58 protein-coding genes, 1 tRNA gene and 1 pseudogene (2 of these 60 running past the window's edge) are annotated in these 57,671 nt (G+C 37.2%); 43 read left to right on the plus strand and 17 right to left on the minus strand.

Going from position 1 to position 57,671, the window contains the following annotated elements; all coding sequences use genetic code 11:
• The 10 genes from P0092_RS00780 to rsmI form a co-directional block, all read left to right on the plus strand.
• Positions 1–555: the 3' portion of a glycoside hydrolase family 2 TIM barrel-domain containing protein gene (locus tag P0092_RS00780; RefSeq protein ID WP_004619176.1), read on the plus strand. The gene continues 2,502 nt to the left of window position 1, outside the view; the window shows 555 of its 3,057 coding nt (coding positions 2,503–3,057); its start codon lies beyond the left edge, outside the window; the stop codon is at positions 553–555.
• A 206-nt stretch (positions 556–761) separates the two neighbouring features.
• On the plus strand, positions 762–2,135 hold the full coding sequence (locus tag P0092_RS00785; protein ID WP_479692162.1) for an aminotransferase class I/II-fold pyridoxal phosphate-dependent enzyme: 1,374 nt from the start codon (positions 762–764) through the stop codon (positions 2,133–2,135).
• Positions 2,136–2,187: 52 nt separating this feature from the next.
• Positions 2,188–2,808: a dTMP kinase gene (gene tmk, locus P0092_RS00790; RefSeq protein ID WP_004619180.1), complete on the plus strand. Its 621-nt coding sequence runs from the start codon at positions 2,188–2,190 to the stop codon at positions 2,806–2,808.
• 32 nt (positions 2,809–2,840) lie between these two features.
• On the plus strand, positions 2,841–3,170 hold the full coding sequence (locus P0092_RS00795; RefSeq protein WP_004619182.1) for a cyclic-di-AMP receptor: 330 nt from the start codon (positions 2,841–2,843) through the stop codon (positions 3,168–3,170).
• 16 nt (positions 3,171–3,186) lie between these two features.
• On the plus strand, positions 3,187–3,654 hold the full coding sequence (locus tag P0092_RS00800; protein WP_004619184.1) for a YaaR family protein: 468 nt from the start codon (positions 3,187–3,189) through the stop codon (positions 3,652–3,654).
• Positions 3,655–3,669: 15 nt separating this feature from the next.
• Entirely contained in the window at positions 3,670–4,638 is a 969-nt protein-coding gene (gene holB / locus P0092_RS00805) for a DNA polymerase III subunit delta' (RefSeq protein WP_004619186.1), read from the plus strand.
• Positions 4,639–4,671: 33 nt separating this feature from the next.
• Positions 4,672–5,547 (plus strand): PSP1 domain-containing protein, encoded by an 876-nt coding sequence (locus tag P0092_RS00810; RefSeq protein WP_004619188.1) that lies wholly within the window; start codon positions 4,672–4,674, stop codon positions 5,545–5,547.
• Between the two features lie 107 nt (positions 5,548–5,654).
• Positions 5,655–5,825 (plus strand): DUF362 domain-containing protein, encoded by a 171-nt coding sequence (locus tag P0092_RS00815; protein WP_004619190.1) that lies wholly within the window; start codon positions 5,655–5,657, stop codon positions 5,823–5,825.
• A gap of 83 nt (positions 5,826–5,908) precedes the next feature.
• On the plus strand, positions 5,909–6,643 hold the full coding sequence (locus P0092_RS00820) for a tRNA1(Val) (adenine(37)-N6)-methyltransferase (RefSeq protein ID WP_004619193.1): 735 nt from the start codon (positions 5,909–5,911) through the stop codon (positions 6,641–6,643).
• 13 nt (positions 6,644–6,656) lie between these two features.
• A complete protein-coding gene (gene rsmI / locus P0092_RS00825; protein ID WP_004619195.1) occupies positions 6,657–7,505 on the plus strand; it encodes a 16S rRNA (cytidine(1402)-2'-O)-methyltransferase in 849 nt (282 codons plus the stop codon).
• A gap of 61 nt (positions 7,506–7,566) precedes the next feature.
• Here rsmI and P0092_RS00830 read toward each other — a convergent pair whose 3' ends face one another.
• Positions 7,567–7,806 carry an AbrB/MazE/SpoVT family DNA-binding domain-containing protein gene (locus P0092_RS00830; protein ID WP_004619198.1) on the minus strand — a complete coding sequence of 80 codons (240 nt, stop codon included), beginning with the start codon at positions 7,804–7,806 and terminating at the stop codon, positions 7,567–7,569.
• Positions 7,807–8,174: 368 nt separating this feature from the next.
• Here P0092_RS00830 and P0092_RS00835 point away from each other — a divergent pair, with 368 nt between their 5' ends.
• Entirely contained in the window at positions 8,175–8,762 is a 588-nt protein-coding gene (locus tag P0092_RS00835) for a nucleoside recognition domain-containing protein (RefSeq protein WP_004619200.1), read from the plus strand.
• 16 nt (positions 8,763–8,778) lie between these two features.
• The gene (locus P0092_RS00840) at positions 8,779–9,309 is read left to right on the plus strand and encodes a spore maturation protein (RefSeq protein WP_004619202.1); all 531 of its coding nucleotides are present in this window, start codon (positions 8,779–8,781) and stop codon (positions 9,307–9,309) included.
• Here P0092_RS00840 and P0092_RS00845 read toward each other — a convergent pair.
• A complete protein-coding gene (locus P0092_RS00845; protein WP_004619204.1) occupies positions 9,306–10,364 on the minus strand; it encodes a DUF2600 family protein in 1,059 nt (352 codons plus the stop codon). The genes P0092_RS00840 and P0092_RS00845 overlap by 4 nt on opposite strands.
• A gap of 235 nt (positions 10,365–10,599) precedes the next feature.
• On the opposite strand from P0092_RS00845, the gene P0092_RS00850 reads away from it, so the two are divergent.
• The 14 genes from P0092_RS00850 (at position 10,600) to P0092_RS00915 (ending at position 24,996) form a co-directional block, all read left to right on the plus strand.
• The gene (locus P0092_RS00850) at positions 10,600–11,367 is read left to right on the plus strand and encodes a TatD family hydrolase (protein ID WP_004619206.1); all 768 of its coding nucleotides are present in this window, start codon (positions 10,600–10,602) and stop codon (positions 11,365–11,367) included.
• Positions 11,368–11,419: 52 nt separating this feature from the next.
• Positions 11,420–12,115, plus strand: coding sequence for a hypothetical protein (locus P0092_RS00855; protein ID WP_004619208.1), 696 nt, complete (start codon positions 11,420–11,422; stop codon positions 12,113–12,115).
• A gap of 239 nt (positions 12,116–12,354) precedes the next feature.
• On the plus strand, positions 12,355–13,425 hold the full coding sequence (locus tag P0092_RS00860) for a 3D domain-containing protein (RefSeq protein WP_004619210.1): 1,071 nt from the start codon (positions 12,355–12,357) through the stop codon (positions 13,423–13,425).
• Positions 13,426–13,621: 196 nt separating this feature from the next.
• Entirely contained in the window at positions 13,622–14,479 is an 858-nt protein-coding gene (gene rsmA, locus P0092_RS00865) for a 16S rRNA (adenine(1518)-N(6)/adenine(1519)-N(6))-dimethyltransferase RsmA (protein ID WP_004619212.1), read from the plus strand.
• A gap of 107 nt (positions 14,480–14,586) precedes the next feature.
• On the plus strand, positions 14,587–15,891 hold the full coding sequence (locus tag P0092_RS00870; protein ID WP_004619214.1) for a hypothetical protein: 1,305 nt from the start codon (positions 14,587–14,589) through the stop codon (positions 15,889–15,891).
• A 75-nt stretch (positions 15,892–15,966) separates the two neighbouring features.
• Positions 15,967–16,365 (plus strand): bacteriohemerythrin, encoded by a 399-nt coding sequence (locus tag P0092_RS00875; protein WP_004619216.1) that lies wholly within the window; start codon positions 15,967–15,969, stop codon positions 16,363–16,365.
• Between the two features lie 134 nt (positions 16,366–16,499).
• Positions 16,500–16,937, plus strand: a complete 438-nt coding sequence (gene zapA / locus P0092_RS00880) for a cell division protein ZapA (RefSeq protein ID WP_004619218.1) — start codon at positions 16,500–16,502, stop codon at positions 16,935–16,937.
• 141 nt (positions 16,938–17,078) lie between these two features.
• Positions 17,079–17,954, plus strand: coding sequence for an alkaline phosphatase family protein (locus P0092_RS00885; protein WP_004619220.1), 876 nt, complete (start codon positions 17,079–17,081; stop codon positions 17,952–17,954).
• A 41-nt stretch (positions 17,955–17,995) separates the two neighbouring features.
• Positions 17,996–20,494 carry a U32 family peptidase gene (locus tag P0092_RS00890; protein WP_004619222.1) on the plus strand — a complete coding sequence of 833 codons (2,499 nt, stop codon included), beginning with the start codon at positions 17,996–17,998 and terminating at the stop codon, positions 20,492–20,494.
• A gap of 56 nt (positions 20,495–20,550) precedes the next feature.
• Positions 20,551–21,054 carry a dUTP diphosphatase gene (dut, locus tag P0092_RS00895; RefSeq protein ID WP_004619224.1) on the plus strand — a complete coding sequence of 168 codons (504 nt, stop codon included), beginning with the start codon at positions 20,551–20,553 and terminating at the stop codon, positions 21,052–21,054.
• Positions 21,055–21,137: 83 nt separating this feature from the next.
• Positions 21,138–22,877: a GTPase HflX gene (hflX, locus tag P0092_RS00900; protein WP_051132007.1), complete on the plus strand. Its 1,740-nt coding sequence runs from the start codon at positions 21,138–21,140 to the stop codon at positions 22,875–22,877.
• 76 nt (positions 22,878–22,953) lie between these two features.
• Positions 22,954–23,367, plus strand: coding sequence for an NUDIX hydrolase (locus tag P0092_RS00905; protein ID WP_004619228.1), 414 nt, complete (start codon positions 22,954–22,956; stop codon positions 23,365–23,367).
• Positions 23,368–23,506: 139 nt separating this feature from the next.
• Complete coding sequence (locus P0092_RS00910; protein WP_004619231.1) at positions 23,507–24,157, plus strand: YigZ family protein; 651 nt, start codon at positions 23,507–23,509, stop codon at positions 24,155–24,157.
• 92 nt (positions 24,158–24,249) lie between these two features.
• Complete coding sequence (locus P0092_RS00915; RefSeq protein WP_004619232.1) at positions 24,250–24,996, plus strand: YebC/PmpR family DNA-binding transcriptional regulator; 747 nt, start codon at positions 24,250–24,252, stop codon at positions 24,994–24,996.
• Positions 24,997–25,055: 59 nt separating this feature from the next.
• Here the strand turns inward: P0092_RS00915 and P0092_RS00920 are convergent, their stop codons facing one another.
• Positions 25,056–25,952 (minus strand): DUF4846 domain-containing protein, encoded by an 897-nt coding sequence (locus P0092_RS00920; RefSeq protein ID WP_004619235.1) that lies wholly within the window; start codon positions 25,950–25,952, stop codon positions 25,056–25,058.
• A 142-nt stretch (positions 25,953–26,094) separates the two neighbouring features.
• On the opposite strand from P0092_RS00920, the gene P0092_RS00925 reads away from it, so the two are divergent.
• From P0092_RS00925 to P0092_RS00935, 3 genes are all read left to right on the plus strand, one after another.
• Positions 26,095–27,453, plus strand: a complete 1,359-nt coding sequence (locus P0092_RS00925; protein ID WP_004619237.1) for an AraC family transcriptional regulator — start codon at positions 26,095–26,097, stop codon at positions 27,451–27,453.
• Between the two features lie 34 nt (positions 27,454–27,487).
• Positions 27,488–28,324: a nitroreductase family protein gene (locus P0092_RS00930; RefSeq protein ID WP_276187036.1), complete on the plus strand. Its 837-nt coding sequence runs from the start codon at positions 27,488–27,490 to the stop codon at positions 28,322–28,324.
• 66 nt (positions 28,325–28,390) lie between these two features.
• Positions 28,391–29,263, plus strand: coding sequence for an AraC family transcriptional regulator (locus P0092_RS00935; RefSeq protein ID WP_004619241.1), 873 nt, complete (start codon positions 28,391–28,393; stop codon positions 29,261–29,263).
• A gap of 169 nt (positions 29,264–29,432) precedes the next feature.
• On the opposite strand, the gene P0092_RS00940 is transcribed toward P0092_RS00935, so the two are convergent.
• On the minus strand, positions 29,433–30,296 hold the full coding sequence (locus P0092_RS00940; RefSeq protein ID WP_004619243.1) for an AraC family transcriptional regulator: 864 nt from the start codon (positions 30,294–30,296) through the stop codon (positions 29,433–29,435).
• Between the two features lie 123 nt (positions 30,297–30,419).
• Between P0092_RS00940 and P0092_RS00945 the strand changes: the two genes are divergently transcribed.
• The 3 genes from P0092_RS00945 to P0092_RS00955 are packed head-to-tail and all read left to right on the plus strand — an operon-like array spanning position 30,420 to position 32,356.
• Positions 30,420–31,730, plus strand: coding sequence for a glycoside hydrolase family 27 protein (locus tag P0092_RS00945; RefSeq protein ID WP_004619245.1), 1,311 nt, complete (start codon positions 30,420–30,422; stop codon positions 31,728–31,730).
• A 20-nt stretch (positions 31,731–31,750) separates the two neighbouring features.
• Positions 31,751–32,119: a hypothetical protein gene (locus P0092_RS00950; protein ID WP_004619248.1), complete on the plus strand. Its 369-nt coding sequence runs from the start codon at positions 31,751–31,753 to the stop codon at positions 32,117–32,119.
• Between the two features lie 57 nt (positions 32,120–32,176).
• Positions 32,177–32,356, plus strand: coding sequence for a hypothetical protein (locus P0092_RS00955; protein WP_004619250.1), 180 nt, complete (start codon positions 32,177–32,179; stop codon positions 32,354–32,356).
• 220 nt (positions 32,357–32,576) lie between these two features.
• On the opposite strand, the gene P0092_RS00960 is transcribed toward P0092_RS00955, so the two are convergent.
• The 7 genes from P0092_RS00960 to P0092_RS00990 form a co-directional block, all read right to left on the minus strand.
• Positions 32,577–32,777 (minus strand): AC3_0185 family rSAM-modified Cys-rich RiPP, encoded by a 201-nt coding sequence (locus P0092_RS00960; protein ID WP_040758776.1) that lies wholly within the window; start codon positions 32,775–32,777, stop codon positions 32,577–32,579.
• Positions 32,778–32,906: 129 nt separating this feature from the next.
• On the minus strand, positions 32,907–33,110 hold the full coding sequence (locus P0092_RS00965; protein ID WP_004619252.1) for an AC3_0185 family rSAM-modified Cys-rich RiPP: 204 nt from the start codon (positions 33,108–33,110) through the stop codon (positions 32,907–32,909).
• A 74-nt stretch (positions 33,111–33,184) separates the two neighbouring features.
• The gene (locus P0092_RS00970) at positions 33,185–33,475 is read right to left on the minus strand and encodes a CXXX repeat peptide modification system protein (RefSeq protein WP_004619254.1); all 291 of its coding nucleotides are present in this window, start codon (positions 33,473–33,475) and stop codon (positions 33,185–33,187) included.
• Between the two features lie 18 nt (positions 33,476–33,493).
• A complete protein-coding gene (locus tag P0092_RS00975) occupies positions 33,494–35,620 on the minus strand; it encodes a radical SAM peptide maturase, CXXX-repeat target family (RefSeq protein ID WP_004619256.1) in 2,127 nt (708 codons plus the stop codon).
• Positions 35,621–35,635: 15 nt separating this feature from the next.
• Entirely contained in the window at positions 35,636–36,259 is a 624-nt protein-coding gene (locus P0092_RS00980) for a S8 family serine peptidase (protein ID WP_004619258.1), read from the minus strand.
• Positions 36,260–36,329: 70 nt separating this feature from the next.
• Positions 36,330–38,105 carry an ABC transporter ATP-binding protein gene (locus P0092_RS00985; protein WP_004619260.1) on the minus strand — a complete coding sequence of 592 codons (1,776 nt, stop codon included), beginning with the start codon at positions 38,103–38,105 and terminating at the stop codon, positions 36,330–36,332.
• Positions 38,106–38,388: 283 nt separating this feature from the next.
• Positions 38,389–38,973: a hypothetical protein gene (locus P0092_RS00990; RefSeq protein ID WP_004619262.1), complete on the minus strand. Its 585-nt coding sequence runs from the start codon at positions 38,971–38,973 to the stop codon at positions 38,389–38,391.
• A gap of 237 nt (positions 38,974–39,210) precedes the next feature.
• Between P0092_RS00990 and P0092_RS00995 the strand changes: the two genes are divergently transcribed.
• Positions 39,211–39,729, plus strand: coding sequence for a hypothetical protein (locus tag P0092_RS00995; protein ID WP_004619264.1), 519 nt, complete (start codon positions 39,211–39,213; stop codon positions 39,727–39,729).
• Positions 39,730–39,825: 96 nt separating this feature from the next.
• On the opposite strand, the gene P0092_RS01000 is transcribed toward P0092_RS00995, so the two are convergent.
• Positions 39,826–41,511, minus strand: coding sequence for a methyl-accepting chemotaxis protein (locus P0092_RS01000; RefSeq protein ID WP_004619266.1), 1,686 nt, complete (start codon positions 41,509–41,511; stop codon positions 39,826–39,828).
• 215 nt (positions 41,512–41,726) lie between these two features.
• On the opposite strand from P0092_RS01000, the gene P0092_RS01005 reads away from it, so the two are divergent.
• From P0092_RS01005 to P0092_RS01030, 6 genes are all read left to right on the plus strand, one after another.
• Positions 41,727–42,278 carry a hypothetical protein gene (locus P0092_RS01005; protein WP_040758782.1) on the plus strand — a complete coding sequence of 184 codons (552 nt, stop codon included), beginning with the start codon at positions 41,727–41,729 and terminating at the stop codon, positions 42,276–42,278.
• 124 nt (positions 42,279–42,402) lie between these two features.
• Entirely contained in the window at positions 42,403–42,972 is a 570-nt protein-coding gene (locus P0092_RS01010) for a PadR family transcriptional regulator (RefSeq protein WP_004619271.1), read from the plus strand.
• A gap of 21 nt (positions 42,973–42,993) precedes the next feature.
• Positions 42,994–44,409, plus strand: coding sequence for a phytoene desaturase family protein (locus P0092_RS01015; RefSeq protein ID WP_004619273.1), 1,416 nt, complete (start codon positions 42,994–42,996; stop codon positions 44,407–44,409).
• 637 nt (positions 44,410–45,046) lie between these two features.
• The gene (locus P0092_RS01020) at positions 45,047–46,120 is read left to right on the plus strand and encodes a hypothetical protein (RefSeq protein WP_004619278.1); all 1,074 of its coding nucleotides are present in this window, start codon (positions 45,047–45,049) and stop codon (positions 46,118–46,120) included.
• An 824-nt stretch (positions 46,121–46,944) separates the two neighbouring features.
• Positions 46,945–47,535 carry a matrixin family metalloprotease gene (locus P0092_RS01025; RefSeq protein ID WP_004619280.1) on the plus strand — a complete coding sequence of 197 codons (591 nt, stop codon included), beginning with the start codon at positions 46,945–46,947 and terminating at the stop codon, positions 47,533–47,535.
• A 13-nt stretch (positions 47,536–47,548) separates the two neighbouring features.
• Positions 47,549–48,286: a hypothetical protein gene (locus tag P0092_RS01030; protein WP_004619282.1), complete on the plus strand. Its 738-nt coding sequence runs from the start codon at positions 47,549–47,551 to the stop codon at positions 48,284–48,286.
• Positions 48,287–48,821: 535 nt separating this feature from the next.
• Here P0092_RS01030 and P0092_RS01035 read toward each other — a convergent pair.
• From P0092_RS01035 to P0092_RS01045, 3 genes are all read right to left on the minus strand, one after another.
• On the minus strand, positions 48,822–50,261 hold the full coding sequence (locus P0092_RS01035; protein WP_004619283.1) for a restriction endonuclease subunit S: 1,440 nt from the start codon (positions 50,259–50,261) through the stop codon (positions 48,822–48,824).
• A gap of 29 nt (positions 50,262–50,290) precedes the next feature.
• On the minus strand, positions 50,291–52,504 hold the full coding sequence (locus P0092_RS01040; protein WP_004619285.1) for a type I restriction-modification system subunit M: 2,214 nt from the start codon (positions 52,502–52,504) through the stop codon (positions 50,291–50,293).
• A gap of 163 nt (positions 52,505–52,667) precedes the next feature.
• Positions 52,668–52,826 carry a hypothetical protein gene (locus P0092_RS01045; RefSeq protein WP_276187039.1) on the minus strand — a complete coding sequence of 53 codons (159 nt, stop codon included), beginning with the start codon at positions 52,824–52,826 and terminating at the stop codon, positions 52,668–52,670.
• Between the two features lie 195 nt (positions 52,827–53,021).
• On the opposite strand from P0092_RS01045, the pseudogene P0092_RS01050 reads away from it, so the two are divergent.
• Positions 53,022–53,312: pseudogene (locus tag P0092_RS01050) on the plus strand (tyrosine-type recombinase/integrase); the annotation flags it as partial.
• Between the two features lie 128 nt (positions 53,313–53,440).
• Here P0092_RS01050 and P0092_RS01055 read toward each other — a convergent pair.
• A tRNA-Ser gene (locus tag P0092_RS01055) sits at positions 53,441–53,531 on the minus strand.
• A gap of 185 nt (positions 53,532–53,716) precedes the next feature.
• Positions 53,717–55,003, minus strand: coding sequence for an HD-GYP domain-containing protein (locus tag P0092_RS01060; protein ID WP_004619287.1), 1,287 nt, complete (start codon positions 55,001–55,003; stop codon positions 53,717–53,719).
• Positions 55,004–55,208: 205 nt separating this feature from the next.
• Here P0092_RS01060 and P0092_RS01065 point away from each other — a divergent pair, with 205 nt between their 5' ends.
• The 3 genes in view from P0092_RS01065 to P0092_RS01075 are tightly spaced (at most 43 nt apart) and all read left to right on the plus strand, a layout consistent with a single transcriptional unit that may run on beyond the window.
• Positions 55,209–55,922 (plus strand): ABC transporter ATP-binding protein, encoded by a 714-nt coding sequence (locus P0092_RS01065; protein ID WP_004619288.1) that lies wholly within the window; start codon positions 55,209–55,211, stop codon positions 55,920–55,922.
• The gene (locus P0092_RS01070; protein ID WP_004619290.1) at positions 55,915–57,513 is read left to right on the plus strand and encodes a putative ABC transporter permease subunit; all 1,599 of its coding nucleotides are present in this window, start codon (positions 55,915–55,917) and stop codon (positions 57,511–57,513) included. Before P0092_RS01065 ends, P0092_RS01070 begins: the two co-directional genes overlap by 8 nt.
• A 43-nt stretch (positions 57,514–57,556) precedes the next feature.
• Positions 57,557–57,671 carry the start of a putative ABC transporter permease gene (locus tag P0092_RS01075; RefSeq protein ID WP_004619293.1) on the plus strand. The gene runs 701 nt beyond the window's last position, so the window shows 115 of its 816 coding nt (coding positions 1–115); its start codon is at positions 57,557–57,559; its stop codon lies beyond the right edge, outside the window.

Genomic DNA, 57,671 nt, shown 5'->3' on the forward strand with positions numbered 1-57,671 from the left:
CTGAGTATCAGCACCGAGTGGAATATAGCTGAAAATGGACTTATATCAGTTAACATTCAGGTGGAAAGGAATATGGAAATGCCTTTTCTGCCAAGATTCGGCTTGAGGTTATTTCTGCCGGAATATATCAGCAATGTTGAATATTTTGGTTACGGCCCAAATGAAAGCTATGCAGATAAGAGAAGGTCATCATATGTGGGTCGTTTTAAATCAAATGTAGGAAGAATGCATGAGGATTACTTAAAACCTCAGGAAAACGGAAGTCACTGGGGGTGCCATTATGTAAAACTGGTATCAAATTGTGGTCTTGGGCTACTGATAACCGGAGATGAGACTTTTAGTTTTAATGCCTCCTGCTATACTCAGGAGGAACTGACAAATAAATCTCACAATTTTGAACTGGAAAGGTGCGGAAATACTGTCCTTTGCATAGATTACGCGCAAAGCGGAATAGGCTCAAACAGTTGCGGGCCTGAGCTTATGGAGAAGTATCGTTTTAATGCACAGAGATTCCATTACACTATGTTCATAAAGCCCTTTACAAAGAGGCCATAGGACTTTATATTGTAAATAAAGCCTTTAAAAAGTAAAATAAATATATTAACCGGGTTATGCAGGCCGGGTGTGGCACAGAGCAAAGCCATACCCGGCTTGAAATACATTAACTACGGCTTTACATGGAAAAGGGTGCAAAAGTGTATAACTTACCAATATATAATTATTTAAGAAAATACCAAAAAGAAAATATAAATATATTTCATATGCCCGGGCATAAGTTGTCAAGTGGAATTCCACAGGAACTTGCCACGGAGGTTCTTAAACTTGATGTAACAGAGATTGATGGAACAGACAACCTTCATTATCCCGAGGGAATTATAAAAGAAGCTCAGGAGCTTGCAGCAAAGGCGTTTGGAGCTGACAATACCTTCTTCCTTGTAAATGGCTCCACCTGTGGCATTCAGACTGCAATTATGAGTGTTTGCACTAGGGGGCAAAAAATACTTATAGGAAGAGATTCACATAAATCAGTAGTGTCAGGGCTTATAATGTCCGGGGCAGAACCGGTATTTATTTACCCCGAATATAACAGCAAGTTTGGAATAAATGAAGGCATAACAGCACAAAGTATTGAAAAGGCTCTTTGTAAGAACCCGGAAGTCGCTGCTGTACTTATAACAAGACCTAATTATTACGGTATATGCAGCGATATTGAGAATATAATAAAAATAGTTCATTCACACGGAAAGCCTTTGATAGTGGATGAAGCTCACGGAGCACACTTGGTCTTCAGCCCTCTGCTGCCCCATTCGGCCAACCAATACAAAGCGGACATTGTAATACAAAGTGCTCATAAAACTCTTCCGGCTGTTACACAGGGGGCATATATGCATATAAACGGCTCCCTTATTGACATTGAGAAAATCAGATTTAACTTAGCCATGCTCCAAACCTCAAGTCCTTCATATATTATAATGACGTATCTGGATATTGCAAGAGAACTCATGGAAAAAGAAGGGACAGAAAGACTTTTTAATTTAATCGAGGAAATCAGTACTTTTAAAAACAGGCTTTCTGAAATACTCGGTTATAAGGTTTTAGAAGGCAGTTATTTGGGTATTAATACAATACATGACCCCACACGGTTGGTTTTGAATACATCAGGCCTTGGTATAAGCGGATATGAGGCAGAAGCCATTCTAAGAGCAGAATTGTCTGTTCAGGTAGAAATGGCTGATTATGAAAACCTTGTTTTAATTACAACAACAGCTGATAAAAAAAGTACTTTTGACAGACTTTACGAGAGTTTATCAAAACTGGCTCGAATACATTTTAATGATGAGTGGGGAAGGCAAGCAGAAAAAATAAGAAGTTTGACAGGACATAAGCCATTTGAAGCTTTACAGGCATTAAGCCCGTATGAGGCCTATGTTGCCCAGAAGGAAGAAAAGCAAATAAAATCCTGTTTAGGAAGGGTTTGTGCGGGAGTAATTACTCCATATCCTCCGGGCATACCTGTTCTTTATCCGGGAGAAATAATAGACAGCAGTAAGATAAGCTACATAGATTCCATTATCAAGCTAGGGGGAAAGGTTAATGGTGTCGGTAATAATAATATTGTCCAAGTTGTAAAATAATGTGTTATAATTTTTGTATCAGACAAATGATAAAACAGTTGGAGGTAAGATAATGTGTAAAGGTTTGTTTATAACTGTTGAGGGAACTGACGGGTCAGGAAAGACAACTCAGATTAAGTTGATGGAAGAATTTTTAAAGGCTGCGGGCAATGATGTAGTCCTGTCCAGAGAGCCGGGTGGTACTGAAATCAGCGAGACAATAAGAAATTTGATACTAGACCCCGGGAATAAGGATATTTCCCCTTTAACAGAAATGTTGCTTTACGCTGCAGCCAGAGCCCAGCATGTTTTTCAAGTCATAAGACCGTCTTTAGAAAGCGGTAAATGCGTTATATGTGACAGGTTTGTAGATTCAAGCTATGCATATCAGGGATGTGGCAGAGGCGTTGACCTTAAAACGGTAGCAGATGTCAATAGAGCCGCAGTTGACGGCGTAGTACCGGATATTACGTTTTTTCTGAACATTGACCCGCGTTTGGCAATAGAAAGAAGGATAAAATCTACGGGTGCAGACAGGATAGAGCAGGAAAAAATGGACTTTCACATGAGGGTATATGAGGGTTACAGGAAAATGGCATTATTATATCCCGACAGGATTAAGTCAATAGATGCTTCAAAATCAATAGAAGAAATATCGTTACAGATAAAAACATACCTCAAAGAAATACTTTAAAAAACTATAACTATATTTAAGGAGGGATTATGATGAAACTGGTGTTTGCAATTGTACATGATGAAGATGGGCACAGAGTAATGGACGAACTTAACAAGAACGGCTTTAGTGTTACTAAGATGTGTTCATCCGGAGGTTTCCTGAAAGCCGGAAATACCACTTTACTTGTAGGTGTAGATGAAGATAAACTGGATGAAGTGATTGCCATTATTGAAAAGAAGTCAAAAAGCAGGAGACAGGTTATAAATACACCGGCCTCATCCGGAGGTATAAACGGAATGTTTATGCCATATCCCGTTGAAGTAACGGTAGGTGGAGCTACAATTTTTGTAGTTGACGTAGAGAAATTCCACAAAGTTTAAAATAAGCCATAAGAAGGTGATTCCGATTCCCATCAAGATACAGGATTCGTCAGACAACCGTGCAAATATTTCAGCATTGCCCGGCAGAGATGAAAGAACAATAAGAAATGAAAGAGATTCAACTTTTTCGTATCAGCTGAGAAAACTTGAAACCAAGAATTACGAAGAGAGGGTTAAAGTACTTGCTGATAAAATTGAGAGCCAAGGCAAAAAGCTTGGAAAGAAGACTGACATCAGGGAATTGAAGGTATACAAGCAGTTAATCTCAGAATTTCTTGATGAGGCGGTTTCACATTCACATAATTTTATGAAGAAAAACTTCCTGGATAGAAGAGGAAGACACAGGGTTTATGCAATAATAAAGAAAATAAATGAAGAACTTATTGAACTGACAAATGAAGTACTCAAATCACAACAAGACAATATTAGCATACTAAAGAAACTTGATGATATCAGGGGATTGATACTTGACTTGTTTTTATGACATTACGGAGGCAAAATGTTAGGGCACCAAAGAATACTTTCCGCATTAAGAGCTGCAGTACAAAAAGATAATGTAAGTCATGCATATATATTTGAAGGCCCGGATGGGGTCGGAAAAAGAGATACTGCACTGAAGTTTGCATCAATGCTGATGTGCGGCGAGGAGCAATTCCCGTGCGGGGTATGTAAATCATGTCAGCTATACAAGGAAGCCTCAAATCCTGATTTTCATGAAATAATTCAAAAGGATAAAAGCATCAGCGTCGAGGAGATAAGAAATATACTAAAGGGACTTGTTATAAGACCTCTTTATTCCAAATATAAGGTAATTATCATAAACGATGCTGATGCTATGACTATTCAGGCGCAAAATGCACTGCTAAAATCTCTGGAAGAGCCGCCGCCATACATCGTGTTTATATTAACGGTCCAATCTTCGGCGGCAGTGGCACAAACTATACGTTCCAGATGTCAGAGAATACTATTCAACAGATTGTCCCATGAAGACATTATGGAAATTCTTGAGTCAAACTATGGGCTTAGAAAACCTGACTGGGAGTTTATCGTTTCATATGCGGACGGTGTGGCAGGTACGGCATTGGAGCTTGCAGAGTCGTCCCATTACCTTGAATTAAGGGAAGAAGTATTGGAAATTACTTCAAGTCTGGTAGCGGCGGGAGACGCTGATTTGTTTAAGTTTTATGATACGTTTGAAAGAAATAATGACAGGGTAGACTATGTACTGCATGTAATACTATTGTATTTCAGAGATTTACTAATTTACAAGGAGACTGGTGATACAAGTCTATTGATAAATTCAGATAAAAAAGATATGATTATTAGGAATGTGGGACTGCCCTTTTCCCATGTTTTGAAATGCATACAGGCAGTCTGGGATGCCCGTAGGGGCTTGGATAGTAACGCCAACTTCCAGCTGGCTATAGAAGTTATGCTTATGAAAATTAAACAGGCAAATAATACGTAAACTTTTTATGTATTGTAGAAAGGAACTTTATAGATGGTAAAGGTTGTAGGAGTTAGGTTTAAAAAAGCAGGCAAGATATACTATTTTGATCCCGACGAGTTAGTGATAGATTTGAACCAGAACGTAATAGTTGAAACTGCAAGGGGAATAGAATTCGGATTGGTGGTTGTTCCCAACAGAGAAGTGGACGAGTCTGAGATAGTTGCTCCACTGAAAAAGGTTATCAGAATAGCTACCGAAGAAGATATTGTCCATGCTCAGGAAAATGACAGAAAAGAAAAAGATGCATTTAACATATGCCTGCAAAAAATCAACGACCACAAATTGGAAATGAAGCTTATAGACGTAGAATATACATTTGACAATAACAAGGTGTTATTTTATTTTACAGCGGATGGAAGAGTTGATTTCAGAGAGCTTGTAAAGGACTTGGCATCAGTTTTCAAAACGAGAATAGAGCTTCGCCAGATTGGTGTAAGAGACGAGTCCAAGATGATGGGCGGTATAGGAATATGCGGCAGAGTGCTTTGCTGCAATTCATTTTTGGGAGAATTCCAACCTGTTTCAATAAAAATGGCTAAAGAACAGTCCTTGTCTCTGAATCCTACTAAGATTTCAGGCACTTGCGGAAGACTTATGTGCTGTCTCAAATATGAACAGGAAGCATATGAAGATTTGCTTGCCAGAGTTCCTAAGGTGGGTGCTATAGTTGAGACTCCTGAAGGACAGGGAACTGTTGTGGAGGTAGTACTATTAAAGGAAATTCTTAAAGTAAAACTGGACATTGGTAATGAATCTGATTTGAGAGTGTATAATTTCAAAGATGGGGAAATAAAAGTAATAAAAGATGCTACAACCAGTGATGACAATGATATAGACTTTGAAGCCCTCAAACAACTGGAAGATTAAAAGAGATGGTAAAATAGTTTGTCAATCGGTATAATAGATGGTAAAATAGTAGCGAAAAGCAAATAAAGATATTTGTTTTCCTTAATATTTAGGAGGTGTTAAAAAAAATGGCATATTCAATAAGTGATGCTTGTATTAGCTGTGGGGCATGTGAATCAGAGTGTCCAGTATCATGCATAACTGCTGGAGATAGCGTTTATGTAATCGATGAGGATACTTGTATAGAATGTGGAGCATGTGCAAACGTATGTCCTGTTGATGCTCCTCAACAGAAATAAGTTTTAGACATTAAGGGTCAGATAAAGGGTCATCCTTTATTTGGCCCTTTTTTCAGGGATAAATTATAATAAGAGGTGTACTTTTGGTTACTATCAGAGAAAAAGAGCGTATTGATGACCTTCAGCTCCATGGTTTAAGGCTGATACAAAATACGGAAAAATTCTGCTTTGGAGTGGACGCGGTTTTACTGTCTGATTTTGCTGATGTCAAGAGAAACAGTAAAGTACTTGATATAGGAACGGGAACAGGGATAATACCTGTACTTCTGGCAGGAAAAACAAAGGCTGCCAAGATTGTTGGCCTTGAAATTCAGGAAGAAATGGCTGAGATGGCTTCCAGAAGTGTAACCCTGAACCAACTTTCGGAAAGACTTGAGATAGTTCAGGGTGACATAAAACTCTACAGAGAGTATTTTGGGAAATCAAGTTTCGATGTTGTAGTATCCAATCCCCCTTACACCAATAAGGGCTGCGGACTGATAAATCCCATGGACAGCAAGGCAATTTCCCGGCATGAGATTTTATGCAGTCTGGAGGATGTCGTAAGTGCGGCGGCGGCATTACTGGTGCCCGGAGGGCAGCTTGCAATGGTACACAGGCCTGAAAGACTGGCTGATATCATATGCAGTATGAGAAATAATGGTATTGAGCCAAAATATTTAAGACTGGTACATCCAAAACCCGGAAAGAAACCAAATATGCTGCTTATTAAGGGAAATAGAGGCGGCAACCCTGAACTTAAGGTAATGGAACCTTTATATGTATATAACTCAGATGGAACATACTCTGATGAGATAAATAAAATATATGGAAGATAAGAGGAAGCACAAATTGAGCGAAAAGGGTAAACTTTATCTGGTAGCAACACCTATCGGTAATTTGCAGGATATAACTTTCAGAGCAATAAATACCCTGAAAGAAGTTGACTTTATAGCGGCGGAAGATACCAGACAGACAATCAAGCTATTAAATCACTTTGAGATAAAAAAGCCTCTTGTAAGTTATTATGAGCATAACAAGGTAGTAAAGGGTAACTATCTGATAGAGCAGTTGCTGCTTGGCAAAAACATTGCTCTGGTGTCTGACGCCGGAAGCCCGGGAATATCTGACCCCGGAGAGGATTTAGTAAAGCTTGCGATAGAAAACAGCGTTGAAGTAACAATGATTCCCGGGCCGGTTGCAGCGGTTACAGGGCTGGTTATATCAGGACTGCCTGCCGGAAGATTCGTATTTGAAGGCTTTCTTCCCATGAATAAGAGGTCAAGACAAGAAAGGCTTCAGCAGTTAAAAAATGAAACAAGGACTATTATATTTTATGAAGCTCCTCATAAACTGCCGTATACATTAAAAGATATGTATAATGCTTGGGGAGACAGAAGGATAGCCCTTGCGAGGGAGCTTACCAAAAGATTTGAAGAAGTCATAAGGTGTGGTTTATTCGATGCAATGGAAAGATTTCAGGAAGAGGCACCAAAGGGTGAGTTTGTTGTCATAATTGAGGGACAGGATAAAGAGTTCCTTGCAGAGCAGGAACGTGACAAATATTCTGAAATCAGCATAGAAGACCATGTAAACAAATACGTTGAAGAGGGACTTACAAAAAAGGATGCCATAAAAAAAGCAGCTGAGGACAGGGGATTAAATAAAAGGGACGTATATAATGCCGTAATGAAAAAATAAAAAGAACCTGTGAAAAATTTCACGGGTTCTTTCTACTTTTGTTTTTGTAATAATAATTTTATTACTTCTTTAGTTCTTTCATACACTCAGGGCAGATATTCTTACCCTTGTATACAATTACATCTTTGGCATTACCACAGAAGATACATGCAGGCTCATATTTCTTCAAAATAATGGTTGCCTCATCAACGTAGATTTCTAAAGCATCCTTTTCTGCGATGTCCAACGTTCTGCGGAGCTCGATTGGAAGAACAACTCTTCCCAGCTCATCAACCTTTCTTACAATACCAGTAGATTTCATCAAAATTGACCTCCTCATATGCACTACATATTTCGACAAACTTCGAATTTATAATACCATAAATTCCAATAAACGTCAACTCATAAATTTTCAAGAATTTTGCTATTTTTGTTATTTAAATACCTAAAAACCCAGTTATTTCAAGGGTTTGGATTAAAAATATTAAAATACTATAAATGTTACGAAATTGTTAAGAATTTAATTTGTTTTAATTTTTACAGAGATTCAAAAATAATACTGGAAAATTATTTAGCTGTTTAGGAGTTATTCGACAAAAAAAACTATAATTCTGTTTCATAAAAGAATGTGTCCAGGCATATATAACTAGGAGTAAGGTTTCCATTTTGCGGCTGGGAAAAGAGGTATTTATGATTAATTATATCTGGATTGGGCTATTAATTCTAGGGTTTGCATTTGGTATAGTAAATGGCAGGCTTGATGATGTAACAAAGGCTGCAATGGATTCTGCCCAGACTGCCGTTACTGTTTGCATAGGCTTACTGGGGGTTATGTGCCTTTGGACAGGGTTAATGAAGGTAGCCGAAAAAAGCGGACTTATCAGAATAATAGGACGTGCAGTAAGGCCGGTTTTAATATTTCTTTTTCCTGAAATACCAAAGGATCATCCGGCTTTAGGTGCTATAGTAATGAACCTGGTTGCAAACTTTCTTGGCTTGGGAAATGCCGCTACACCATTAGGGCTAAAGGCTATGAAGGAATTGCAGAGCCTAAATAAGGATAAGAAAACAGCCACTAATGCCATGTGTATGTTTTTGGTTTTAAATACGGCAGCAATTCAACTGGTGCCCGCAAATATAATTGCTCTTAGAACCTCTGCGGGCTCGAAAAAACCTGCAGAGATAATCATATGCATATGGATTGCATCTGTTTGTGCAACTATTATGGGTATTATAGCGGCAAAGATGCTGTCAGCAGTGTGGAAAAAAGACAATTAGAGAAAAGTGGTGGAATATGGGTATAATTAGGCACTTGTCCGACTACGCTGTTCCTGCAATATTTGTCGTAATACTTGGGGTGGCAGTATTAAAAAAAGTCAAAGCGTATGATGTGTTTGTAGAAGGTGCAATGGACGGAATAGATACAATAATAAAAATAATTCCTTCACTGGTGGGACTTCTCGTTGCAGTGGGAGTTTTCAAGGCGTCCGGCGCCATGGACAGCCTAATACTTTTGCTGAGACCCGTAACAGATTTACTGGGAATGCCTCCGCAGGTTGCTCCATTGGCATTGCTGCGACCCATATCAGGAAGTGCGTCCTTTGCTTTTGTAACCGAGATTATAAAATCCTTTGGGCCGGATTCGTATGCCGGAAGGGTTGCAGCTACAATGATGGGTTCAACAGAAACAATTTTTTATACATTGGCGGTTTATTATGGCTCTGTAGGAATAAAAAATATCAGATATACCCTTATAGCTGCTATAATGGCTGATATTATAAGTGTTATCGCATCCGTGTGGGCCTGTCAGTTTATATTCGGTTAGAACTTACTCAGAGCTCTGAGTATTTTAGCAGCCAGAGAGTATAGCCACATACCTTTTCCCCCTGATTTATACAATCCTTTGCTGGTAATTCTGTTCATGCCTTCGCTTGCTTTGGGGTCAGAAATAAACAGGCTCAAAAGGATTTTAAGCACTGACTTAATATTGCCTCTGTACCCGGTTCTGACAGACAGAGCTTTTGATGTAAAGAATTCGATTCTATCCTCGTATTCCTTGAGATTTCCATAATAAAAAACATAGTTCAAGCTGCCGGAAGAAAGGTCGTCATTGTATTTAAGATAACATTCCAAAATCTTATGTATACAGCTAACCCACGGGAAGAAAGCGGAATTAATATCTTCGGCCTCCTCCTCGCTCAAATCGGGGTTCGTTGCAAGGGACAGCAAAAGCAGTATATCAAGTCCCGAATCTATACACATACAGAATTCCCAGTTAGTAAGGTCGGGATACTTTTGTCCGTGGGCAGTACTCCACCTTATGAGGTTTACTTCCTTTTCATTATCGTCAGAGGAGTACTTTGTTACCTGTAGGTCAATGTACAAGGCTAGATATGCAGATATGGAGTCTCTGACAATATCATATGAAGGCAGAAGCTGAATTTTTTGACGGCATCTTTCAACAAGAATACTAAGATAGCCATTATCATCCTTTGAAGGGAAAAAGGTAAAATATTTCTCAAAGGATTCATTACGTATATTTGCAGCATCTTTTAATGAAGAAAAGGCTACTCTGATAAATGCTTCTGTTACAACAGACGAATTTTCACAGATTTTATTCAGGTAGCGAATAATAGCCGTGAAGGAAAAAATAACTTCAGAAGCAAGCTTAACATTAACACCGGGCCAAAAAGTGCATACAGATGAAACGGCCATATCAAAGTCGCTTTGTTTCAAGGCTTCCACAGCATTTTTCTTAATATTGTATTTTACTATACGCCCTGTATATCTGTAATATTCTTCGGTCTTTTTCTTAACGATGGGATTTATTTTTTTAACGTATCTGTTTATAAATCGAATAGAGCCTATGATGTTTTTCATAATTTATCCCCTAAATAAAGTATTCCAGACTAGATTTTCTCCATATGACTTATTGTTTAAACAGTTGTATTCTAATCATGGTGCTTGAAAAATTTTAAACAAATATGTATAGTAGTATCAGTAGCAATACACAATTTTCGGCTAAAAATGATAAGCACCGGGTAAATTATACCATGTTTGCGGGAATAGATTCAAATTGACAGCAATCTCAATAAAAGTAGAGCAGGTGATAGTTTTGATATTTGATACACATGCACATTATGATGATGATAAATTTGATGAGGACAGAGACAGTCTTCTAAAGGAGCTTCACAGTAACGGAATAGAGTATATCCTAAATGCTTCTGCCGATATTAACTCTCTTGATGCTTCTATTGAGCTTTCCGGCAAATATGATTTTGTATACGCTGCTTTGGGCATACATCCCCATTATGCGGAAGAGATTACTGAGGATATACTTGAAAAGATAAAAATTTTAGCCCAAAACAGCAAAGTTGTTGCAATCGGTGAAATTGGACTGGACTACTATTACGATAATTCACCAAGGGATATCCAAAGGTATTGGTTCGAGAGACAGATTGAACTGGCAAAGGAGCTTCAACTGCCTATAATAATTCATGACAGAGATGCACACGAAGATACTGTAAACATTATAAAAAAAACAGATGCAAAGCAGGTCGGGGGCATATTCCATTGTTTTTCCGGAAGCAGAGAAATGGCGCTGGATATGCTAAAACACAATTTGTATATTGCAGTTGGCGGAGCGGTAACCTTTAAGAATTCCAGAAAAATAAAAGAGGTTGTCGAAGCGGTTCCACTGGACAAGCTTGTGGTTGAAACAGACTGCCCGTACCTTACACCGGAACCTTACAGAGGAAAACGCAATAATTCAGGGTATTTGGTTCATATATTAGAAAAAATTGCTGAAATTAAAGGTGTAAGCATGAATGAAGTGGCTGAGGCTACACTCATCAATGCAAAAAAAGTTTTCAAAATAATATAGAATGATAGAATAAAAGCCCTTAATGTTAATTTAATATTTAAGGAGAAAAATTATGAAGAGATTTATTATTATTATTGTATTTCTGTTTCTCATAGCTTTACTTATATCATTTAATTATCTGCTTTGGGATAGGGAGAAGCAGCTTGAAAGCTTTCAGGATTTGAGAGATGCTAAAAACTTTACGATAGATACTCTGGGAGAAAAAAACAATACACTTGATAAAAAGAACAGGGAATTGACAGAAAAAGTTGAGTCCATGAATTCTGTTGCTTCTGACCTCAGGGAGGAATTTAATCGTGTTTCCCTTGAAAACACAGATTTAAAAGCTCAAATAAGCACTTACACCGATTTGGTTATTCAATTCAAAAAAAATATGAATACTGAACCTGTAAGTGAGCTTGTGAAAAATTGGTATGAGGCAATTAACACCAAGAACTATAAATTAGCAAGTTCCTTGATAAGTAAAAACTCTCAGGATGAGGTTTTAAAAAATTCTGCTAATTTCAGCAAAACTTATCAGGAGGAAATAAAGTCTATTCACTCTAAATCACTACAGATTTTTACGGGCCTTACAGATGAGGAGCATCTGAAAATACTTCAGTTCAAGGTAATGGCAGAGGTGGAAAAGCCTGAATCGCCTCAAGCTGAAAAGCTTTATAAAAGCGGTGAAAATGAAAAGTATATAACGGTAGAATTTAATACACAGTCTAAAGAATGGCTTATACTGGAGGTATCAGATAAGCCCTAGTCCTGTAATTATTTCCTTTTTTAGAACCCCTTAAATAAGCGGGCTTCAGCAATAAGGTTGTTAAAAGGGAACATAAATTATCTTATTGAATAGTATACTAACATCCAGTTAATAATTTATAACAAGGGATGAATTGTTTAAATCTATTTCCAAAAACAGGTAATAAATTTGACAAAAAAATGGGTATGGCATAAAATATTCACAGTCCCTTTGAGTATTTCTAACAGGAGGTTGGATTTATGATACCGATTGCGAAGAATATTAAAAGGTATTTTTCTAAACTAAAATTCAGAACATTGGATGTTGCAATAATATGTATTGTCGTTGTTATATCCGTTACAGCGGGGTTCGCAGTATTTAACGGACTCAATAGGCACGTTGTAATCAACGATAATGGGCATACCATTGCAATCAAGACAATGAAAGTAACAGTGAAAGAGGTACTGGAGCAGACAGGCATCAAAGTTGACAAAGCTGACTACGTTAGTATGCCGTTTGACGCGAAGCTCACAAAGGTTCATGAGAATGTTATAAATATAAAAAGAGCAGTACCTGTTACAATCAAGGTTGATGGAAAAGAGTTGGGCGTAAAAACATATAAGGATACGGTAAGTGATGTTTTAAAAGATAATAATATAAGTGTAAATTCCAGTGACAGATTTGTAGGGTCTCAAATAGGAGACAAAATCGTATCAAATATGAATATCTCAATTGTCCGTGTAGAGGAGAAAACTATCACGGAGACTTCGCCTATTCCATTTAAAACCATTACAAAAGATAGCAACAGATTAGATAAGGGAGTGCGAAATACAGTCAGACAAGGAAAAGAAGGCGTCAGAGAAAAACTATACAAGGTAGTTTTTGAAGATGGAAAGCAGACCGCTAAACAACTTGTAAAGGATATTGTATCTAAAAATCCTTTAAATTGTATTGTTGAAGTCGGTACGGTTTTAAACTACGAGACATCCAGAGGTGAGACATTTAGATTTTCAAAGGTGATGGATATGAGGGCAACCTCATACACAGCTTCTTTTGCGGACACAGGTAAAAGGCCCGGAGAACCGGGGTTTGGTATGACAGCTACAGGAGCGAGAGTAAGAAAGGGTATAATAGCAGTTGACCCCAGAGTAATACCCTTGGGAACAAGAGTATATATAGAAGTTCCCGGGAAGGCAGCCGATTATGGATATGCGGTTGCGGCAGATACAGGAGGAGCAATAAAAGGCAACAAAATTGATGTATATCTGGAATCAGACGGACAAGTTGATTCCTGGGGTGTAAGAAAAGTAAAAGTTTATATACTGAAATAGGGTATTTACTTAGAAGGTATGTAAACAAAATAAAAAAAGTATTAAAGGGACTGTTAGAGCTAATCCAAGTTTATTGGATTAGCTCTTTTTCTTTGAATATTGTAATAATTTCTCATTGAAAAGTCGAATATATTATTTGATGCTATTGTGTTATAATATTTGACAATGTGTTAATTTAAAAGGTTAAGGAGTACCTATGATTAAAAACAATACGTCTGAGATAATAAAAAAGCACGGGTTAAAGCTTACAAAGGCCTTGGGCCAGAACTTTCTCACCGACTTTGGTGTAGTGCAAAGGATAGTTGACGCATCCGATATAGATAAAGATACTCTTGCAATAGAAATAGGGCCGGGTGTGGGAAGTATGACCCGGGAATTGGCGGAAAGGTCTGCCGGAGTTGCTGCAATAGAGATAGACAAAAGGCTCATTCCTGCCTTGAACGATAATTTAAGTGACTATTCAAACGTTAGTATAATCAACGAAGATATAATGAAAGCGGATATTGATGCAATTATAAAGAAGTACAAGGAATTATATAATGCAAAAAGCGTAAAGGTTGTTGCAAACCTTCCATATTACATTACTACGCCAATAATTATGCGTTTTCTGGAAGAAGTAAAAGGTGTTGACAAGATGGTTTTCATGGTGCAGAAGGAGGTTGCCGAAAGAATGGTTTCAGGCCCCGGTACCAAGGACTACGGAGCGCTTTCGGTAGCAGTACAGTTTTATTCAAACCCCAAAATAGTATTTGATGTTCCTCCACATTGTTTTATTCCTCAACCGGAGGTACATTCAACGATAATAGGGTTAGATATATTAAGCGAGCCTCCTGTGGAAGTCGCTGACAAAAACCTTTACTTCAAAATTGTAAAAGCCTCCTTCGGGCAAAGAAGGAAGACCCTTGTAAATGCACTGTCAAATTCAGGATTTTTTAATAAAAACAAAGAGCAGATTAAACAGATAATTGCCGAAATGGGGTTAAATGAAAATATCAGAGGAGAAGTTTTAACGGTTGCACAATTTGCACAGCTTACAAATCTGATTATAAAATAATAAAGTGCGCACTGATAAGGCTATCAAAAAAGATAGTCTTATTTTTTTATTTATATCATATATTTTTACTGTTAGGAGTAATCTGCTTAAAAAAGGAGAAATCTGCAATGGGAAATGCATATGAAAGACAGTTTCATATATTTAAGATAATGGATAATAATTGGGAAAACCCCGGCGGATTTATTAAAGTTGAAATAAACGGTGATAATACACGTTTTCAGCTCTCTCTGAATAATTTATCCGATAAAAGAGATTCCGACTTCGATTTATATGGTATACATAAAGATGATGATGTGCTGACATTTACTGATATATGCAGGATACAGCCAATTAACGGAAGAATAGATATTAAAACAAATTTCCCCACTCATGAGATAGGCTCAAATAAGTTAAATGTACAGGATATAAATATCTACGCAGTAATATGCCGTAGTTCTGACAATAAAGAATCAGGGACGGTTAAGTGTCCTCTTGTGGTATATACAAAAGGAGAACGGGTGTGGAAGGAGGAATTTGAAAGGTTACAAGAACAGCCTCATGAGACAATTCCCATTAAAACACCTGAAACACGGGTTGAGGATACAGTTCAGCAAATATCGGAAGAAGAACCTGAAACGGAGATTGATCTGACAGAACAAGAGGCTGCAATGGGTGAGACAGAGGTAATCAATATTCAGCCATGGAGTGTTATTGAGGAAGAGAACCGTGAAAACATCACTGAAACAGATGAACCGGAAAGTACGGAGCAGGAACGGGAGGAGGAACTTTCTGTAACTGACCTGTCAAGTAAGTTTCAGGGGAGTTTGTCAAGCGTATATCAAAGTTCTTATGAAGAAGACAGTGAGTCAGAGGAAGCGGAGGAGTCAGTAGAGTCAGTGGAGTCAGAAGAATCAGAAGAACCTCAGAATGTATGGGATAGGATTCAGGAAGATTTTAATGATATTTCATCTATTAAAATAGAGGAAGAAGAGGAAGGGGAACAGCAGAGAGAGGACAGGGAACGATCCTTTAATATGCAGCTTTTGAAACAGGAGCTTGATAATAGCTTTGAGGAATATAACCCTTTCAGAACAAGGAACAGGAGCTTTAGATGGTGGAAGATTAACAGTCCGGGCTTTCTTAACAACATTCTTTTCAGAAACAATATTAAGACGTATCTTTTGTTTAACCCCAAGGTTATGCTTGCACATTATAAGTACAGGTATATTATTCTTGGAATTAAAAATAGCAGACAGTCGGGCAGAGAAAAGCTCATATGCGGTATACCCGGCGTTTATAATATAGATGATAATCCTTTTAGCAGTGTAGGCAGCTGGGTACAAATGGAGGGCTTCAGGCCCAAATACGGAGCCTTTGGATACTGGGTTGTATTACTTGACCCAAGAACAGGAAAAATATCAAAAATGAATTAACAACAGGTGTTTTAAACCAATTAAGCAGGGTATATAATAGACATATTAATTTTTGATGAAATTGGAGGCAGGAAAATGGCTATAAAATGGAGAGACAGCCTTGCTATTGGAATAACTGAAATAGATGATCAGCACAAAAAACTTTTTGAAGCTATTGATAAACTATTCACAGCATGTATACAGGGAAAAGGAAAAGAGGAAGTAACCAATACCATTAAGTTTCTTGAGGATTATACAATAGTTCATTTTACTGATGAGCAGGAGATGCACAAAAAGTACAACTATCCTGAGAGAGATGCCCACAGAAAGATACATGATAACTTTCTTAAAAGCTTTGAAAAACTAAAGGAACAGTTTGAAAATGAGGGAGCTAGTCCGCTTTTTATTTCGACAATAAACAAGCAGGTAGTAGATTGGCTTATACAACATATTGGTAAGGCTGATAAGGCTTTTGCAGCGTTCGTAAAAGGTTAAACAAAAGTAATTATGGAAGTATAATACATATATTCAACAATGTTTCAGCTTCCCGTAAGAATTTATTTGCCGAATTATGGTGCTATATAGTATAATTGAGGGTGTGGTTAGCAATTTGAAGGAGCTGATATGCCTTGACTGCAAAAAATAAGGTTGTTATACGTATAGCCGGCAAGGATTATACTCTGGTTGGAAGTGAGCCTGACGAATACATACAAAGGGTTGGCCTCTATATTGACAAGAAGATGAACGAGATAATGCTAAGAAACAGCAGCTTTAGCACGTCTTTGGCTGCGGTGCTTACGGCAATCAACGTAGGAGACGATTATTTCAAGTCCAGAGGCAGAGAAATTTCCCTTGAAAAAGAGAAAGATGAACTCGTCAGCGAAATGGAAAAACTTAAGAGTGAAGTTGAACAACTGAGAGAGCAAAATCAAGAGTTGACCGTCAAAAACACATCTTTGCAGCTTGAATTGGCAAAGAGAGAAGCTGAACTTGGAGAGGTCAGAAACTCCATAAGCAGGGATAACCGGGTAGTCGCTCAGAAAAGCCTTGCAGAATATGACATGTAAAAATAATTTGACTAATTGCAGGCCGGAGGAAGTATTAATTTCTCTGGCTTTTTTAACGTTTAAATTCTATTTGGCAGGAAGGGTAATGTGTAACAAAGAATTATATAATATATATGAAAATAATTCTTTAAGGAGAAAGATATGAAAGTAATTTTTATATTTTTAGACGGTGTGGGAATAGGTGAAAAAGATAGGAAGGCAAATCCAGTGTATGCTACACAAAAGCAGGTGCTTGCCCGACTTATAGATAATGCCAGATTTCAGGCTGATGCTTCAATGGGTGTGGAAGGTCTTCCTCAAAGCGCTACCGGGCAGACCGCCATATTTACAGGAGTAAATGCACCTAAGGTACTCAACAGACATTTAAGCGGACAACCCACCATTTCTCTTAAAAAGGTTATATATAAATCAAATATATTCAGCGAACTTGTAAAAATGGGTTATGAAGTTACCAGTTCAAACGTTTACCGGGATGAATATCTGGAAAACATGCTAAACGTAAAAGACAGGAAGCACAGGCCTTCAGTAACCTCTGTCATGAGCATGGCAGCCGGTATTGAATTTCGGACAGTGGATGAATTTATAAATGAAAACGGAGTATATCATGATATTACTGGAGAGACACTAAAGGAGTCAGGCTACGAGGTTGATACCGTCACACCCAAGAGGGCAGCACAAAACCTGTACAGACTTAGCAGAAATTATGATTTTATTTTATATGAGCATTTTTTGACAGACATACAAGGCCATAAAGCAGATTTTGATGAAGCGGTAGATTTAATAGACAGGCTGGACAACTTTTTTGAGGAGCTAATGAAACAGATGAACTTTGAAGAGGATGTTTTAATTATGACCAGCGACCATGGTAATATTGAGGACGTGAGTATTCATACTCATACCATGAACAAGGTACCTGTGGTAGTATTGGGCAAAAAAGCGGAAAATATAAAGACAGAAGTTCATTCACTGACAGATATTATGCCCTTTGTCCTTGAAGTGTTTTCAAAAAACGGATAGTGAAACGCAGTAACTTATATGGATAATTTGGAGGTAGCAGTTTGGCTAAAAAAATAGAACTATTGGCACCGGCAGGGACATATGATGCCTTCTTGGCTGCAATAGAAAATGGGGCAGATGCAGTTTACCTTGGAGGTAAATTGCTTAATGCCAGACAGTTTGCAGGAAATTTTGATGAGGAACAGTTGGAAAAGGCATTGGACTACGCTCACACCAGAGATGCCAGTATTTTTTTAACTATGAATACTCTGGTTTTGGATTCGGAAATGCAGGAGGCTGTAGAATATGCCGCAAAGGCATACGAAATGGGGGTAGATGCCTTTATAGTACAGGATATGGGCCTTGCTGCAAACTTGAAAAAACTGATACCCGAAATTACACTACATGCCAGTACACAAATGACAATATACAGCATGGAAGGTATAAAAGCTCTTGAAGCACTGGGGTTTGACAGAATAGTACTTGCAAGAGAGCTGAATCTGGAAGAAATAAAAAGAATTTGCGGACAAACCTCTCTTGAAATTGAAGCTTTTGTTCACGGTGCTTTGTGTATATGTGTTTCAGGACAATGCTATATGAGCAGTATGATAGGAGGAAGAAGCGGTAACAGGGGGAAATGCGCCCAACCCTGCAGAATGCCGTATTCCATAAAGAAGGATGGCAGTGACTTAGGCAGCGGATATCTTATCAGCCCAAAAGACATCTGCTATATAGACCATTTATATGAACTTGTTGACGGAGGAGTAACTTCACTAAAGATAGAGGGACGAATGAAAAGTCCTGAATATGTGGCTTCTGTAGTTGGTACCTACAGGAAATATCTTGACTTGGTTTATGAGACAAAAGATATTACCGACAGCAAAATAGGTAGACATAAAGCATCTCAGGAAGATAGACACAAGCTGCTCCAAAGCTTTAATAGGGGTGGGTTTTCTAAAGGTTACCTTTTGGGCAAAACAGGGCCGGAAATGATGGCATACGAAAAACCAAAAAACTGGGGAACACCTTTAGGAAGTGTGGTTTTACAGGACAAAAGCGCAAATTCCGTTCTATTAACGCTTGAAAATACTCTTGGGATGGGTGACGGCATTGAAATATGGTCAGGCAGTAAGTTTCAGGAAAGTCCGGGAGGTATAATAACAAAAATAGTAAAGGACAAGAGATTGGTCAGGAAGGCCCAAAAGGGTGATACTGTTTGGGTATCAGTTATAAAGGGAAATGTTCAGAAAGGAAGCAGGGTCTACAAAACTTCCGACAAGGAAATGTTGGAGCAGGCTGCTGCAACCTATTCAAAAGGTAACAGAAAATCCATCATAAGAGCAAACTTTACCATGAAATACGGACAAGTGCCTGTATTAAACTTACAGGATGCTTATGGAAACAGTGTTTCGGCATCGGGTGAGCAATTCCCTCAAAAGGCTGTAAACAAGCCCTTGACAAAGGAACGTATCCTTGAGCAATTGAAAAAAATGGGGTCAACGCCTTTTGATATAGCTGATATTAACCTTGACATTGATGAGGATGCCGTTATTCCTATAAGTGAGCTTAACAATATAAGAAGAAGTGCAGCTGAACAACTGGAGCAAAAAAGAATATTATCCTTTAAAAAGGAAGCAGCTAACTTTGATAAAAGAACATTTAATTTAAATTCATATTTCCCGGGAAATGTTAAAAAGATAAATAGAGATAAAAAAATATCTGCAATCTTTTATGATTACCCTTATGGAATGGACTTTAAAGACTTGGACGTTGACAGAGTATATCTGCCCTTTACGGAAATAATGGGAAATGAGGGACTAAAAAGTATTCACCAGACGGAGAAGGAAGTATATGCGTATATACCTGCTGTTATAAGGGGCAATTACACGGACATACTCAAAAAAAACCTGCAAAAGGTTTCTGAATTCGTTGACGGATTTTTGGCAGGGAGCCCTGCTGCTTATGAAATAATACGGGAAAAGTTGGGTAATAAGGTGCCGGTAATCGGTGACTTTACAATAAATATAATAAACAGTTATTCTTTGAATAAGTTAAAAGAGCTGGGATTCACCGGAGGGACAATCTCCTGTGAACTTAATATGCCTCAGATAACCCAAATGAAATATCCGGAGAATTTTGATACTGAACTTGTGGTATATGGTAAAGTCCCTGTTATGACCAGTGAGTATTGCCCTGTAGGTGGAAGCGTGGGCAAATGTGAACCCCGTAAGTGCGGTAATCTGTGTAAAAACGGTGTTTATAAGCTTAGTGACAGAAAGGGTGCGGAATTCCTCGTTAAAAGCGACTGTATTGACTGCCGTAGTACAATATTCAATTCAAATGTACTTTTTGCACCCGAGCTTTCAGAGCAGATAAGCAAAACGGGGATTGAGCATATAAGGCTTAGTTTTGTTGATGAAACTGAAAAGGACATACGCGACATATGCTCCTTATATGGAAGTTTGCTTGGACATGATAAAATAACACCGTATATGGAAAAACTGATTGAGAGGATTAAAGCTTCAGGCTTCACAAGAGGGCATTTCCAAAAGGGAGTATGAGTATTTTAAAATGGTTTACATAAAGCGAATTAGATTATGGCTGGGGAGGAAATAGAATGTCTGTTGAGATATTTATAGAATTGTGCAGAGAAGATGCAGTTTTACCCAAATACGCCAATCCGGGGGATGCGGGAATGGATGTTTATGCAGCGGAGAGTGCCGTAATTGCACCCGGGGAGACGGTTGTCGTACCTACAGGATTAAAACTGGCAATACCGGAGGGCTACGAAATTCAGGTCAGACCCCGGAGCGGAATATCCTTTAAAACACCTTTGAGAGTCCCAAATTCACCGGGGACCATTGACAGCGGATATAGAGATGAGTTTGGTATAATTATTTCCAACAGTTCGGATATGGAGGTTCCCGACAACAGTGAGTCCCCCTTTACGTTGGATGAAAAAGAAAATCGTAAGGGAACATATATTATAAGAAAAGGCGATAGAATTGCCCAGATAGTTTTACAGGTTGTACCCAAAATGGAATTTACAATTGTTGATTCTGTCAGGGAAATAGGCAGTAACAGAGGCGGAGGCTTCGGCTCAACAGGAATTACAAAGTAAGCTTTTATATTTAATATAAGGAGGCTGATTTTATTAAAGTTAATGGTAATATACAATCAATTAAGGACAGAATTCTTCATGAGTTGGAGGATTTATATGATAAAAAGTACGGTTCAAGAGACTTGGTTCCGGAGGAACTTGCCGTCACTATTTCCAGAATATCAGCGGAAATAAATCGGGAAATATCTGTTCTCATCAGCAGAAGGGGAGTAATAGCAGACATAAGCATTGGAGACAGCGGAACTGTTACTTTGCCACAGGTAGACGCAAGACGGGGAACGACAAGACTGTCCGCAATAAGATGTATTCATACCCATCCCAGCGGAGGAGGAATGTTGTCTCAGGTAGACGTAAGCACTCTTCAGAAGCTGAGACTGGATACTATGGTAGCCATAGGGGTTGCAGACGGACAGCCTTCTGAGATTTATACAGGGTGTCTTAACCATGAGGAGGGCGTAGATATTTATGGGCCATTTAGCGTTGGGGATACCCGTCTTGGCTACATCTACAGAATAATAGAGGAACTGGACGCTACTGCAAAGAGCGAAATATATGAAAATGAAGAAGAAGCGGAGACTGCAATACTGGTAGGCTTGGAAACTTCCCAGAGCAGACTGGAAAACATAACCTCAAAGGATGCCCAGGAGTCTCTGGAGGAGCTTGAGGAACTGGCAAAAACAGCGGGGGCGGTAGTTGTAGACAAGGTATTGCAGAAAAAGCAAACTGAGGACTCTGCCTATTACATCGGAAAAGGCAAAATAGAAGAGCTTTCTTTGATGTGTCAGGCCAGTGATGTTCAACTGCTGATATTTGATGATGAGCTTTCAGGGGCTCAGATAAGAAATATAGAGGAAATGGTAAAGGTAAGAGTAATTGACAGAACAACCCTTATACTTGATATATTTGCCCAAAGAGCTGTTTCAAGAGAAGGTAAGCTTCAGGTAGAACTTGCACAGCTTAAATACAAACTTCCGCGACTAATGGGTATGGGAACTCAGCTTTCAAGGCTTGGAGGAGGTATAGGAACCCGAGGCCCCGGTGAAAAAAAGCTGGAGGTGGACAGAAGGCATATACGCCGGAGAATTACAGGTTTGGAGCAGGAATTGAAGCAGCTTGAGAAGAGAAGAGAGTTTTTGCGCAGCAACAGAACCAGCAATAATACTCCCGTAATAGCAATTGTAGGTTATACAAATGCCGGGAAATCAACGTTATTGAACAGGATGTGCGGTTCTGAGGTGCTTGTTGAAGACAAGCTTTTTGCAACCCTTGACCCATCTGCCAGACAGCTTACAATGAGCGACGGAAGAGAAGCAATACTCGTTGATACGGTTGGGTTTATCAGAAAGCTTCCCCACGACTTGATTGAGGCCTTTAAATCAACACTGGAAGAGGCAGTTCACGCAGATATGCTCTTGCACGTGGTAGATGCTTCAAACGAGAACGTTTCAATGCAAATATCTGTTGTAGAAAAGCTCCTTGAAGAATTGGGGGCTTCAACTAAAAACACCATTCTGGTACTTAACAAGCAGGACTTGATAAAAGACGGCAGGAGAATCAGTACTGTGGGCTATTCGTCAGTTTGTGAAATATCAGCTTCTACCGGATTTGGCATAGAGCAGCTCTTGGAAAAGATAACAGAAGGTTTTATGCATCAACTCAAGGAAGTAAACCTTCTGGTGCCGTATAATGACGGATGGGTAATGCCGTATATATACAAAAACGGGCAGCTGCTTGAACAGGAATATGAGGAAAGCGGGGTAAAGGTAAAAGCTCTGGTGAAGATAGAGAAAGTTGGCAAGCTAAAGGATTTTATTGTTGTATAAAATCACCAGTTAAGGTATTATAATATTAACAGACAACTAAATAAAAACTAAATTCTATCAGGAAGGGGTTTTGATTATGCTTGTTAGGAACTGTGCAGGTGGAGTGGTCTTTTCTGGAGAGAAAGTGTTTCTTTTAAAAAATGAAAAGGATGAATGGGTACTTCCAAAGGGGATTATTAGAAGCGGAGATTATCCCGATGAGGTAGCCATAAAGAGAGTAAAGGAAGAAACGGGAATTGATGCCGAAATTATTTTAGCAGCAGGCAATACCAACTATGAATTTTTCTCTGTAACACGTCAACGTCCGGTTTGTAACAAGATTACCTGGTATGTAATGAAATCCCTTAATGATAATTTTCAAGTTAATAAAGAAGATAATTTCAGTGAAGGCGAATATTTTTCCATTGAAGAGGCTTTGGAGAAGATTACTTACAGTCAGGACAGAGCACTTATAAATTTGTCTTTTGCGAAATATAAAGAGCTGGCTTAACAGTAAGGTTAGAGTAATATAATACAGTAAGTATCAGCACTCCCGATTTTTGGGGGTGCTGTTTTTGGATATAGCCTGGGAATTTATTAAGAATAAGTTTACATAAAATGTTATGCCACTAGCTACTTGGGAGGTTAATTTGTTAGCTGAATACAAAACGATACTAAATACCGCTGAAGCGGAGTTTGAAGAAAAAAAGTCCAGATTTATTGCCAATGTCCGCCCTGTAACCTGTGAAGAAGAAGCACTGGAGTTTATCGAAGCAATGAGGTCAAAGTACTGGAACGCATCTCATAACGTATATGCCTACAGCATAAACAACGGTACCTTGATACAGAGATACAGTGACGACGGAGAGCCTTCGGGAACAGCCGGTGTGCCTACTCTGGAAGTAATAAAACGTATGGGCTTACAGGACGCTGTGGTGGTAGTAACCCGCTATTTCGGAGGAACACTGCTGGGCGCCTCCGGCCTTATAAGAGCTTACAGCAAGAGTGCCTCCATGGGACTTGAAGCAGCGGAAATAGTTACCCGTAAGCTGTGTTATAACCTGAATATTATTATAGAATACACAATTTTCGGACGTCTTCAGAACATGCTTATTTCAAATAATAATATAATAAAAGAAATCAGATATGAGCAGGATGTGGAGCTTTGTGTTCTTATAGAGGTTGGAAATGAGGAAAAACTTATGAAGGATATTGTAGAGGTTTCCAATGGAAGGGCTATCCAAGACCTTGCTGAAAAAACTTACATTACATTAGGCAGTGATGGAAGGTTGATTATTTAACAAATAACTATTATAATTTATAATGGATTTTAATTGTAAAATAAAGCTTTAGCTTTTAAAAGAATATAAATAGGATTTATTAGGAGGTAAACATGTCAGGCCATTCAAAATGGGCGAATATTAAACGCCAAAAAGGTGCAGCAGATGCTGTCAGAGCTAAGATTTTTACTAAGCTGGGAAGAGAAATCCAGATAGCTGTAAGAATTGGGGGCGCTGACCCAAATGCAAATTCAAAATTAAAGGATATTATCGCTAAGTGTAAAGCAAATAATATGCCTAATGATAATATTCAAAGAAGCATTAAGAAGGCATCGGGTGAAGCCGATGGTTCCAACTATGAAGAAATAACCTACGAAGGCTACGGCCCGGGCGGAGTTGCCGTTATATGCGAATGTACAACAGATAACAGAAACAGAACAGCCGGAGACCTGAGACATTATTTTGATAAATTCGGCGGAAACCTTGGACAAAGTGGCTGCGTTTCCTTCATGTTTAACAAAAAAGGCGTTATAGTTATTGAAAAGGATGACAAGGTAAACGAAGAAGCCTTGATGATGGAAGCTTTGGATGCCGGAGCAGAGGACTTTGATTCAGATGACAACTGCTACGAAATAGTAACTGACCCTGCTGACTTTTCAGCTGTTCGTGAGGCGCTTGAAGCAAAGGGCTACGAATTTATTGAAGCAGAGGTTTCAATGATACCAACGACTACTACAAAGCTTACAGAACCTGAACAGATTAAATTTATGGATAAGTTGATAGATGCCTTGGAAGACCTTGATGATGTGTCAAACGTTTACCATAGCTGGGAACAGGATGAAGAGGACGAGGAAGAATAAGATAATTATATTGCCAATTTTTAATCAGGTGTTTATAAGCCTGATTAGAATTGGCAATTTTAGTTTTCAAACCTCATGAGTTGGTTTTGGTTAAAATTCCATTCAGGGGTTTTTAACGAACTGCCAAAATTTGTTGAGTACCAAGGACTTAGAGCTTCATTTTCAGGGTTTTTAAGAATATGTATGCTCTGAGCCGGCATGTAGCTCTGTGCTGTCAAAAATATCTTTTCTCCTGTTTTTTTATTTTCTGCCATGTCGAGTACGATAACAGCATGGCCGGGAGTAGCACCTTTTAGAAACACATCTCCTATTTGCATGTTTTCTACAGGTTCTTTTTTCATTTCCTGTGAAAGAGACAGGGTTCCTGCGTATGCAAAGACCACATCCAGATACTTTCTGAAACTGCTGTATTCTTTTGAATAATTTGCATTTTTCACCCAATAGGTGTTATTACCCTTAACTACAATTCTGTTTCCGTTCATCCATTTCCAGTAATCAGCATTAAAGCCGTTTGTAAGATTAAAGTGTATCCTTTTGTATAGACCCTGACTGTACAAATATTCAGCTCGCAATCTCATAACGGCATCAGCACATTGCTGTAAATCTCTATTGCCCACATCAATATCAAGAACTGCAACATGTACATCCTTTTCCGTTACCTCACCATTGTAAAGTTGTATTTTTGTACCATCCGGCTTCACGGGTAAAGCTCTAAGGTATTGACCAAAGGAGTTGTTTTCTGCAGCTATTCTTTCAAAGCCTTCAGGAACTCTGATTCTTTCTTGCACCGTTTTGCCGTTGGGGTTAATAATAATCTTGGGTTTTTCCTGTGCAGGAGAAGGGGTGACGGAGGCTTGCGTTGGTTCTTGGACAGTGCTTTTTGTGGTTTGAGCAGGATTTGAATTAGAACATGCCGTAAGCAAGAGCAGCAGTATGATAATTAATAGTTTTTTCATTAGTTATCCTCCTATATTTATTGTACCAAATTTCCAAATTGTTGAAAACGTTAGACTATATTTTTGGAAAAAAAGTCGGACGGCTAAAATGTAGGTATGATATTATATTCTCATCTTAAGAGACTAAAGGAGTGCTTCTTTAATGAACTACTATGAAAGAATTCAGAAATCCATTGATTATATTGAGAGTTGCCTTGAAAACAAGATTAACATAGATTTTGCAGCACAAACCGCATATATGTCTTTGTCAAACTTTTATAGAATGTTTTTTGCACTCACAGGCCACTCGGTAAAAGAGTACATCAGGCTTCGCAGGATTAGTTTAGGGGCTTTTGAGTTACGAAACAGGGATACTTGTTTAATTGATATTGCAATAAAGTTTGATTTTGAAAGCGGAGACAGCTTTTCGAGGGCTTTTAGACGTGTAACAGGATTTCTGCCCAGTGATTATAGGAAACAGAAAAGCTTGTACAACTTTGAGAGGATTGATATTATGGAAAAGTATTTTGATATTCAGGACAAAGAGCTTATTGAGAATTATCCCGACATAAAGGTTTTGAAAGAACTGGAGCCAACTCGTGCAGCGTATTTTTGCTATTATGGAAAAGAACCTGAACACCATGCTTTTGCTGTAATGGCAGAATGGCTCAATAAAAATGGTCTTAATATAAATGAACAGAAGCTGCGTATTTTCGGATATAATAACCCCAATCCGTCATCTCCCAATGAAGAAGAATACGGGTACGAGGTTTGTGTTACTGTTGCAGATAATATAGTTGTAAATGATGACCTTGTAAAGGAAAAAATACTGGGTGGAGGGCTTTACGCTGTTACAAACGTTAAGCGCGGACAGGATGGAGATATAGGGGGCGAAATTGTTAAGGCGTGGAACCGCTTTAAGAACTGGATTTCTGACAGCAAATATGTTTATGGAGGACACCAGTGGCTGGAAGAGCATTTGGGCTTTGATGACAATGCCAACCATATCGGCGGAATAGACTTATATATGCCTATAGCCTTAAAATCCAGCGATTATGATATAACCAAAACTTTTGATTATGTAGATTCTATGTTGACGGCAACGTATACTGCAACCGGAAAAGATGCAGATGATAAGGCACGTGCTTTCTTTTTGAAATGGGCAGATTCCCAAGGTCTATTTAATGACGGCAAGACACACAGGTTTTTTGCTTACTATGACCATGAGAAAATAGGCCATAAGGACTTTTTCTATAAAATCCATGTTACGGTGGATGAAGAATTTAGGACTGATAATCGGGATATTAAGCTGGAAGAGTTTACAGGCGGTTACTATGCCATAATGAAAGCAAAATACAGTTATAACGGCTGGGCATGGGGAGAGTTCCTTAAATGGTTATCTAAGAGTACGGAATTTGACTTGGGAAACTATTGGTTTTTTGAAGAATATAAGCTTAATAAACCTGAACTTGATATGGATACAGAGGTAGTTTTACATATGCCGGTAAAGCAAAAAGTGTAAGGGAGCGGTGGTAATGCAGACATTTAGTTCTATATTGAAAAAACCCGATACGAAGGGCGGTTTGACTTTTATTGAGTTGCCTTTTAATCCTGCTAAAGTGTTTAATGTTAGTAAAGGGACTATAAAGGTTTACGGTACTATAAACGGAGTGGAATACAGAAACAAGCTTATTTCCAGAGGAAACGGGCTTTATATAATGACCGTAGATAAAGCTCTGCAAAAAAGAATTGTCTTTACAGGTGAGGATTTGAAGATTGAAGTTACAATGAATCTTGATGAGAGTGCAATGCAAGGCTCCGGCAAGCGTGAAAATGTTGAAAAACATACTTGCGATATGGACGTATTGACTGCTATTAAGACAAGAAGAAGCATTCGTATTTTTAAGTCAGAAGAAATTGAAAAGTCAAAAATACAAACAATTCTTGAGGCTGGATTTTGCGCTCCAACAGCTAAAAACAAGCGTCCTTGGTATTTCATTGTAACACGCAATAAAGATTTCCTGACTAATCTGATTAAGGTGGACGCAGGACAAAGTAATTACTTACCACTTGCCTGTGCTGACTGCTGTATTATTGTTTGCGGGGACAAGAGTATTCAGGGTGTGACAGAATTTCTTTTAGAAGACTGCTCCGCAGCTGCACAAAATATGCTGCTTGCTGCCCATGGCCTAGGCTTGGGTGCCACATGGTGCAGCTTGCCCAGAGCAAGTAAAAGGAATAAATATGCTTGTGAGTTTTACAACTTGAGTGACAAGGTTATCCCATTAGCTATAATTGCTCTTGGCTATCCCGCCGAGGAAAAAGAATTTGCCCCGCGGTATGACGAAACAAAAGTACATTGGGAGATTGGGGAGGAGTACCCTGCAGAATAGTGCACCAATTGACGGGATATATAATTCGGTCCATGTTAGACTGGTTATCGAAGGGAGGTTATGCGTATGAACTGGCTTGATAAGATGAATGAGGCAATTTGCTATGTAGAAGACAACTTAGCGGGAGAGATTGATTTTGACGAAGTTGCAAGGAAGGCATGTTGCTCAACCTATCATTTTCAGCGCATGTTTTCGTTTATTACAGAAGTACCGTTGTCTGAATACATCAGACGAAGACGGCTTACTCTTGCAGCGTTTGAACTTCAGAACAGCAGTGTAAAGGTTATCGAACTTGCGTTTAAATATGGTTATGAGTCCCCTGACGCGTTTACCCGTGCATTTCAAAATCTGCATGGCGTTACGCCCACTTCGGCGCGCGATATGGGCGTACAGCTGAAAGCCTATCCACGCATTTCCTTTCATATTTCGATTAAAGGAGATGTGGAAATGAATTACAGAATTGAAGAAAAGGAAAGCTTTTCAGTATTTGGTATTGATACAATTTTAAGTAAGGTAGATGGAGAATGTTATAAAAGAATACCTGAATTCTGGCTTAAATCAATTGAAGACGGAACTGTGGAACGTATTTTAAAAGCGGCAGACGACGGAAAGCAGAATATGATGCTGAATGCTGCCATGTACGGACATGAAAATGACGGGACATACCATTATATGTTATGTCATAGAATTCCCCAAAAAGGTATTCCTGAAGGTTTTGTACAACTGGACATACCCAAACTGACGTGGGCTATTTTCCCTACAGAAGAGCATACCGAGGACAAAACCTCAGAAAAGGTGCAGGCAATATGGGAACGCATATATCCGGAATGGTTTCCCTCATCAGGTTACCAACATGCAGATGCACCTGAATTTGAAATGTACTATAAAGTGGGGGATAATAAATATATAGTAGAAATCTGGATACCGGTTTATAAATAGAGTATTTTTTATTTATTCAAAAACTTAAAAACACTCCGGCAATCAAAAAAACCCTGCTTATAGAAGAAGGTTTGATTGTCGGAAGAAAGTTTTCCGTTTATGGTGTCAAGCTCCAGAACCAGTGGAAAGGTTAAAGATTATATCCATTATGTGAGAATTTTGCAAGGAATTATATTCCGCTAAGCTTATGCTGATTTCGATATTCAACAGGGGTTGTATGCATTGCTTTTTTATATACCTTTGTAAAATAATTGGCACAAGAGAAGCCACATGCTTCTGCAATTTTCTGAATGGACAGATTGGTATTCAAAAGTAGCTGCATTCCATGCTCCAGACGGAGGTTGGTTAAATATTGTACGGGGGAAATTCCTTTCTCCTTACAGAATTGTCTGGTTAAGTGGGAATAGGTAACACCTATCTCAGGACACATTTCTTCAAGATTTATTTGGTTTGAGTAGTTCCTGTTTATCCATTCTATTGCAGCAGCTACGTGAGGGCTTGCCTTTCGGGCAGTTGGAAATTCTATGTTTCGCAGTAAAGCAATCAGAAAGCGATAAAGCCATTCACTGCCCATATAGCGACCTAAGGGTCTTTGGCTGTGAAGGTTATTATATAATTCAAAAAAGTAACTGATGGGTAAACTGTCTATCCCTAATTCCATTACAGAGCCGGTTAGTTCACGGATACGATTAATAAAGGGTGCCGCGGCAGGTCCTGAAAAGTGTATATAGAAGAATGTCCAGCTATGCTCAGGAGCATCCTCAGATGAGGGAAGGTAGTATTTGCTTTCTTCGGGAAAGGATATTAAAAAGGCCCTGCCCTTTGTCAGCTTGTATCGTGTATTCCTGCTTTCATATATTCCATATCCGTCTAAGGTGTATTGAAAAAGGTAGCCATGGTAGTCCCTTGTTGAATTATCAAAAAGGTAGTTTTCTTTTTGTCTTGTTTCCAAGCCCAAATCTTTTATACTTAATGATTGTTCTCCTATAACGTCTGTACCAAAAAAACCGAAATTGCCTGATTTCCATGACATCAAAAAATTACCCCTTTCTGCAGATAACTACCCTTGTTGATGAAAAAGCCTAATAATATAATACTTTATATAGAGATTATTTCAAGGAATGTATATCAAAATTTTACTTATGGAGAATAAATTATGAATAAGAATAAGTTTGCTTTAACGCCACCAATGGGTTGGAACAGCTATGACTACTATGATACTACCGTCAATGAGGAACAGGTTAAGCAAAATGCGGATTTTATGGCTGAAAACCTAAAGGATTATGGCTGGGAATATATTGTTGTGGATATATCCTGGTATAGCTGTGAGGCAGGTTATAAAAGAGATGAATTCCAGTATGTACCCTTTGGGAAAGTAGAGATTGATGAATATTCCAGACTGCTGCCATGTCCCGAGCGTTTCCCGTCCTCTGCTGACGGTGTGGGTTTTAAGCCTCTGGCTGATTATGTCCACAGTCTGGGGCTAAAGTTCGGGATTCACATTATGCGAGGTATTCCCAGAATTGCTGCCCACAATCACATGAAGGTTTATGGCACTGATAAAACAGCCAACGAGATTGCCGACCCATATTCTATCTGTATGTGGAATCCTGATATGTATGGTTTAGAGGTAAATAAACAAGGGGCTCAGGAGTATTACAATTCCATTTTTAGTTTATATGCTCAATGGGGAGTGGATTTTATTAAGTGTGATGATATATGCAGACTTGATATGAAATCTGCGGAAAAAGAAATTGAAATGCTTTATAATGCTATCCAAAATTGCGGACGGCCTATGGTTTTAAGCTTGTCGCCGGGACCTGCCCATATAAATAAGGCATGGCACTATGAAAAATATGCGAATATGTGGAGAATTACAGATGATTTCTGGGATAGCTGGCCACTGTTAAAGAATATGTTTGAGAGATGCGAAATTTGGCAAAATCATGTTTCAGAAGGCTGCTACCCTGATTGCGACATGCTCCCTCTGGGGTTTATCGGCAAAGGCTTCGGTGAAGAACGGTTAACTAATTTCACAAAAGAAGAGCAGATTACTATGATGTCTCTTTGGTGTATCTTCCGTTCTCCTCTTATGGTTGGGGCAGAACTGACCAAGCTGGATAAGTGGACAATGGAGCTTATGACGAATAGCAAAGTATTGCGTCTTCTGACCCACTCCACGGGTGCAAAACAGATTTCAAGGGATGATAAGCAGGCCATATGGCTTTCAAGAGATACGCAGAAGGAGGCTTACTATCTTGGCCTATTCAATCTCAGCGACCAAGTCAGGAATATTCATATAACTCCTGAGGAGCTGGGGCTTGACGGCTTTAAAGGGTGTGTCTTTGAAGAGCTTTGGTGTAAGGACAGTATAAACAATGTCACTGAGATGCTTGAGGTAAATGTTGCTCCTCACGGGGCAAAACTGTTTGAAATTTCCATAAATATCCTTTATACTGATAGTTAAAGGGGAATAGGGGGGAATAGATGAATGAAAAGAGGCCCATTATAATAACTGTAATTGCCGATTTAACTATTTTGGCTGCAATGTTTGCCATAGGAGCAACTATTTTCCCCGGATATTTTAAAAGTCTGGGATTTGAATTGAGCCCATTGCCCATTTATTCAAGCAATGTTATGAGAATACTGCTGTGCTTTGTTAATATAACTGCGGCAGTTGGTTTATTGCTCCTTAAAAAATGGGGCTATCGGCTGACGATTATTTATAGTGTTTTCTTTATGGCGGCAGATATTGTTTGGTGCTTGCAGCGAGGAAAATTTCCTCTTACTTCGGGTATGATTTTTTCGTGTATAATGCTATCTAATATCATATATTACAGAGAGCGATTTGTTTAAGGGAAAGCGCAAAAGCCAGACGGTCTGATACTTCAATAAAATCAGGAGGTGCTTATTATGTACAAAATTCCATTAATTTCATCAGTAATGTTATTTTTTCTAGGATGCATTACTTTAGGCGGCGCTATGATTTGTTCAAAAATTTTGCCACAAATTTTTAAGATTTATTTAATGACACATCCTGTAAATTATAGTGAAGGTATGCTGCAAGTAAATTTAACAGATGTTTATTATTAGCCCTTGCAGAACTTATACTTGGTGCAATTGGCTATTTGTATTACAAAAAAAAGCCTAAAGCTAAACCTTATTTAACAACCTTATGTGGGTGTGAAAAAACTGAATAAGAAATCAATGATATTAAGGAGCTTATGAAAATCAAGAAGAAACCTGTGAAAAATAGATTTTTTAGTATATATCTGCAGATAGATTTTTACTTTTAATATTGTCTTATGAGATATTAGTAATTTGCACTAACACAATTACCGCCACAGCAATACTTACAGCTAGCCACACAGCTAGCACTACACCCACCACCACAAGCAGCAGTACACCTATCAACACAGCCATACATACAGGTATAATCACAAGCACTACAAGCATATCCTGATATATCTTGCCTTGATTTACCTATTTTTTTATTAGAGAACAGACGTTCCATATTAACACCTCCTTATTTATGTTGTTTAGATTTATAAAGAAAAGGTATATAAATGCCAGAATTAAAGGGTATATATCTGCAGATAGATTTTATCCTATATTCTGGACTTATAATTAATAATTATGTAGGTTACATACCTGAAGTAGTAACGCAATTATACCCACATGAATACCCACAATGTGTTTGGCAACCAGTATTACAATTAACATAACAACCACCAGTACAACCACCATAACAACCGGAACATGTACCATCACAAACATTGCAAAATGCGTATCCACTTATATCCTGTCTTGGCTTACCAATTTTTTTATTAGAGAACAAACGATCCATAATAAACCCCTCCTCAATATATTGTTTTAATATCTATCTGCAGATATAAATATGAGCAAGTATTATATCACTAACTATTTGGTCAGAATTATTTCACAGGTTTGAAAATCTATATTCCACTTATGTCCATCTATGTTTTTCCATGTGTACTTTTCATACATTTTGTCCCACCATGCCTGCATATGATACTTGACTTTTCCTAATTCGGTTATCATTTTCTCCTGCATTGTTTCTTTTTGCTCAGCTGAAAGCAAATCACTCTCAAGAGTAGCTGCAAGCTCTTCAATTCCGAGCTTTCTTTCAAAAAGAACCAGCATTTCATTTTTTTCCTCTTCAGTGACAATTCCAACTACTTCTCTATACATGTTAATAACTTCCTTTCACTATATTTTTAATAGCTTTTCCAACGGGTCGTTATAGTCAATTTCGCTTAATGTATTTTCAAATTTATAGAAGCTGTATTCTTTGAGTTTTCTTTGAAGATTCATAGAATGTTCTCTTTCTATGTGGCTTAGCTCACACTGTATTTTAGAAGGTATATTTATTTCATTTGTCATTTTTTTGTTCAGATACTTGCATCTGTTGCAGTTATAAACATCACAGAGTGAGCATATGGGGGAATTTTCGAGTTTGAGCAGTTGGTCATTTTTTATATTTATTCCGTCAATGATATTTCCTATATGGCAGTCAGGGTCATCAAAGTAAAAGGCAGGACATATATAGATTCTTCCATTGGGTGCAAGTGAAAATGTATTGGTACCTGCGTCACAGTTTTTCATAGATTTTAAATTCCAAATGTCAGTTAGTACATTTATTTCAAGTTCCTCACCCTGTGCGTATTTTTCAGCAATAAAATCAACTATTTTATTTAACTGAGTTCTATACTCCTGAACATCTTGGGCGTTCCAGTCATTAATATCTTCAAGCTCGAGATTTATTCTGTATACTGTACCTGCAAGCTGTTCTATTAATTCATATAAGTTATGTATATTGTACCTGTTAAGCAGTAATATGCCGGGAGCTTCTTCATCGGGATTGTCTGCACAGTTGTCATACACTGAAATGGCATTTCCGGCTTGTCCCGCTTTATCAATAGTAAGGTATTCCTTTATATTTGCTTCATCTAGTCCCTGTGGTGTGCCAAGAAAGACAGGTGTATAGCCGTTTTTCTCACAAAATGTGATACCTTGTTTTAATAATTCAGGAGTCATGATATTTTTAGTAGACTTTGTGTTTCTATAGGAACAATGGGGTGTTATGTTGTCTGAAGTTATAAATTGCAAATATCTCTTTTTTTCATGCTCTCTATCCGCTGACAATTTTGTTCTTTCAGAAGGTAAGCCCGTTAGTTTTTCAAACTTTTCCCAGAAATATTTGTTTGCCCGTACAGTTGCTTTATGCATATTGCATAAATATGTAGCCCTTTGATAAATAGTATCAGTGTCTGCCATGTCGTAATTACAGCCCTGACACCATGCGCAGCCACTTGCCACTTCACACTTTACACATTCCAGAGAACTTTGAGTTTTCAGACTTAATGCATGAAAGGGTCTTAGTTTGTCCTGATTAATCCCGCTGTCGGCATTTCCTACGCATATTGCTTTCTTGTTATTCAAACTAATAGTATAGAACCTTATGCATGGAAAAAAGTTACCGTCACAGTCAATTGCCAGCATTTTACCTGCACCGCAATAATTTTTATTAATCTCTTCTTCTGTGAGAGGGTTACCTATGTAGGGGTCAAAGAATCTTACAGAGTATTTATCCCACAGCTTATTTTCAAGGACATAGTCAGCAAGCTCTCTGAGCTGTTGCTCCATAATAAGGTCGTCGCCCTCTTTCCAGACATCCTCAAACACCACATTTGCAGCTACAGATTTTATGCCTATATCCCAAAGGCTGATAATACTGTCTTTAAGATATGGAATATCGTCATGAGCAAAGGTTGCCTTTGAAGAGGAGGCTGGAAATTGACTAAGCCAGAGAGGTACATTTTTAATTACATCGTCATAGGAGCCGCTACCATCGGGCTTTACTCGCTGTAAGTCATGTTTTATCTTGTTTCCGTCTACACTCAAACCTATAGAGAGGTGAGCTATATTTTTTTTAATATATTTCTGAACCGCCGGAGTACCGTAAAGAAGGCCATTGCTGGAGAAGGATAATCTGTAGCTGTTGAACCAAGGATGGTCAAGTAGGAACATCTGCTGCTTGATATAGTCCGTTATTCTGTCTACCAGTTCTATTTCTACAAAAGCTTCTCCTCCTATGAATTCCCATACTACTGACTTATCATTAAAGGTATCCCTTTCTGAAAGTAAGTAATCTACGACCTTTTTAGCTGTTTCAAAGGTCATTTTTTTTAAGCTGTTTTTCCCTGTCATATAGCAGTATTTACAGGCAAGGTTACAATCCTCTGTCACACAAAAGGTTATAGTTTTTGGCTTGCCATCCAAACCATTCCATACAGGATTTAAATTTCCCATTTTGATTTCAGTAATGCTTTCCACCTTATCACTCCTTTTTTAAAGTGCCTTTAGTAATTCTTCTCTGGCTTCCTCATATGGAAGATTTTTTTTATCCTTTATTATTCGGGCTAAATGGCCTGATATATAGGCTGCCGACAGACTTGTGCCTCTGACATTTTTTATGTCTTGTATGTCTTGCAAGCACTCTATACCTTCAATTCCTGAAGGTGCATAGAAAAAACCCTGTTTATATGAATATTGCATACAATCGTCAAAGCTGTCTGCCTTTACACCAATAACGCCTTTAAGATAAGCAGGATAGGAAACTTTTCCCGAGTTTTCAGCAGCAGCTACCAGAGTTATATTAAGTCTTTTTGCCTCTTTAACTATTTTTCTTAAAGGGAAAATATACCTTTTTTTTACAGTACCCAGACTCATATGTATGATATCAGGCTTATAGTCAAATACCTGACTTAAGGAATATGCAAGTATTCTTCCGTCTGACGACAGGTTCTCGTCAAGGATATTTACACTTATTAGCTCAATATCACTGCATATATGACGTATTATTGCAGCTATTATTGTGCCATGAAGATTCCTCACCGGCAGAGTATTGTTCTCTTTTATATATCCTTTAATGTTGACGCTATAACCGGTTGAGTGTATTACATTCTTATTCAAATTGCATATCTGTGTGTTTATCCCACTGTCAATTATGGCAATCCTGATTTTCCTGTCCGATTCCTCTATATCAAATCACCTCCCTGCTATTTTCATTTATTAGCTCCACCTCAGCTTGGTACAGATGCTTGTACACTTTATTGGTATGGATTAGTGAATGGTGATTTCCTCGACCAACTATTTTTCCGTTTTCTAATACATATATGACATCGGCTTCTATTATCGTTGAAAGCCTGTGAGCTATCAGCACTACGGTACAATCCTCAGCTAGGGCATCAATTGCTTTTTTTATGTAAAATTGAGATTCATTATCTAAAGAAGAGGTTGCCTCGTCAAATAGTATTATCTTTGATTTTTTTAACAAGGCTCTTGCTATAGCTATTCTTTGTTTTTGTCCCCCTGAAAGATTCACACCGTTTTCTCCCACGATAGAGTTATATTTATTAGGCATGGATTCTATATATTCATGTATATATGCCTTTTTACAGGCATTTTCTATTTCCTGCTGAGTAGCATCGGGGTTTGCAAGCAACAGATTCTCTTTTATGGATATCATAAACAGAACAGGTTCTTGACGTACTACGGATACGTGCCTGCGTAAATCTTCTTCCTTGATTTCATTCAGGTCTGTGTGGTCAATGAATATATTCCCATTACAGGGCTGGTAAAGGCGCAGCAATAAATTGAAAATGGTAGTTTTGCCGCTTCCGCTGCTTCCTACTATGGCTGTCCTGCTTTTGGACGGAATATTTATGGTAACGTCATCCAGTACGCTTACCTGATTATCATAACTGAAGGAGACATTTTTAAAATTAATTTCACCGGTTATATTGTGAATGCTTTTTTCACCAATTTCTTCATGTGAATAAGACAGCCCGTCTATTAAGAAAAATATTCTTTCAAGGGAGTTCATAACCTGCTGTAAATTGAGATTAAATTTGCTTATGCTTAAAAGAGACCCTGAGAATTGTCCGGAGTATGAATTGAAGGCAATAAAATACTTTATGTTTAGTGAGCCGTTTACAACGAATACTCCTCCTACAAAAACCACGGCGATACTGGTTAAATGGTTTACAATGTCTGAAAGTGCCTGAGATTTTGCACCAAGCAATATTACGGCTACTATCATTTCTTTTAATTTGTTTGCAACCTTTATAAATGCTTCAAACTTGTATTTTTTTATTCCTAAGCTTTTTACTTCCCTTATACCCCAAATGGTTTGTCCCGATTCACTATAGTATTTGTCATTGACTTGGGATAAATTTTTGTTGCCTGCCCTGATTTTTTTGCCATATTTATTAAAGATTAAAAAAGTTATTGGGAAAGTAATTACAACGATTAAAGCCAGTTTAACGCTTATGGTAAACACGGTTATTCCCACTGCTATAAGCCGTATCACATCAACAACAGAATTTATAAGAGTTCCTGTGATAGCATTTGCAACCTCACCTGAATCTCCATGTAATCTGGACATTAGTTCACCATTATTTAGTTCATCATAAGCTTTTACGGGGAGGTCAAGAATGGCTTTGTACATATCCCTTTTTAAGTCGAATATTATATTTTGGTTTAGTGAAGAAAAGACATAAGATTGTAAATATGAAAGAATACTTGCAAGAATCCCGAATATCAGAGTGTAAACTATATTAGGGATAGCTGAATCAATACTTTTTTTGAAAAAACTGTCCAGTATTCCACCCCAAAAAAGAGGCTGTACTATTCCTATTCCTATGCTGCCGAGTATACATACAAAAGCCAGTATGAACTTGGTTTTATATGAAAATACATATTTTAAAGCTCTTTTAAGCAATTTTATATCTTCTTGTTTGAAAAATTTTATCTTCATGATTTAGTCCCCACATTTACCTTTTATATCTACAAAAAAACAGCGTAAACCAGACTGACTAAACTAAGGTGTGTATTAGTAAATATTAATTAGGATGCATGATAGGATGCATTATTTGTATAATATTTACACTTTATAAATAATTTACCATGTAGAGAGATAAATGTCAAATTATGAGATTGTTTAAATACTTGACTAGTAACATGATTTTAAATATTCCAAACATCAATGAACGGAAACTACTGCCTTTTGTAGGTTTAAGGATTCTCCGGGGCTAACACCTTTAGCTTAAGAGATTACTTATATGGCCTAAAATAGTATTCAGAAAAATAAATGCTAAAGCTATTCCAAAACAAATTAAAAAGTTTCTTTTTTTAGATGAAATGTCCTTTTTAAAGCTGGTATACACTTGATTATCATTAAGATATAAAAGAACTATAATCGATATAGCCAAAACATATAGACTGTTTAAAATAAAATCAAACTCACGTAAAAAAAGTGTATCCTCACCAATTCCTAATACAAAAATTTTAGTGTATAGACCAAATAGGAAAGTAACAAATTTTTGTATTAATAAAAAGAAAAAGAAGGATACACTCAACCACCACGACCAACTTTTCATTCTAAGTATGCCAATTCCTGCAATAATATTGGTTAAAACTAAAATTGCAGAAATCCCAAGAGATATATATGCTGCTGCATCTATTACGGCTTTATTTAAAAAATCATCATTAATATGCAGACTATTTCTTATATTTATTAACTGTTGAATTATATAAAAGACAGCAATAAAAAAGTGTGCTATTGCTAAAAAACTAATTGGTAATTTTGAATTTTTTGATCTGTTAATTTCAGTGTAAATATTCATTTAGATTTACCCCTTTTAAGTTTTATTTTGTACATACGATTCACAACAATATATGACAACTTTTGACATATATTCATAATTATAATGGAGGAAATTAATTAATGCAATAAAAGTAACGTAGTGTAACGTTGTAAGCTATAAAGCGTGGATAATCCTGAATATATAATTTCCAAAACAGTAACAAATTTACAAATTAATGTTATAATATTGTTTATATAATTCTAAAGGAGGAAAAATATGTTTAGGATGAAACGTTTGTTATTGGTCATTATTACAACGTTAATTTTCACAATGGCATTTTCCACAATGGCGTTTGCAATAGACGCAAATGCAGTTTCTCAAAGTCAAAATTCCGGGAATTCAGTTGCAGCATCTGCTTATTGGTATCATCAGATAATATCTGATAAACCGCTCTATCTGCACGATGCGAATACAGATACCTGGTATGACAGTGTAAAAGGTACCGTTGATATCAAGTGGACAAATCTTATACCCATCTTTAATTCCTTAACTGCTGATTTACAGGTCTACGATGCTACATACCAATTTACTCTGGTTACAACTGAGAGTTGTTCTTCGGATTCTATTAAGGGTACTTTTAATATCAAGAAAAACGGGGTAGTGGTTGCAGCAAATATCAGAGGCGAGCTTTACGGGATAAATTTAGCAGAGGGTGATTATTTCAAATTTTATTCTGATGATATGAATTGGCATTTCAGTGCATATATCACCAATCGAATTGATGGAGCAATTTGATATTGAGGAAGAGCAATAATAAAAAGGGTGCCGTTGTAAAATATAATTTTTACAAACGGTGCCCTTTTATCAAGCTATTGTCATACAAATATAAAATTAAATTTTAAAAATTGCTATTGAAGACTGCAACTCGTCAGCAAGTTCTGCTAATGATTGTGCGGAAGCTGTGATTTCTTCCATTGTTGCAACCTGTTCCTCATTTGCAGCAGAATTGTCCTGACTTAGTATTGCTCCTTCTTCTGCTGCCTTTCTGATTGTTTCGGAAAATGAAACGAATGCCTGACTCTGGGAGGAAACAAGTTCTATAGAGGCCATAACATCTTTAACCTTACTATTCACATTTGTTACGTCGCCTTTAATAGCTTGGAATGTTTCGGCAACATGCTGCGTTTTAGCAAAACCGTTTTTAACTTTCTCATTGCCTTTATTAATTGATATGACTGCATTTTCTGTTTCACTTTGAATTTCCTTGACGAATTGAGCTATTTGTGTGGCTGAAACTTTAGACTGTTCAGCAAGCTTGCGAATCTCTTCTGCAACAACAGCAAAGCCCTTTCCTTGTTCACCTGCACGGGCCGCCTCAATTGCTGCATTTAGCGCAAGAAGATTTGTTTGTTCTGTAATACCTGTAATAATCTCAACAATGTTTCCAATTTCTTTTGAATGTTCTCCCAACTTTCTTATTACAGTTTCAGAATCACTAACAGTGGTGGTTATATCATTCATTTGATCAACAACGTCATTTATGGTGATAATTCCATGTTCGGAAGCTGAAAAAGCCTTATCCGACAAAGTGTACATTTCTTTACTATTATCCGAAATTTGCTGTATATTCGTAGACATTTCCTTTATTGTTTCGGTTGATTGTTCAATGCTTCCTAACTGTTCTTCAGCCCCTGAAGCGCTTTTTTGAGTAGCTTCGGCAATTTGTTCATTTGCTTTTGTACATTGTTCTGCACTGGAGGTTAATTCTTCTGAAGAAGCTGCAACTTGTGTGGATACGTCACTCACTTTTGACAGAATATCTCTCACATTTGCAACCATTTTATTTAAAGAAGTTACCAATACGCCGATTTCATCCTTTCTTTTAATATTTAAAGGTTCAACGGTCAAGTCTCCATCGGCTATTCGGTGCAGTGTGTTTGTAACTTTCTTTACAGGTGATGATATGCTCTTAATCAAAAGAAATGATGTTAATATAGTAACAAGTAGTGCGATTATGCTGATTATTATAATAAGATTGTTGCTGTTGGCCTTTACGTTCATTACATCATTCCAAGCATCATTTGTTAACTTGTCTATATCATTTTTGATTTTACCATGAGTTTCACGGAAACTGTCAAACAGTCGTTTGCCATCCTCCATTTTTGAACGTGCCTCATCTAATTTTCCCTGTTTGGCAAGAGAAATCTCTGATTCGTAATATTTTTCAATTGAGTCAATCTTTGGTTTTGCTTCTGCTATAAGCTGTGACATAATAGGGTGACCGTCAAGCCTTGAGTCAATATCTGTTAAATTTATTTTAATATCATTTTTCCCGATGTTGTATGCATCAAGAAATTTTTCATCTCCTGATACAAGATATCCGCGTACTCCGGTTTGCTCATTAACTAACGCAGTTAATAAATCATCTGCTGCACGACCTAAAGGAATAGAATCTGTTATAAGAGTTTCTGCCTGCATTTTCAAGGAGCTAGTTGCATAAAGATTTGTCCCAACAATTGCTGTCATTAATATTAATACTAATACATAACTTGCTATAAGCTTTTTTGCTACTGACATAGGTGTCCCTCCATAAGGAATTATATTTTTCTTTGAAGATTAGCTTCGAAATAATTATCGGCAAATTTATACATTATGTTAACTATATTGTTTATTAAACAATACATGACAGGATTTGTTGTAGATTGACACTAAAAGTAATTGCTGGTACTATATGGGATACATTATGTGTTACCTTCTCATATATTAAAGTGAACAGGAAAGAGGTTAAAAATATGAAAAAGAAAATTTACGTTACTATTTTGCTTCTTTTATCTGCATTTGCAGCTATATTTGTATGGTCATATACACCAAAACCTATTAGCTTAGAGTACCAGGCAGTTCAATATTCGGCAGAAGATAATAGTTATACCAAAGACATAAAAATAAAAGTCAAAGGTAAGTTATATAATGGTATATTTAGTAAACCAGTTTATAAAGGTGTTATCGCTATTGACGGATATGACTTCACAAAGAAATATGAGTTAATTCCAATTATTTTTCACCCTAAAATCAGCAACGGGATTGGTTCACTTACTTATACTACTGTTATTAACGGAAAACCTGTACTTGAAATGTTAGGGTCAATTCGGATAACTGATAATTTTAAGTCCATATATATTGAGGTATGTAACCCAAAGGATAAAGGCACAGTTATTTCTGCTCCGGCAAAAACATTGCAGGATGCTCTAAAAATTTCACATATTTTTAACGGGGCAAGTACAGATAATCCTGAGAAATCTTCGCAAATAACCGCTAAGATAAATCTTTCACTCGGTAATCAATAAGCCCTTGATTAAAAAATTCAGAATATAGGGACATTGCTAATCCAAAAACAAATCTTGACATAATATAATACTTAAGTTAATATATCAATGTGATATATATCACATTGATATAGGAGGGCGTCCGATGCCAAAAATTAATAAAACAAAATACGCTATTCTGGGAGTACTTAGTATGAACCCAGGGTCGGGATATGATATAAAGAAGTTCTGCGATAAAGGAATTTCCTATTTTTGGAATGAAAATTTCGGACATATCTACCCCGTGTTAAAACAGATGGAAGTGGAAGAGCTAATAACCAAAATTGCTGAACAAAATGAAGGAAAGCCCATGAGATATGTTTATTCCATAACACCTAAAGGATGGGAAGAACTGACAGAGTGGCTGATGCAGCCACCAGAAAACACTCCTGCACGTCTTGAGCTGCTTTTAAAGCTTACTTTTGCCAAAAATATTCCTGAAAATAACGTTATTGAGCAAATGGAGAAAATAAAGCAAAAGCATATACAACGGTTGGAACAATATGAGGAAATGGAAAAGGAGTTTAATTCTAATGAAAAGACACGGTTGGATAGGGGTTACCCATATTGGCTGGCTACACTCCGTTATGCAATTCATGATGCAAGGTTTAGAATTCAATGGTGTGAAGAAACCATTCAGAATATAAGGGAACATCAAAAAATGCTAAATAATTAACATTTTTGGAGGCAGAATATTATGCAAAAAAAAATAATCATAATTGGTGCTGGAATTGCCGGATTATCTGCGGGCTGCTATGGACAAATGAATGGATATGAAACCCAAATATTTGAAATGCACTCCGTTCCGGGAGGTCTTTGTACTTCATGGGACAGAAAGGGTTATAGGATAGATGGATGTATTCACTGGCTTATGGGTGCAAATCCCGAAAGTATGTTTTATGAGACTTGGAACGAGTTAGAAGCTTTCAAGGGAAAAGAACTTCTGTATCATGATTATATAATGCATATTGAAAATAGCGAGGGTAAAAAGTTAATCATGTATTGCGATATTGATAAACTGGAGACCCATTTGATGGAGTTATCTTTTCAAGATAGCGAGGTTATTCGAGAGTTAACTGATGCTGTCAGAAAGTTTAAGGATATCCACACAGCTTCAAAGGATGAAAGTTTAGTGAAATACTCTAAAGTTACTATGCATGATTTCGTGCAACGGTTTAAAGATCCATTTCTAAAAGAGGCTCTGCTTGCTTTTGCGCCAAAGGGAAATTCGGTATTTTCATTAATCTTCCAATTAGCAATATACAATAATAAAGATGCCTGCTGGCCGGTGGGAGGTTCTTTGGAGTTTGCCAAGGGGATTGAAAAAAGGTATTTGGAACTTGGCGGTAAAATACAATACAAATCTATGGTAGATGAAATCATTGCCGCAAATGACAGGGTGACAGGTATAAAGCTTACTGACGGATGTGTACATACTGCCGATTTTGTGGTTTCCGCAGCAGATGGATATTCAGCCATTTTTGAAATGCTCAAGGGGCAATATATAAATGAAGAAATAAAAGCTTTATACGAAAGCAAAAAAGTATCCAATACATCTATTCAGATTTCTCTTGGGGTGAATTGCGACCTGTCCAGGTATCCATACTGTATAAATATGATGTTGGAAAACTCGGTGCAAATTGGGGGAGTGGAAAATTCACAGCTTTTGATAAAGAATTACTGTTTTGACAAGACTTTAAGCCTACCTGGTAAATCAGTTGTCACATCGTTAATTTTTACTGATTATGAGTATTGGGAAGAGCTATACAAGAACTCTGAGAATTATAAGGCTGAAAAGAAAAAAATAGCTGATTGGTTTATATGCCTTTTTGAAAAAAAATACCCCGAAGCAAAAGGAAAAATTGAAGTAGTGGATGTGGCTACACCCATTACATATTATCGGTATACTCATGTGTGGCAGGGAGCATACTGTGGGTGGAAAGCTCCTGCACAAAAGATTCCAAATGTATTGCCGGGTCTTTTGGGTTTTTATCTTGCAGGTCAATGGACTCAGACAACAGGGGGCCTTCCAACGGCTGTAATCACCGGAAAAGGCAGCATTATGCGTATATGTAAGCAAGACGGGAAGAATTTTTTGAGTAAATGCTCCTAATACAAAGCTACAAAGAGATTTGCTATTAATGTTCAAAATTTATAGCAGTTATATATGAAAATGGGTTTAATATCAGACAATTTAAATATTAACCCCATTTTCTGCTGTACCTTTCAATTATTTTTTAACTTTACCTTTAAGGACTTCTCCTATTGCAGTTATTATAGTAAGGAGTCCAAATAAGACTACTAATAAATAACCTAAAAAATAGAGAATTGCAGAAAATTTTTCGAAAAAGTTTGTGTTTATAATACTATAACTTGTAGCATTTTCAAATAACGATACACACATGAACCCAATTCCAATTAAAAAGATTATAAAAAAGCTTAAATATTTTTTTATAGAAATCACATCCTTATTGTTTTCTAATGGTAAGATCGTTATACGTTGATCTATATTTCTCAATTTTGCATTAACATATCCGGTACAAAAAAATTACTCCTTTGGTAATTTTATTATTGTTTATAATATTTTCAAAATTGTTAACATTATATTTTTAATTTAATTCTACATAATATGGTGATTCAATTGTTCGCAATAGCTTGATATCAAAGTTGAATTGTTATGGAAATATTTTACATTAGTTAGTAAAAGTTATATATTATATATATACTTATTATTTTAGGAGGTACTTCAAGTGACTAAAAAAATGAAACTCAGAACTCTAGGTGTATTGCTAATAATATTAAATTTGCTATTCTGCAATGTATATGCTTCTAATGACAGTTTTAAGCAGTCAGATGTTCAAAACGATTCAATTAAGAATTTAAGTATTGAAAGCCAGCCTATACTAAAAAATCTTGATTTAAAGAAACTTCGCAGTGAAATTGATAAATCCAACAGTGATTTGAAATCAAAGGAAAATAATAAAACAAAAAACACACAGGATATTTCTTACAATATTAATTCTTTAGTATCAGCTGAAGTGTATACTCCTTTCATTAATTTCCTGGATCAACAATTTACCAACATGCCAAATACACCGGGAAATGCTAGTATAGAGGAAACTTTCTCCAGAATAAAACAAAGCAACCCTACTATTAATTATTCAAGTAATTATGTAATAGATTCGGTATATCTTTTAAGTACAACAATCAATGGTGTAAAACAGGATTATTATGCAATGGAAATAGTTTATCCTTTTAGTGTTTATCCTGGAGGCCCCGTAATTGGAGATCACGGCTTAATTATATATAATCAGAATTATAAGAGCCATCCTTTGTATGATAATGGACGCTACAGCAAAGGGTTTAATGGGATAACCTACGGCAGCGGAAATACATATAATGGTCTTTCCATCAGAGCCGGAATTATTAGTGCATATGTACCTATCCAAAAGTATTCACATACAGAATTTGGGGAGTATAGGACATTCTATTTATTTGATTTTTTTAACCCAGCCATAAGTAAAATAATTGATGGCGGATACGATCCAACAGGAAATAAACCATACTTTGTAAGCTGGGTATCTTGTGGTAACAGAATTATATATGGAAGGGCATCATGGTATTCAGATGGAAGCGGCTATAATGAATTATATAGGGTCGATAGAATACTTGGGAATCAAATTTCCAATAATAATATATTATTTTTGTCAAACAATGAATTCGAAATTGGTACTGCGTTAACATATGATTCATATCAATTTAATTCAACAATTGGTGATGGAAAAATATATCTTATAGACTTAAATACACTACAATTCAGTTGATAGTACAAAAAGAAATCTACAACTTTCCATGATTTTTTTAATATTATTATGGAATTGTGGGGACTGCACACTATTAATTGGTATGCAGTATTTCTTTATTCGAACATCCTTTTAATTCGCAATAGCCTGAAAAGCCAACATACAAAAAGAACGAAGACTTATCCTCGTTCTTTTTGTGTAATTAGTTCTTTTATCAAGATTTGATATCAAAGGTATAGAATAAATTACAAAATACTACAATCAAATATATCGAATATAAATTCATTATACCGAGCATTCGATTGTTTTAAAGAATTTGAGTAAGCTCAAATGTGAATAAGTCTTATTCATAAACAGTCTTTCCTGTGTCAGAAACCAAATAGCGAGCTAATGTTTCTGTCATATTTGGTTCATAGGGGTCTATATAAGCAATTCTTATTACGTAATATTTTTTATTGTTTAACGTGGTAGTATCCCAATATTGAACCTCATAATTTGGGGCAGGTTCTTCGATTGTCCCATCAGCAAATAAACCCTTAATAATTTTTACAGCTTTTGAGCCAGTAATTGTACTACTTGCTGAGATACTTGTTACAGAATTGTCCTTAATAGTAGCTGCACTACTACCAATTGTTAGTGCTGCGAAAATTGATGTTACTACAGCTAGCCCAATGATTTTTTTGAGATGCTCTTCATAAATAAAACCTCCTTAGTTTTTAAATAAATAAGACCATACATAATTTAAAAATATGTAAAAATATGTAAATTATATTAGTGATTTTTCAAGGTCGCTGATTAGAGCGTAAAATGAAAAAGTAAATACAACAATAGAAGGAAAATGTGTAATGAAGGAACGGAGCAGTAAAATGATTTCTTTTGCAGTAGTATTGGCAATTATATTATCGACAACAGGTAATACATTCTCATATATGCGATTGGGTAAAGGTAAAATAAGTGGTGGAGCGAAAGGCCTCTTATATTACATAGATAGCTCTGCAAGTGAATATTCAGATTCAATTAATTATGGTATTCAGTATTGGAATAACAAGGTAAGCACCGTATCAGTGGCAAGGACTGACGAACAATCTTATTCAAGGTGTGACGTTTATTGGGGGAGTTATTTTCCTTCTAATTCAGGTGTTATTGCACAAACATATTTAAAATTAAACAATATCGATGCTAGTTATGATACTGACTGGTACTGGTGTGAAATTAAACTAAATAGTCAGGTTTTTAAATACTATGCTGATAAAACACAGACTGGTTTGTCCTATTTCGATAGAATAGGCACTGCGTGTCACGAGTATGGTCACTTTTTAGGGCTTTGGCATGTTTCTGATAAAACTGCAATTATGTCTCAATTAGGGGATGGCCGCACGGCAGGGAGTCCATCCGCTGATGACATCGCAGGAATAAAAGCAATCTATGGATCATAAAGGAGGAAGTAAAATGAATAAGAATGTATTAATGAGTGCTTTTTTAGTGGTTGCATTGGGCATTTCACTTGGAGGTTGTTCTTCTAATATGGAAACATCTGAGATGGCTTCAAGTGGAAAAACAACCACGGTAGCTTCAAATGACAAAGTAAACGAAGTAACAAAAAATACAAATGCTGATGAGAAGAAAACTCGATACATTTCAACCTCTTTAGACAAAATTAAAACATATTCCGATTTGAAATCGTTAGAAGCTGCGCCTTATGTGTTTACTGGTGTATGTATTTCACCACAACCTGTTTTTCAAAATAATACGCTTTATACATTATCAAAACTTAAATTAACAGAGGTGTTTAAAGGAAATTTGAGTGCAGGAGATACAGTATCAGTTGTTGAAATTGGAGGTAGAACTACTTATGGAGAATATAAAAAAGAATGTAATATTACTAAAAAGTCTTTTGAAGTAGTTGATGATAGTATTCCTGATGATTACAATGTTGTTGTCGGGACAGATGGATTTTTCCCTTTAGAAAAGGACGATGAAGTTCTCCTTTTTGTCGGAGATACCAGTGGATTTTTGAAAGACTTCAATGAACCGTTGTTTGATATTATTGGAGCATATGATGGTAAACTATATCCGTCAGGTAAAGATGCTTATTCACAAAATAGTCCTTCATCAACAGATGTACGAACTTTTGCAAATAACACCTTGAAAATTAGTAAGGAAGAACTTAAGGCATTAAGTAAATAAACTGCAAATTGTTTATAGATTTTTGTTCTTTGGATAAATCAATTCTTGGAATATATTAGGGAGCTGGGGCTTAGTTTTCTTGCCTGCAACATAAGAAGAGCGATAAATATGGTATGGTAGGAGTTAAGAAGTTAATTGCAGCAATGTAGGGGGGTATTCCATAGCTTTTCTCTAAAAAATAAAAAGGACATTAATTTTGAAATTTTTCTTCAAAATAGTGTCCATTTTTTTACTTGTAAAACGCTGAAAAGCCTGATAAATCAGGCTTTTCAGACAAATTGTGGCGGAGAGAGTGGGATTCGAACCCACGGTGAGTATTACCCCACACACGATTTCCAGTTCTACCGGAACGATTTCAGCCTGTATAACCGAGTATGTCCTAATGTCTTGCAATCCGCTTTTTTCTAAGGTTAGATGCTATTTGTATGTTAATCAGTATCACCATGCATAATGGTGATTTTTGCCGTCCGTTGTCAATTTGTTGTCAGGTTGTTATTGATGATATTGTATAGGTTTTTATCCCATATTGGTACACTTATTCACCCAGTATCATTCTCTCGACCTTAGCTTTGGCTTCCTCGATTTCCTGTGCTGCTTCTAGCTGAAGGCTCTTAGCTCTTGCCCTTATGTCAGCCACGTGTTCAGCAATTTCTTCCTGTTTACTTCTCAATGGAAGAGGAATGAGCTGGTGCAAGTATTCACTCATAATGAGGTTACGAATACCATTTGTCTGGCTCTGCATGGCATCAGTCAACTTATTATTATGCATGGTTTTCAAGAACTGAAATATGTATCTACTGTCAACGTCATCCCGAATACGGATTTTATGAACAAAATTACTATATGCTATGTTGCCGACCCCCAGAATATCTGTATCAATTATACCTATTCTTCCAACTGGCTGGTCATCACTACCTCCAGACTTCTCTATAAGCAAGTCTCCTTTTTGTACGTCCATACGCCCTAACTTGCGATTATTTATACACCTAAGTTTTATTCTATCATTTCTTAGATTTAGGTTATATTGGTTGTCGAATTCAGTAGCTCTTATCACAGTACATTCTGTATAGTCATTAGGATTAGTAACTTCTTTTGTATCAAGACCCCAGTCTCCACTTGCCTGATGTGTAATAAGTACCCTTAATTCAGCTTTGTCCAAAGCGCAGGATTCAACAGCAGCAAATAAATCCTGATAGAACTTTGAATATTTCTTAGGGTCAAACCTGCTTCCTGTAACTTTCTTAAAAGGAGTGAAGAAAGTTCTTTCTGCCAACGTATTTTCTTTAGGTTGAGGTAATTGGATACCTAATTGTGACAAAACATAGTTGTCGATACTCGCCAGAAGTTGTTGTGCATCATTTTCCTTAGATTTTCTACTAACATGAGCGCTATCCATTAATGCAACGATTTCATTCTGAATATCTAGGTCTGGAACCGGAATAAGTATCCTCTTAACTTCACCAGTATTTAATTCTGGTCTTGTAGACTTATTACCCCAACGGTATATCTGTTTATTCCCGATTGTCGATTTTAGTATGTGCTTCAAATAGCTTGGATTAATGTTATTCTTACACCTAATTGTTACAGAATGTGAAGTGATATTACCTTCTACCAGTCTTTCTGGAAATACTGCTGAATAGCCCAAAATGGCTCCTGCTTTGGTAAGGATTACATCCCCCGGAAGAACTCTACTTCTTTTCAGTTCTCTTTGCTTATCAGGAGATATTCTAACAAGCCCTTCATCTGGTATTTCACCAGTTTTCACGTCTGATACTCTTATAACTGGAATACCTTCACTTCTGTAGTCTTCAACCTTGAGTTGAGTGCCAAATGGTCCATCAACTACTTTAAGACTTATATCTCTTACTGTATATACAGGATACTTCCCATGATTAAGTCTATCGATGAATGCTACAATTTCTGGTCTATAAAATACAGTGTCATATCGCCCTTCCAATTCGCCCCGACCAATCATAAAAACATTGTTGCTATCAAAGTCGGGGCTTATGCGAAAAAAGAGTCAGTGCCATTAATGATAGCCTGTATGAATTTGTATAGCTCCTTGGCAATTGGTACAAGCTCATTGTTGCCAGTCTCACGCCCGGTGGCATCATAACCTATATCTTCAGCTATTGCCATGAAGATAGGATAGTTGTTGAGCTTGTCCTTCACAAGTCCTGTATATTCATCACTGAGGTTCTCCTTAATGTTAGAGATACGCTCGTTAAATTCCTCAGTGGTTTCTTTCTTCCAAGATTGGAAGCTCTCTGATTTTTCGTACTCCTTGACTTTCTCCTTATGTCCCTTAGTAAGCTGGCGTTCAATATCCTTGGTGTGGTTTCCTTGGGCCCTCAAGGCTTCGATGTGACTTACAAAAGCCTCTTCCATTTCCTGCTTTGTTACGTCACCCCTCTTCAATATTGTTTGCTTCTCCTGCTCCAAGGCAGTAATTGCAGCACCATATTCAGGCTTGTCAAAAGTTTTGTCCTGCAAGGACTTTTTGATAGCACGGATTGTAGCAGTGTCTTTCTCTGAAAGCTTATACAGGAACAACACAGAACTTTTAACCCCTGCACCATTAGCTGTAAAAGCAGTCTGGGGCATGGATACCACTGCAATTATACGATACTTTTCTTCAATCCAGTCACGGACATACTGCATACTGGAGTTTGTAAGGATACCGTCAGGTATAACAATGGCAAGAATACCACCATCATGTAGGTACTGGTGGCACCTTTCAATAAACAGAATTTCAGAGCTTTGGTTGTCTCTTGGACTGTTCAAGTCCACGTTTTTGAGTTTTGCTTCTATCCAATCAATACTCTTGCAACCAAGCTCAAAATCTTCAATATAACGGTGTTCAGAGTATTTAATTGTAGATCCAAAGGGGGGATTGGTTATAATAAAGTCAAACCTATTCTTTTTAAAGCCCGGATTCTTAGTGGTTTCACTGAGTTTGTCGATACCCTCAAGTCCGTCAAAAGCAACAACGTTGGTATGACCATCATCGTGAATAATCATGTTCATTTTAGCTGTCCTAGCTATACTCTCTGAAATCTCCACTCCATATAGCCGCTTCTCGGCAAAGTCATGCCAGAAGTTCCAGTGTTCTTTTGAATCCTTGGAGAAATATCCTTCCTCTGCTTTCTGGTCAGCAATATTTCTAACCTTATCCAAAGCATAGAGAAGAAAGCCTCCTGAGCCGCAGGAAGTGTCCAGAACGACAGATTCGTTTGTAATAGGTAATGATTCTACTATAAACTTAACTATGTTCCTCGGTGTAAAATATTGCCCAAACTCTCCACGGAAGAAAGAACCCATAAAAGTTTCAAATGCTTTACCTTTACTATCAAGGTCAGTAGCGGTCAGGTTTACTTTAGCAAGGTAGCCAACAACCGTTTCAAGCTCTTTGGCATTTAAGCGTATATCATCCCTGAACACCTCTGGGTCTTTAGCCTTACCTTTGTTGTAGATGCTCTTTATCCTCTGTAATAGCTTGTCAGTTGCTTCCCCGGTAAATACCTGAAAGTTGTAAGGCTCACCATTCTTCCTCAGAGTCCTTTCATCCCATAGCTTGCAGAATATAACCTTGTCAAGTTCATCAAACGCTTCAGAAGGATTTCTCTTTCCTCCAGCCCAAAGAGCATCATGGGCCTGTCTAAAAATCCTTGTCAAATCCTGTTCGCTAACTTTCTCAAGCTCAAAGCCATCCTTACCGCCTTTAATGTACTTGGCAACCAATAGCTCGCTACTTCCAAACACCGGAATATCTGCTATCTTATTAGCTTCGCGCTCCATAGGCTTAAAATCTGATACATTAAAATATGCTGACTTGATGCCTGATGTTACCCAGAGGAACTTGGCTCTCAGAGAATTTGTATTGCCAAATCCCTGCTCTATAGCCTGTATGAACTCAGCATCTGTAATTTCTTCTTGCTTACACTCTACCACTATGTATGGGTCTTTGCGGCTATCATCATTGTAGACTACAATGTCAGCAAGGTTGCTGGGTGTCCTTAATGGGACTATAGCCTCCAGTACAATCCTTGCCGGATGATACCCATAATTAAGAATAAGCTCAAGGTATGTTTTGACTCTTACATGTTCTTCTGGGTCTGTGTATCTATACCTCTTGTTCTGGTGTATATAAAGTACGTTCTTCCTATCATCGTCGAATTTGATTAGCCCTTTGGCTAAACCTTGCTCCAATATATCCATGTATAAACCTCATTCCTCGAGTTGTCATTTGAATTTACTTCAGTATATCATAAAGGTTCTTCATGTTACAGTATAACGTTTTAATGTCTGAATTTCAGTAACGACTATTTGAAAAATAGCCATATATGAACAAAGTCACATACGGCTACTTAGTAGGTTTCATCTACTTTCTTGGGGTTCTTTTTGGGAAACCGAAGTTGCCAATAATTAAGTCTGATACTAATTTTACTGTGTAAAACGAGCCAATGGACATCCACCAAAAGAAGGTTCCCCATACTGCAAGAACTATTGATGATACAACGCGGTTTGGAGAGTTTGGCATAACAGTTATAACCACGGAAAAGAGCACTACTGTTATCCCAGTCCATATTTGACTCCTAAGCCAAATGAAAAGTCGCTTTTGTATAGTTGGAAAATAGTCCCTCAATCTCTCAAATATTGGACTCTCCTGTAATGTTATAAGAAGTGTAAGGAATACACCAAGCACACCTATTATAATAGAAGCAAACATGATTATACGCCAATTTCACCAGGCAGGTTCAGCCACAACTTCAAGTATTTGCTTGAAAAGCTGGGGTTTCAGCATATTAGGTTCCATGACCTTCGGCACTCATGCGCCACTCTGATGCTTAGTCTGGGTGTTGATTTAAAGGTGACCTCGGAAATGTTAGGACATTCAACAATAAGTATTACCGCTGACCTGTACAGCCATGTGCTTGCAAAGATGCAAAAGTCAGCAGCCAACAAAATAGATGTTGCATTTTCAGTTAAGCCCGGTGAACAAGGCGGTGATAATACGGGGGAGTAATACTCAATTCCAATAAGAATATTGCTGTATCATTGAGTATCATTTAATATCGTGTTGTCATTTTGTTGTCAAAATGCCATCCAAACATAAAACAAGGACTATAGGTGAAAACCTGTAGCCCTTCATTTTGGCGGAGAGAGTGGGATTCGAACCCACGGTGAGTATTACCCCACACACGATTTCCAGTCGTGCGCCTTAGACCAGCTCAGCCATCTCTCCATAAAAATATTCAGTTCGCTTTTAAACTGCCTTTTTATTTTACATTAGGTCATGCTGAATGTCAACAAAAAAGTGAACCGCATTATTTATACTATGTTAACACTATATTTGCAAAAAAAAATGGACTTGCTTTAACAAGTCCCTAGGAGTATGTATGTTAATTTAAATTGCTTTCAGTTATACAATTACAATGCGTGAAGATTGAATTCTTCATCGAACTCAGGGAAGATTTCATTACAGCTTTGGAAAACAATCTCCTGAGAAGTACGTCTTATGTCGTTTATTTCCTCAATATTTTGATTTAGACAATGCTTTACATCATAATCGAGAGTACTTACACCATTAATAAGTTTAACCGTATCTTTAAGGGACATGGCATGTCGGTATGGTCTTTCTTCCGTAAGGGCTGTGAACATGTCACTTACAGCCAGTATTCTGGAGCCAAGGTCAAGACTTTTGGAGTCCAAACCAAAAGGATAACCCGTACCGTCAAGTTTTTCATGATGGAATGCTGCCCAGTCACGTACTTTTCCCAACCCGGGAATTGAATCCAGTATACGGTAGGTATAATATGTATGTGATTTCATAAGGCTAAATTCATAGTTGTCTAATGACCCTGGTTTTTCTAAAATACTTTCCGGGATACACAGTTTACCCAAATCATGCATTAGTCCTGCAGAATGCATCAGTCTGCTGTCGCAATCAGAAAACCCCAATTTGGAGGCCAAAGCACTTGCACTGGTAGCAACACCTATTGAGTGAGTAGCCGTAAATTTACTTCTGAAATCTATAATTCTGTGGGCGATATCCGCATACTGAATTAAAAGCTCACTATTAATATAAACCTTGTGTGGGGACATTATTTTGCGTATCTGCCCCTCAAGATAAGTCGAGGTAATATCGAACCAAAAATAAGGTTTTGAAGCAACATTCTCAAACGCATCAACTGCCATTGGCATAAACATTATATCTTTGCCGTTGCGAATCATTTTACTTATATATTTTTTCTGCTGCAAGATTTCCTGGTTAGGATTTATCAATATATCAATTCTATCTGCTAAATGGAGTATATGGCTGAACTTTGGTATCTTACAGGATTGAAATCGTTTGTGAGATATCTCTTTCCAAAAAACATGGTGATATTTAATAATTTCTGCAGCAGACCTTAATTCTTCTGCATCACGAAGGATAAACCAACCTTTATACCCGTGTGAATGCCTATTGAAAAAGGAATTCCCAAATTCAAACTCAAAAATGGAACTCCTCTCAATCAAATTAACTGCGCCGCAATCGTGAAGCAATCCGGCCAGTACTAAATCCTTTATCTCATCTTCTGAATAACCCATCTCTTTTGCGATACAATAAGAGATATATGCAACTCTCTTGTGATGATTTGAAATATTAGGGTTTATCAAATCAATTGCGCTCGATAGGGCTATAATAATATCTATAATCGGTATGTATTGATCCATTTTTCACCTCGAAATATGTAAAAAAATGATACAATTTGTCTTCCAAGGATATCTTACTACAAAATATGACAAAAGAAAACAAAAAAATCTAAAAATTTCAATACATTTCTTCAATTAGTAATAATTAAACAAAACATAGTTAATAATTCATGTAAAATATAGTATAATTCTTATAATATTAAAAACTTATATGAAAGGTGAATTTATGCTTACAATAAGTAATTTATCCAAAACATACAAAGGCGGTAAAAAAGCAGTAGACAATCTGACTCTGGAAATTAAAAAAGGTGATATATATGGATTTATAGGACACAATGGTGCGGGAAAGACAACAACCATAAAATGCGTAACGGGAATTCTGGAATTCTCGGAGGGAGATATTCGTATTGATGGTAAATCCATAAAGACAGACCCACTGGAATGTAAGAGGAGGATTGCATATATTCCTGATAATCCTGACCTTTATGAAAATATGACAGGAATTCAATATCTGAATTTTATTTCTGATGTTTTCGCTATTTCTGCAGAAGAGAGAGAAAAATCTATCAAACAGTACGCAGACATGATGGAACTTACGGCAAGTCTGGGAGATTTGATTTCTTCTTACTCTCATGGAATGAAGCAAAAGCTTGCCATTATTTCGGCACTGGTTCATAACCCAAGCCTGTATATAATGGATGAACCTTTTGTTGGACTTGACCCAAAGGCGGCACATACTCTTAAAGAGCTAATGAAAGAAAAATGCAGACAGGGAAGTGCCATTTTCTTTTCAACCCATGTTTTAGAGGTTGCGGAGAAGCTCTGTAACAAGATAGCTATTATAAAGGATGGCAAGCTTATTACCAGTGGTGAAACTGACACGGTAAGAGGAAACAGCTCACTTGAGCAAATATTTTTGGAGTTGATAGATAATGAATAGTGTATTTTATTTGATTAAAGCAAACATAATTAATTCCTGGGGAATAAACAAGGCACTAAAGTCAAAATCAGGGGCAGAAAAGGTAAAGACTGCCTTGCTGGGTTTACTTATAGTGTATGCTTTTTGTATGCTGGCTTTCAGTATGATTATGTTGTTTTACCCTTTGGGTAAGGTTCTTAAAGAGTTGAATTCTCTGGAGCTGCTTATAGGAAGCTCTATTTTGTCAACTACTCTGTTCTCGCTTTTTATGAGTATATACAAAGTACCGGGATATCTGTTTTCTTTCAGAGATTTTGATTTACTAATGTCTCTGCCTGTAAAACCATCTGCAGTACTTGCAAGTAAGATGATTTTTGTTTATCTTTCCAATCTTGCCATAAGTGTGCTTATTGGAATTCCTTCACTGGTCATTTACGGGATAAACACACATGGTGGATTTATGTACTATGTATTTGTTGTCGTGACAACATTGTTTGTTCCTCTTATACCAATATCCATAGGTGCTGTTTTGGCCTATATACTGGGACGTATATCCTCAAAGTTCAAGTCTACTAATGCTTTAATGCTGATAGGCACCTTTGTTATTATTATTGCATGTATGATTCTGCCGAACATGATTAGAGGAATTAATCAGGAGCAGGTTCAGAATGCTATTCCTGCTGTATCCGGAGTGATAAAAGTTCTTTTCTGGACGAACCTGTATATTAAAGCATTAAGCAATACAAATATTTTGTATCTCGCAGCCTTTTTATTGGTTAGCGTGGCGGTCTTTGGGGCGTTTCTGTTTATATTCTCCAGAGGCTTTAAAACTATTAATTCCAAAATGTCGGAAAAATACAAAGCATCCAATTACAAGGTCACAAGGCTAAAGGCTTCAGGGGTTATGAAAGCATTATATGTGAAGGAATTGAGATTTTATCTGTCTTCTTATATATATGTAACCAATACAGCGGTGGGTGTAATAATGATGTTGGTCTTTTCAGTGGCAGTTGCATTTTTTGGAAGGGATAAGGTTGCGAAGATGCTGGAACTCCCAATGGCCGGCTCTTATATAGCCCCGGTGATTGCTCTGGTTTTTGCCTTCTGTATCAGCTTCACCTGTGTTACAGCACCATCAATTTCCCTTGAGGGAAAAGGTCTTTGGATAATAAAATCTCTTCCTTTAAAAGTAGAAAATATTCTTTGGAGTAAAATACTCCTTAATCTGACTCTGACTGTTCCGGCTGTTATTATAAATATCTTGATTGTGGAATTTACTTTCAAAATGAGTGCGCAAACGGTAATTGTTCTGTTTCTGCTCTCGTTGCTATATTGTATAATCACTCCTATAATTGGTATTTTGGTAAACCTGTACTTCCCAAAGCTTGAGTGGACTTCACAGGTTGCAGTGGTAAAGCAAAGCGCAAGTATTTTAGTGACAATGCTTACAAGTGTTATAACCGTGGGAGTTCCTGTGCTTCTGTTTATGATTATAAAGCCTTCTGACACTAATCTGTTTATGGAAATAGTTTGTGTTGCTTTGGCTGTATTGGCATTTATACTTATAAAAGCGTTAAGCACCGTAGGCGTTAAAAAGTTTAAGGAATTATAAGAAATAGAAATATGCCCTGAAACATGGATTGGGGGGACTCAGGATGAGCAGTTTTTATGAATTCATCATCTATCTTACTGTATATAGCTTTATAGGGTGGATCTGCGAGGTCGTATACTGCTCAATATTATCTAAAAGGATAGTAAACAGAGGGTTTC

The organism is Ruminiclostridium papyrosolvens DSM 2782, assembly GCF_029318685.1.
GTDB lineage: Bacteria > Bacillota > Clostridia > Acetivibrionales > DSM-1351 > Ruminiclostridium > Ruminiclostridium papyrosolvens.

Bases quoted from the DNA above. Each gene is read 5' to 3' on its own strand.
- P0092_RS00785 (WP_479692162.1), top strand. From the start codon at position 762: ATGCCCGGGCATAAGTTGTCAAGTGGAATTCCACAGGAACTTGCCACG.
- tmk (WP_004619180.1), top strand. From the start codon at position 2,188: ATGTGTAAAGGTTTGTTTATAACTGTTGAGGGAACTGACGGGTCAGGA.
- P0092_RS00795 (WP_004619182.1), top strand. From the start codon at position 2,841: ATGAAACTGGTGTTTGCAATTGTACATGATGAAGATGGGCACAGAGTA.
- holB (WP_004619186.1), top strand. From the start codon at position 3,670: ATGTTAGGGCACCAAAGAATACTTTCCGCATTAAGAGCTGCAGTACAA.
- P0092_RS00810 (WP_004619188.1), top strand. From the start codon at position 4,672: ATGGTAAAGGTTGTAGGAGTTAGGTTTAAAAAAGCAGGCAAGATATAC.
- P0092_RS00815 (WP_004619190.1), top strand. From the start codon at position 5,655: ATGGCATATTCAATAAGTGATGCTTGTATTAGCTGTGGGGCATGTGAA.
- P0092_RS00830 (WP_004619198.1), bottom strand. From the start codon at position 7,806: ATGAAATCTACTGGTATTGTAAGAAAGGTTGATGAGCTGGGAAGAGTT.
- P0092_RS00835 (WP_004619200.1), top strand. From the start codon at position 8,175: ATGATTAATTATATCTGGATTGGGCTATTAATTCTAGGGTTTGCATTT.
- P0092_RS00840 (WP_004619202.1), top strand. From the start codon at position 8,779: ATGGGTATAATTAGGCACTTGTCCGACTACGCTGTTCCTGCAATATTT.
- P0092_RS00845 (WP_004619204.1), bottom strand. From the start codon at position 10,364: ATGAAAAACATCATAGGCTCTATTCGATTTATAAACAGATACGTTAAA.
- P0092_RS00855 (WP_004619208.1), top strand. From the start codon at position 11,420: ATGAAGAGATTTATTATTATTATTGTATTTCTGTTTCTCATAGCTTTA.
- P0092_RS00860 (WP_004619210.1), top strand. From the start codon at position 12,355: ATGATACCGATTGCGAAGAATATTAAAAGGTATTTTTCTAAACTAAAA.
- rsmA (WP_004619212.1), top strand. From the start codon at position 13,622: ATGATTAAAAACAATACGTCTGAGATAATAAAAAAGCACGGGTTAAAG.
- P0092_RS00870 (WP_004619214.1), top strand. From the start codon at position 14,587: ATGGGAAATGCATATGAAAGACAGTTTCATATATTTAAGATAATGGAT.
- P0092_RS00875 (WP_004619216.1), top strand. From the start codon at position 15,967: ATGGCTATAAAATGGAGAGACAGCCTTGCTATTGGAATAACTGAAATA.
- P0092_RS00885 (WP_004619220.1), top strand. From the start codon at position 17,079: ATGAAAGTAATTTTTATATTTTTAGACGGTGTGGGAATAGGTGAAAAA.
- dut (WP_004619224.1), top strand. From the start codon at position 20,551: ATGTCTGTTGAGATATTTATAGAATTGTGCAGAGAAGATGCAGTTTTA.
- P0092_RS00905 (WP_004619228.1), top strand. From the start codon at position 22,954: ATGCTTGTTAGGAACTGTGCAGGTGGAGTGGTCTTTTCTGGAGAGAAA.
- P0092_RS00915 (WP_004619232.1), top strand. From the start codon at position 24,250: ATGTCAGGCCATTCAAAATGGGCGAATATTAAACGCCAAAAAGGTGCA.
- P0092_RS00920 (WP_004619235.1), bottom strand. From the start codon at position 25,952: ATGAAAAAACTATTAATTATCATACTGCTGCTCTTGCTTACGGCATGT.
- P0092_RS00925 (WP_004619237.1), top strand. From the start codon at position 26,095: ATGAACTACTATGAAAGAATTCAGAAATCCATTGATTATATTGAGAGT.
- P0092_RS00935 (WP_004619241.1), top strand. From the start codon at position 28,391: ATGAACTGGCTTGATAAGATGAATGAGGCAATTTGCTATGTAGAAGAC.
- P0092_RS00940 (WP_004619243.1), bottom strand. From the start codon at position 30,296: ATGTCATGGAAATCAGGCAATTTCGGTTTTTTTGGTACAGACGTTATA.
- P0092_RS00945 (WP_004619245.1), top strand. From the start codon at position 30,420: ATGAATAAGAATAAGTTTGCTTTAACGCCACCAATGGGTTGGAACAGC.
- P0092_RS00950 (WP_004619248.1), top strand. From the start codon at position 31,751: ATGAATGAAAAGAGGCCCATTATAATAACTGTAATTGCCGATTTAACT.
- P0092_RS00955 (WP_004619250.1), top strand. From the start codon at position 32,177: ATGTACAAAATTCCATTAATTTCATCAGTAATGTTATTTTTTCTAGGA.
- P0092_RS00960 (WP_040758776.1), bottom strand. From the start codon at position 32,777: ATGGAACGTCTGTTCTCTAATAAAAAAATAGGTAAATCAAGGCAAGAT.
- P0092_RS00965 (WP_004619252.1), bottom strand. From the start codon at position 33,110: ATGGATCGTTTGTTCTCTAATAAAAAAATTGGTAAGCCAAGACAGGAT.
- P0092_RS00970 (WP_004619254.1), bottom strand. From the start codon at position 33,475: ATGTATAGAGAAGTAGTTGGAATTGTCACTGAAGAGGAAAAAAATGAA.
- P0092_RS00985 (WP_004619260.1), bottom strand. From the start codon at position 38,105: ATGAAGATAAAATTTTTCAAACAAGAAGATATAAAATTGCTTAAAAGA.
- P0092_RS00990 (WP_004619262.1), bottom strand. From the start codon at position 38,973: ATGAATATTTACACTGAAATTAACAGATCAAAAAATTCAAAATTACCA.
- P0092_RS00995 (WP_004619264.1), top strand. From the start codon at position 39,211: ATGTTTAGGATGAAACGTTTGTTATTGGTCATTATTACAACGTTAATT.
- P0092_RS01000 (WP_004619266.1), bottom strand. From the start codon at position 41,511: ATGTCAGTAGCAAAAAAGCTTATAGCAAGTTATGTATTAGTATTAATA.
- P0092_RS01005 (WP_040758782.1), top strand. From the start codon at position 41,727: ATGAAAAAGAAAATTTACGTTACTATTTTGCTTCTTTTATCTGCATTT.
- P0092_RS01010 (WP_004619271.1), top strand. From the start codon at position 42,403: ATGCCAAAAATTAATAAAACAAAATACGCTATTCTGGGAGTACTTAGT.
- P0092_RS01015 (WP_004619273.1), top strand. From the start codon at position 42,994: ATGCAAAAAAAAATAATCATAATTGGTGCTGGAATTGCCGGATTATCT.
- P0092_RS01025 (WP_004619280.1), top strand. From the start codon at position 46,945: ATGAAGGAACGGAGCAGTAAAATGATTTCTTTTGCAGTAGTATTGGCA.
- P0092_RS01030 (WP_004619282.1), top strand. From the start codon at position 47,549: ATGAATAAGAATGTATTAATGAGTGCTTTTTTAGTGGTTGCATTGGGC.
- P0092_RS01035 (WP_004619283.1), bottom strand. From the start codon at position 50,261: ATGATTGGTCGGGGCGAATTGGAAGGGCGATATGACACTGTATTTTAT.
- P0092_RS01040 (WP_004619285.1), bottom strand. From the start codon at position 52,504: ATGGATATATTGGAGCAAGGTTTAGCCAAAGGGCTAATCAAATTCGAC.
- P0092_RS01045 (WP_276187039.1), bottom strand. From the start codon at position 52,826: ATGCCAAACTCTCCAAACCGCGTTGTATCATCAATAGTTCTTGCAGTA.
- P0092_RS01060 (WP_004619287.1), bottom strand. From the start codon at position 55,003: ATGGATCAATACATACCGATTATAGATATTATTATAGCCCTATCGAGC.
- P0092_RS01065 (WP_004619288.1), top strand. From the start codon at position 55,209: ATGCTTACAATAAGTAATTTATCCAAAACATACAAAGGCGGTAAAAAA.
- P0092_RS01070 (WP_004619290.1), top strand. From the start codon at position 55,915: ATGAATAGTGTATTTTATTTGATTAAAGCAAACATAATTAATTCCTGG.